Genomic DNA, 55,399 nt, shown 5'->3' on the forward strand with positions numbered 1-55,399 from the left:
TGCGACGGCGATTTTTATGGTAACATCCTGTTTTGCCTTGGACATTCAGGGTTGCGGGAATGTCGATATGCGTCTGGATAAGAACGTGGCCTTTGTCAGCGGGATGAGTGCCAGCCCGAATCTGCCCGGTGTGTTTGCGCCCGTGTCTCGCCCCCGCGCGGGATTCGCATCGGCCAAGGAAAACGATGTTGCAGCCGCTCGAGATAGAGCCCTTCTCGACGCCGGTCGATTCGAGTTCTTCTAAGGTTGTTTTACGACGCTTTTGGCTGATACCTAATCGCGCATGAAATATCGTAGCGGGCGCAGTTCCTGAAGGCACCAAAGCCTTTCGAGACAACAAACTGTAGGGTGAGTTATTCATGCTCCGAAATGCTCTCGTTATTTTGGTTGCCCTCGCCCCCTTTGGTGCGGTTATTTTCCTGAATTATCAAAGATGGCGAAAACGCTATCAGTCATCTAGAGGGATAATTTCGTATTATTTTAGATATTCTACCGCCAGGACCGAGACTGACGACACAACAGCTCTATACATCGTGAAGTCGTTACTGTGCGTCGTGTGGGCTGCCGCAACTATAGGCTTGCTGTGGGGCGCTAAATGAATACGAATTTTGCGCCCGGTGGATTTGAAGTTTGGTTTAATAACCAAATCTCAGACTATATTCCCCTTCGCTCCTGAAACGCATATTCGGCAAAGACGAAATGATCGTGCGTTTTACGCCGTTTAACGAAAGCCCGGTCACCGCGAAATTCAATATCACTGGATTAGAGGAGGCGATCAAGCCCCTGCGCGACAGCTGCGGTTGGTAGGGCGTTCCGTCGCATTTGTCTAAAATGCACCATATTCGGTGTTTGCGTGACCCGCGCCGGGGCGGTATGACCCACCCTAAGACGGTCAGAAGGCCGGGTCATCCGCAAAGGCGCCGTGGTGTGGTGTTGCCTGCGTGGACAGGTGGCCCCGGTTTATGGCCGGGGTCGCCAGAAATATCAGCCGGGATGCGGCCCGTCCGTGACGCCAGCCAGTTCCATCATCACCGCCCATTCGTCGGGGGTGACGGGCTGAACCGACAAACGGCTGTTGGATGTCAGCGCCATACCGGACAGGCGGGGTTCGGATTTGGCCTGTTCCAACGTCACCGGATGGGGCAGGGGGCGGACCGCGCGCACGTCCACACATTCCCATTTCGGATCATCGGCCTTGCTGTCGGGATGGGCCAGGGCGATGACTTCGCAGATGCCGACGGCCTCTTTGCCGATGTTGGAATGGTAAAACAGGCCCAGATCGCCAATCTGCATGGCGCGCATATTGTTGCGGGCCTGATAATTGCGAACGCCGTCCCATTCCTCGCCCGCATCGCCGCGCGCGACCAGATCATCCCAGCCGAACACATTGGGTTCGGATTTGAACAGCCAGTATTGCATTACCCGATGACCTTTTTCCATTCGATCACCTGCACATCCGCAAACAGCCCCGCCGCGGCATAGGGATCATGCGCCGCCCAGTCCTGCGCGGTGGCCAGATCGTCGGCCTCGACCACGATCAGCGACCCGCACATCGCGCCGTTTTCCAGCAGAGGCCCGGCCATCTGCACGATGCCGGTTTCGGCGATATAGGCCAGATGGCGGTCGCGGGTGTCCAAACGGGTTTGCAGCGCGCCGGGATTGTCACGGCAGATCAGGGCGAACAGAGGCATCATTCTTCCTTTAGTGGTCGGTTCAGCAGATGGTCCATGGCGTTTTCCACCGAAATCGCGCCATCGGCAAGATGGGCGACCATGGTGGCGATGGGCAGGTCCAGCCCGTTCGCGGCGGCCATGCGGGCGACGGCGCGGGCGGTTGCGGCCCCCTCGACCGTGGTGGCGGCGTCGAAATCCTGCCCCGCGCCCAATGCCCGGCCATAGCGGAAATTGCGCGATGCGTCTGACGTGCAGGTCAGCGTCAGATCGCCAAAGCCCGACAGCCCGGTCAGCGTTTCAGCCCGCGCGCCCAGATGCGTGGCCAGCCGCGCCATTTCCGCAAATCCGCGCGTGATCAGCGCGGCCCGCGCGCTGTCGCCCAGACCCGCGCCGATGACGGCCCCGGCGGCAATGGCGATGACGTTTTTCAACGCTCCGCCCAGTTCTGCGCCCACGGTGTCGGTCGTGCGATAGAGGCGCAGCACCGGCGTCGACAGGTCATGCTGCAAATCGCGCCCCGCCTGAGGGTCGGCGCAGGCCAGCGTCAGCGCGGTGGGCAGCCCGCGCGCGATGTCGGCAGCGAATGACGGCCCGGTCAGCACCGCCACCGTCGCGCCGGGGCAGGCATCCGCGATCAGCGCCGACGGCCCGGTCAGCGTGGTCAGGTCGATCCCTTTGGCCGTGCTGACCAGCCGTGCGCCCTCCAGCCGCGCGCCATGTTCGGCCAAGAACCCCCGCAGAGCCTGCGCCGGCAGCGCCAGCAGCACCGTATCGGCGCGCGCGGCGTCCAGATCATCGGTCACGCGCAGCGCGTCGGGCATGGCGATCCCCGGCAGGCGCGGGTTTTCGCGCGCCCAATCCACGCGTCGCCCCCACAGCGTGACCGGTCCCCGCGCCGCCAAGGCAATTGCCAAAGCCGTGCCGAACGCCCCCGCACCCAGAACCGCAATCATGCCTTGGCCCCCTTTTTGCCGCTGCCCAGCATCGGAGCCGCGCGTTGGTCCAGCGGCCAGCGAGGCCGTGCGGTCAGGTCCAGCCCGTCGCGATGACCGGCACGGAACCGTTCGATCCCGGCCCATGCGATCATCGCGCCGTTATCGGTGCAAAGCCGCAGCGGCGGGGCCAGAAACTGCGCGCCCGCGTCGGTCGCGACCTGTTCCAATGCCGTGCGGATTTCACTGTTTGCGGCGACTCCGCCAGCCACGGCCAGCACCGGCACGGGGCTTGCCGCCAAGGCGCGGCGGGATTTTTCGGCCAGCACCTGCGCGACGGCGGTTTGAAACGCGGCGCAGAGATCGCGGCGGTCCTGTTCGCGCAAGCCGCCGTGGTCGGCGATCAGCCGGTCGCGCAGACGCAAAACGGCGGTTTTCAGTCCTGAAAACGACATATCGCAACCGGGACGGTCCAACAGGGGGCGGGGCAGGGCGAACCGCCCCGCATCGCCACCCGCCGCCTGTTGTTCGACCGCAGGCCCGCCGGGTTGTGGCAGGGCCAGCAATTTTGCCACCTTATCAAAAGCTTCGCCCGGCGCGTCGTCGATGGTGCCACCCAGTCGGGTGAAATCATCCGCGCCGTCCACGCGCAAAAACTGGCAATGCCCACCCGACACCAGCAGCATCAGATAGGGGAAATCGACGCCATCGGTCAGGCGCGGAGTCAGGGCGTGACCGGCCAGATGGTTCACGCCGACCAGCGGCAGGCCCGCGCCCGCAGCGATCCCTTTGGCGCACATCACGCCCGCCATGACGCCACCGATCAGCCCCGGCCCGGCGGTCACGGCCACGCCCGACAGATCGCGCAGGCCCAGCCCAGAGGCGGTCAGCGCCTGCTCAACCACCAGATCCAACCGTTCGGCATGGGCGCGCGCCGCGATTTCCGGCACGACGCCGCCAAAATCGGCATGCAGGTCGGTTTGGCTGCTGACGATGGACGCCAGAATGTGCCGGTCGCCCGTGACGATGGCGGCGGCGGTGTCGTCGCAGCTGCTCTCGATGCCCAGAAAGATCAGGTCGCTCATGGTCTTGCCCTGCGCCGGACTGGCGCTTACCCATCAGGGGGTAACACCGGCGGGGGGATATGCCAATGCCAGCATCGCAGCGACCCGTTTTGTTGCTGACACGGCCCGAGCCTGATTCGCAGCGATTCGCGGCGATGCTGCCGGAATGGCGCGCGGTGATTGCGCCGGTGCTGCGAATCGTGCCGGTTGCGCATGATGCAGATGCGTTGCACCGGGCGGCGGGGCTGGTGTTTACGTCCGCCCATGCGGTTGCATCAGCTGGGCCGGGACGTGGGCGTCTGGCGATTTGCGTGGGCGCGCGGACGGCGGATATCGCGCAGGCGGCGGGGTTTCGGGTGCAGGTGGGCAACGGCTTTGCCGACAGCCTGCCGCCGTTGATTGATGCTGCGGGATGCGCGCTGATCCATCCGCATGGGCGGCATTTGGCCAAGGATCTGGGCGTGCCGGGGGTGGTGGTTTACGATCAGCAGGCGCAGGCCCTGACACCGCAGGCGCGGGGCGTTTTGGCGGGCAATGCGCCGGTGGTGGTGCCGGTGTTTTCGCCGCGTTCCGCGCGGTTGGTGGCGGATGCGCTGCGCGATGCGCGCGCTCCGATCTGGCTGGTGGCGATCAGCGCGGCGGCGGATCGGGCCTGTGACGTGACCGTTGCGCGACGGATTGTGGCAGCGGTTCCGACCGTCGATGCCATGCGCGACGGCGTGTTGCAGAGCCTGCAACCGGAACAAAGCTGATCACAACGGGTTGAGCCAACGCGCAACGCTGATTAGGCTGCGCCTGACAGATTTTGCCGTGGGCACAGGAATGTGGCACCGATACGGGGACCAGACGTGAAAAAGCCAAATAAATCCAAGGCCGAAGGCCAGAACAAAGCCATCAAAGACACCCTTGGGGATTCGGGGGGCGATGCGGCTCTGCCGAAAAATCCGGCGCCTGTTCTGGAAACTCCGATGCCCGAATCGGTGATGACGGTGACTGACCGCGAAGATGACGCGCCGTCGGGGGCGGCCCGCAAACCGGCGGCTGCGCCGGGAATCATCGCAAAAACCGACATCGGCGCGGGCGACGGCAAAGCTGCGGCGCAATCGGGCGGGGATATGAAGTACGCCGAATCGACTTTGGTCGGCGACGGCACGAACGGCCGGCCTGCGGCGCAGCCGAAGCCTGCGAAGGATGCGGCACCGGCGGCGGAACCCGCGCCCGCAGCCAAAGCCGAACCCGAACCTAAGCCCGCACAGACGCAGACCACGGCCCCCGCGCCGGTGGTGCAGAAAACCGGGTTCTGGCCGGTCGTTCTGGGGGGCGTGGTGGCCGCAGGTCTGGGGGCCGGGGCCGCGCTGTATCTGGCGCCGCAGGATCGCGCCGCGACCGGGTTTGACCACGACGCCGCCGAACAGGTGGCCCGCCGCGTCGTTGCGCAGGAATTGGACAACCGCCCCGCTGCCGTCGTGGATGACAGCCTGCGTTCGGAACTGGACGCGGTGACCGAACGTGTGGCCGCTTTGGAAAACAGCGATGCGCCCGCCGGTGATGACAGCCTGCGCGCTGATCTGGATGCGGTCGCGGAACGCGTTGCCGCGCTTGAGGATGCGCCCACGCCGCCCGCGACCGCCGATGACGATGTGGCGACCACGGATGACGTGGCGGCGCTGCAACAGACGGTTGATGATCAGCAGGCGCGGTTGGATGATCTCGCCGCGCTGCAACAAAAACTGGACGAACAGGCCCAAAAGCTGGACGAACAACAGGCCGTTCTGGACGAACAGCGCGCTCAGATCGCCACGCTGAAGGACCGCCCCAGCTTTGACCCCGAAGCCGCGATTCTGATGCAGCAGCAAATCGAAAACGCCGCCGAAAAGGCGGAACAGCGTCTGGCCGAAGCGCAGGCCGAGGCGCAGGCGCTGCAAGATGCCGCCGCCGAAACCACGCGACGCGCGCAGGCGATTGCCGCCGTGGCGTCGTTGCAGGCCGCACTGGATCACGGCGTCACGCCCGACCATGCGCGCGACACGCTGAACGCGGCGGGGCTGGACGCGCCCGATGCGTTGCGGGTCGCCGTTCCCAGTCTGGCCGAATTGCAGGCCGATTACGCTGAGGCGGCGCGCGTCGCCCTGCGCGCCAGCTTGCGTCAGGACAGCGCGGGCGGCGGCAATCTGGTGACGAATTTCCTGCGCGCGCAGACCGGCGCGCGATCCGTCACCGCCCGCGAAGGCACCGACCCCGACGCCATCCTGTCGCGCGCCAATGTGCAGGTGCAGGCGGGCGATATCGCGGCAGCACTGACCGAGCTGGCCGCGCTGCCCGACAGCGCCCGCGCCGCGCCCGCCATGGCCGACTGGCTGACCCGCGCGCAGATCCATCATGACGCACAGGCGGCATTGGCCGACCTGTCATCCCAGAACTAAGGGGCACCGCAGATGCTGCTTTCCTTGTTGAAAATCCTGTTCTTTTTTGCGGTGGTGCTGGCGCTTGCGCTGGGCGCGGTTCATCTGTCGGAAACCGGTCAGATGCTGCGCATTGAATATGCCGGCACCGAATACGTCCTGACTCCGGTCAAGGCGGTGATCGCGCTGCTGATCCTGATGGTCGCGGCGTGGCTGGTGTTCAAAATCATCGGCCTGTTCATCGCGTTCCTGCGCTTTATCGCCGGGGATGAAACGGCGATTAACCGTTATTTCGCCCGCTCGCGCGAACGCAAAGGCTATGCTGCGCTGGGCGAAGGGATGCTGGCCGTCGCGTCGGGCGAAGGTAAGCTGGCCGAACAAAAGGCCGCCAAGGCGCAGAAATATCTGAACCAGCCGCATCTGACCAATCTGCTGGCCGCTCAGGCTGCCGAAGTGTCGGGCGACACCACCCGCGCGATCAGCGCCTATCGCACCTTGCTGGACGATGACCGCACCCGGTTCGTCGGCATCCGCGGGCTGATGCGTCAAAAACTGGTCGAAGGTGACACCCACAAAGCCCTGCTGCTGGCGCAAAAAGCCTATGCCCTGAAGCCCCGCCATCTTGAGGTTCAGGACACTTTGCTGGACCTGCAAACGCGGGAACATGACTGGAAGGGTGCGCGTAAAACCCTGAAAGATAAGCGCGATCAGGGTCAGTTGCCCAAAGACGTCGCCCTGCGCCGCGAAGCCGTTCTGGCCCTGCAAGAGGCCAGCGACGTTCTGGCGGCCGGCAACTCTATCAGCGCGCGCGAAGCGGCGATTTCCGCCGCCAAGGCATCGCCCGACCTGATCCCGGCGGCGGTTCTGGCCGCGCGCAGTTACATCGCGCAAAAGGATTACCGCAACGCCTCGCGTATTCTGGAAAAAACCTGGTCGGTGCGCCCGCACCCGGATGTGGCCGGGGCCTATGCCGAAATCGTGCCGGACGAAACGCCGGGCGCGCGTCTGAAACGGTTCGACGCGCTGATTCGCAAAAATCCCGACCACGAAGAATCGCGCCTGTTGCGGGCCGAATTGCTGCTGGCGGCCGAGGATTTTCCGGGGGCGCGCCGCGCGCTTGGCGATCTGGCCACGGCGCATCCGACCGTGCGCACCCTGTCGATCATGGCGGCGGTTGAACGCGGCGAAGGGGCCGATGACAGCGTGGTGCGCGGCTGGCTGGCGCGCGCCTTGACCGCATCGCGCGGCTCGCAATGGGTCTGCGACAAATGCCATAATGTGATGCATAACTGGTCGCCGGTTTGCGACAGCTGCAACGGTTTCGACACGCTGACCTGGCGCGAACCGGATGAAAAAGGCCCGGCCCCCACGACCGGCGCGGAAATGCTGCCGTTGCTGGTGGGTGCGCCGAAACCGGCGGAACCGGAACCTGCGCCCGAGGCCGCCCCGGCGGCCCCTGCGGAACCCACGCAAAAGGTGGAAATCGCCCGCGTCGCCCCCGGCATGGTCCCGACCGAGGATGACTATGTTCAGGTCGATCTGGCCCCGTCATCGACGGTTACGGAACCCGCCGCCGCCGTGGAACCTGCGCCTGAACCCGCACCGGCCCCCGAAGCCGCGCCAGAAAAATGACCGGCGGGCGCGGCAAAAAAATGCCGCGCCCCCCTTTCCCTTAGCGGGCGAAGGTGCTATCTGCGCCCGCACAGTCTGATGCCGGTGTAGCTCAGCTGGTAGAGCACGTCATTCGTAATGATGGGGTCGGGGGTTCGAGTCCCTTCACCGGCACCACCTGATCCGCTCAGGTGATTTCCACGTCCAGAAAAAACCGTTGCGCGCTGACAAAGCGCGCTTTTTTTGTTTTTGACGGAACGATGTTGCGCGTCAGATGTTAGTGATCCGAAAACAGATTAACGCCCAACCGAAAGGGAAACATCATGTCGAACGCAAATGTTGAACAGGCAAAACGTGACGCTCAGGCTGCTGCCAAAGAAGCGGAAAAAGACATCAAATCCGGCGCAAAAGAGCTGGCCAACAAAGCCAAAGACGTGGCCCGTGACGTTGCCGACAACAGCGGCGTGGAGCGCCTGAAAGAACGCGGCGCGGAACTGGTGGATGACGCCAAAGCCGCTGGTCGCGAATACGCCGAACTGGCCCGCGAAAAGGGCGAAGAATATGCCGACCGCGCCCGTTACGAAGCCGAGCGTCTGTATGAAGCTGGCCACGAAAAAGCCCGCGAAGTCGCCAACTATGCCGAAGAGCAATATGACGAAGTGTCGGCCATGGTTCGCCGCAATCCGGCTCAGGCCCTGGGTATTGCTGCTGGCGTCGGCTTCCTGGTCGGTCTGCTGCTGGCCCGTCGCTAAGGAGGGGCCGTAATGTTCGATTATGCGCATCGTCTGAAACTTGCGCTGTCGGACACGGCGCGTCGTTCGGCCCTGAAAATCGGGGCCGGCGTCGTCGGCCTGATCGCGGTGTGTTACCTGATGTCGGCGCTGTGGTGGTTCCTGAACCTGACCATGGAATTGGGACCGACGCTGGCATCGCTGATTATCGGCGTGGTTCTGGCCGCAATTGCCGGGGTGGTGTTCGTGCTGGGCAACAAAACCCAGCATCAGATGCCCACCACGGACGAGCTGAAACGCGAAGTCGAAGCCCGCGTGACGCTGGCCGCTGATGCTGCCACCGACCGCGCCCGGGTTGAAATGGCCCGCGCCGTCGATATGGCCGAACGCAAGGTTCACAGCCTGATGGATGAGGCCGGGGAACGTGCGAACGCATTTGCCTATAACGCGGAACGCCGCGTCATGGGGACGGTGCGCGATACGGCGGCCTCGGTCGGGTTGACGACGCAGAACCTGCAAACCGCGCGACGCAAGGCCGAACACGGCGTTGCGACCGCCAAGCGCGCGGCCAACACCAATGCGGGCAGCATGGCCAAGGTGCTGGGTGCCTTTGCGGTGGGTGTGACGCTGGCCGCCAAGGTTGCGGAATCGCGCCGCCGTGATGACGACGATTATTACGTCTGATCCGATGGCTTGAAGAAAGGGGGCGGCGCGCAGGTGCCGCCCTTTTTTGATGCGGTCTTGCAGGCGGCCTGTGCATCCCCTAAATCTGATGGCAACAGAAAAGGACATCACCATGGCGATGGAAGCCCACGACATCGAGGCGCTGATCCGGGCATCGTTCCCCGACGCGCAGATCACCATTACCGATCTGGCTGGCGACGGAAACCACTACGCCGCCGAGGTGATCGACGAAAGTTTCCGCGGCAAAAACCGGGTGCAGCAACAGCGCGCCGTCTATGCCGCGCTGCAAGGGAAAATGGACGGCCCGGCGGGCGAATTGCACGCTTTGGCGCTGACGACCAAGGCGCCGGAATAACCCGGTCCGCCGCAAAAGGAATGAACGAATGACCGATACCACTGCCCGCATCCGCGACATGATCGACAACCGCGATGTTGTCCTGTTCATGAAAGGCACCAAAGACATGCCGCAATGCGGGTTTTCCAGCCGGGTTGCGGGCGTCCTGAATTATATGGGCGTCGATTATCAGGATGTGAATGTGCTGGCGGACGCCGATATTCGTCAGGGTATCAAAGATTTTTCCGACTGGCCGACCATTCCGCAACTCTATGTCAAAGGCGAATTTGTCGGCGGCTGCGATATCGTCACCGAAATGGTGCTGTCGGGCGAACTGGATCAGCTGTTCGCGCAAAAAGGCGTGACCTATGACACCGAGGCTGCCGACCGGATCCGCGAAGCAAACGCCTGATCCGCGTCCTGTTAATTGATCTTTATTGCCTTGCGGGACACGACGTTTGGTGCAAGCTGATGCTATGCAACATGTCGTGTTCCGCTTTTTCGTGATCGATCGTGATCCCTTTGTCGCGCAGGATATGTGCGACGGGCTGCGGGCGGCCTGTGTGGGCGCGGATGTGTGCCATGTCAGCAGCGTGGACGAATTAACGGCGCTGCCGGATTTGGCGCGCGATGCGGGCCTTGGCTTGCCTGTTGTGATCACAAAGAAATCCATTGCAGAAATCATGGCCAGCGGGCTGGATCTTCTGGTGCAGCAAATCAATTCGCAACTGGTCGTGCGTCTGGGCGATGACCCGGTGGCCGATATTCTGGGCCGCGGATGGCTGCCCTTGGCCGCGCCATTCAGCTGGGACGATCTGGCCGATCTGGTCCAGCAACTGCAAGGGCGTGGATAAGAGGTCGCGCGGCGAGGGGGTTGTTCCCGCGAAGGTGGGGATGAACCGACCAGCCGTTTTGTCGCGGGCGTGTCGGCGTCCTGTTCCCTGTAAGCGCGGGATGAACCGCAGACTGAATCCCATTCTTACATTGCCGCGCCCTATTCCCCGCGAAAGCGGGGATGGACCGACTCCATATCGATTCCGTTAATCGGTAGAGTGTTGTTCCCCGCGAACGCGGGGATGAACCGGGCGAAGCATGGCCAACCCGCGTTATCTATCATTGTTTCCCACGCAAGCGGGAGCAACCGTCGCGATGGCCCTGAACGGGCAGGACGCGGCGCTGTTCCGCGGGAACCACCATCCTGACCAGCAGACCTTGGCTGCTCCTTGCGGACGCGGGATGGGCCGCGCGGCCGAACCGTTTCTCGTAAACGCGGGGATGCCCCCGATGCTCTGCCCCCGCAACTGCCCGCCCTTTGGCGCGGTCACGCCGTGAGTATTTTTGCACAGAAGAAACGGCAAGGGCGGCACCCAACCTAAGGCGCCGCCCCTATCTTCTGTGTCTAAATATCCCGGGGGTCCGGGGGCTGGCCCCCGGCCTCTCCCCCGGTCCGCCCTCGCTAATCAGAACCCGGCTTTGATCCGTTCGAACTCGGCCAACTGGCGCAGGCGTTGTTGCGGGTCGTTCGGGGTCTGGTCCAGAATCGGGGCATCCACCGGGCCGAGACCTTCGGCAACCGCCGGATCATCGGCGATCGTGGCCATGGCCGCGGCCGAGGTGTGGCCGTAACCGATCGCATCCAACAGCGCGCGACCCGCCGACGGTTCCAGCCACGCGTTGACGAAATCATAGGCTTTGTCTTCGCTGCCCGGCCCGTTTTTCAGATTGATCAGACCGCAGAAAAACGTCGATGACCCTTCTTTCGGCGCACGCTGGAAGCCGACGGGATAGCCGTCCTCTTTCAAATACACCACGCCGTCATTCCACGACCACGCAACATCGACCGCGCCTGATGCCATCAGCTGCGCCTGTTCGGACGGGTCCGACCAATAGGCGGCGACGTTCTGATGCGCCTCGCGGAGCCATGCTGCGGCGGCTTGGAATTGTTCTTCGGTCACGTCGTCCCAATCGGTCGTGCCGGTCGCCAGATAGCCCAATGCCCAGACATCATCGGCGCTGTCGGGCAGGGATGTGCGGCCCTGATATTTGGGGCTGACAAAGACTTGCAGCGTTTCCACATCTTCGGCCGGGACGTTTTCGGTGTTATAGGCAATCGCCGTCGCGCCCCAATCGGTCGGGATATACCAGACGCCCTGATCATCCTTGAACACGTCGGAATCCAGGAAACGCGCTTCGATCTGGTCGAAATTCGGGATGCGCGACGTGTCCCAGGGTTCGATCAGGTCGGCATCGCGGTATTTGCTGACCATCTGGCTGCACGGATGGGCGATGTCGGCGCGGAAACCGGATGCGACTTTTTGGAACGCTTCGTCATCGTCGCCGTAAAAGGCAAAGGTGGGGCTTTGCCCGTGTTTGTCGATATAGGCCTGAAAGATTTCAGGAACCTCGAACCCGGCCCAGTCGAAAATCGTCAGTTCCGGGTCGGCGGCAAAGGCGGGCAGCGCCGCCGCGGTCAGAATGGTGGTGGTCAGCAAACGCATGGGACACGGGGCCTTCCTGTTGGTGTCATTCCCGACAGGCTAGCCCCGCATCTGTGGCCGCGCAAGGCGTTCGCGCGACCGTGAACGCCCGACGTAACGCGCGCGTCACCGCATCCGCAGCCCGCCATCCAAACGGATCGTTTCGCCGTTCATATAGTCGTTTTCGACAATGAACTGCGCCAGATGGGCAAATTCCGCCGGGTCGCCCAGACGTTTGGGAAAGTTAACCTCGGCGGCCAGACTGTCCTGAACCTCTTGCGGCAGGCTGCGCAGCATGGGCGTGCCGAATGTGCCGGGCGCGATCGAACAGATGCGGATCGCGGGGCGCACCAGATCGCGCGCAATCGGCAGGGTCATGCCCGCAATCGCCGCCTTGGACGCGGCATAGGCAGCCTGTCCCGCCTGACCGTCAAAGGCCGCAATCGACGCGGTGTTGATGATGACGCCGTTCTGATCGCGACCGTTCTTGGCCATCTGTTCGGCGGCCAGACGCAGCACGTTAAAGGTGCCGATCAGGTTCACCTCGATCACTTTGCGAAAGCTGTCCAGTTTATGCGCGCCGTCGCGGCCAACGGTTTTTTCGCCAATGACGATGCCCGCGCAGTTCACGCATACGTCGATGCCGCCCATTTCGGCCACGGCGGCGTCAATCGCGGCCTGCACGCTGGCGGGGTCGGTCACGTCGGTTTCGGCAAAGCCCGCGCCGATGCTGGCGGCGTATTCCGCGCCTTTGGGGTCACGGTCCAGAATGAAGACCCGAGCGCCCGCCTTGCGGAAATGGTCCGCCGTGGCCTGACCCAAACCGGATGCGCCCCCGGTGATGATGGCGCGGCTGTCTGCGATTTTCATGAAATCCCCTCCCTTGTCGGTCTGGTCCCTTTGTCGCATGACCGCGCGCCCGTTACCAGCGTCCCGAGGCCCCTCCGCCCGAGGATTGCCCCCCGCCGAACCCGCCCGAGCGTCCCCCGCCGGAACGGGGTCGCGTGTCGCGGTCGGTGCGGGGGCTGGTCCAGCCGCAGGTCGGGCAACGGCGCCACACGCTTTCGCGCAGGGGGCGGCCTGCGGCGTCGGTGGCGTTTTCGATGGGGGCGGTTTCTTCGGTCAGGCCGCGGCCTTGGCAGTTGGGGCAGGGCTGGCGGCGGCGTTGAACATCGCGCCAGATGCCGCGCGCAATGGTCGATGCGATGAACGCGAACACGCCCCAGAACAGCACCATCGGCCCCCAGTCGCCAATCCCGCGCCGAGGCGGTTCGACGCCATGCCCCGCCGCCACCGGGCGCGCGATCAGGTCGATCACCTGCAACGCGCCGTCGCGGGTGCCGCCCGACATATTCCCGTCGCGAAAGGCGGGCAGCATGGTGCGATTCATAATCCGTTCCGCCACCAGATCGGCGTTGCGCGAATATCCGGCGCCAAGTTCGATGCGCGCTTCGCGGTCATCCGGCAGGACCAGCACCATGAACCCGTCATTGCGGGTCGCATCGCCCACGCCCCAATGATTGAACAGCCGCGTCGCGAACTGTTCCAGCGTGCCGCCCCATTCCGCGCGGCTGGGCAGGGTGACGACCGTTCCCTGAACCCCGGTGTCGCGATAGAGCGCGATCAGCGCCTGATCCAGAACCCGCGTGTCGTCATTGGTCAGCACGGCGGCAAAGTCGTTGATGCTGGTATGCACCCAATCGGGCAAATCCTGCGCCGCCACGGGCAGCGCCAGCATCAGCCAGATCACCGCCGCGCGGATCATGCCCGCAACAGGTCCGGCCCGCCCGCGATTTTGGGGTCAATCGCGCCGATGACATCCACATCTTTGCCCGCGTAATCCACGGCGTGAAGGATGGTCTGGATCGCCGCAATCCGCGCGCGGCGTTTGTCATCGGACCGGATCACCGTCCAGGGCGCAATCGGGGAATGGGACAGGTTCAACGTGTCGCGGATGGCGACCGAATAGTCGTCCCATTTCGCCAGCCCGTTCACGTCGATGGGCGACAGTTTCCATTGCTTCAGCGGGTCGTTTTCCCGATCCAGAAACCGGCGCAACTGTTCGGCGCGTCCCACATCCATCCACAATTTGACCAGCACCACCCCGTCATCGACCAGCGTTTGTTCAAAGCTGGGCAATTGCCGGAAAAAGGCGTTCCGCTGGGCATCGGTGCTGAACCCAAACACGCGCTCCACCACGCCACGGTTATACCAACTGCGGTCGAACAGCGCGATTTCACCGGCGGCGGGCAGCCAGTCGATGTAACGCTGAAAATACCACTGGCCTGCTTCGCGTTCGGTTGGTTTGGGCAGCGCCACGATATAGGCCGAACGCGGATTCAGATTGGCGCGCACCCGGTCGATGGTGCCGCCCTTGCCGGCGGCGTCGCGGCCTTCGAACAGCACAACCACGCGCTTGCCCGCCGCGATCACGCCATACAGCATCCGCACCAGCTGCGTTTGCAGCCGGTCCAGATGCGCGTTGTAATCGTCGCGGTCCATATCCCGGTCATAGGGGAACGCATCATCCAGAATGTCACGCTTGCTGCCGTTCTGAATCGCCTGACGGATGTCCTTGGGCGCGCCCTTTTCCAGATATTCGGTGATTTTGCCCACCAGAGGCAGGTCGGGGTTATGGTCAGGCATCGTCGCGGTTCCCAATGCGGGACATATCGAAATATGTCGTCTGATAGATCTCGTTGATCCAGTTACCGTAGAGCAAATGCGCATGGCTGCGCCAGCGATTTGCGGGCGCGCGCGTGGGGTCGTCATCGGGGTAATAATTCGCAGGCACCCGCGCGGGTTTGCCTGCCGCCGTGTCGCGGTCGTATTCGTCCTTTAACGTGGTGCTGTCATATTCAAAATGGTTGAACACATAGAGCGCGCGATGATCCGGGTCGGCCAGCAGGCATGGCCCGGTTTCGGGGCTGGACAGCAGTGTTTGCAGCGCCGGGCGGGCGTCCACATCGGCCTGACGGTTTTCGGTCCAGCGGCTGACCGGCACCAGCACATCATCCGAAAACCCCCGAAGATAGGGCGACGCAGGCGCGCAATTCTGGTGCCGGTAACATCCGAACGCCTTGTGATCCAACAGATATTTCGGCAGGCCGTGGAAATACCACGCCATAGCCATGCCGCCCCAGCACACGCCAAAGGTCGAATGAACATGCGTCTGCGTCCAGTCAAAGACGCGCGCCAGTTCGTCCCAATAGGTGACATCGGCGAAATCCAGATGTTCAACCGGCGCGCCGGTAATCACCAGCCCGTCGAACTTTTCCCCCGACGCCTGCACATCGCGGAACGGCCGGTAAAAGCTGGCCATATGGTCGGCGGCGGTGTTGCGGCTTTCGTGATCGGACATGCGGATCAGTTGGAAATCAATTTGCAGCGGCGTGGCTCCGATCAGGCGGGCAAATTGGTTTTCGGTCTGAATCTTTTTCGGCATCAGGTTCAGCAACCCGATGCGCAGCGGGCGAATATCCTGTTGCGCGGCACGACCGGGGGACATGACCATCACGCCTTCGTCCGACAGGATGCGGTATGCGGGCAGGCTTTCGTTCAGGGTGATGGGCATGGTCAGGCTTTCTTACGGTCGATGGCGGCGGCGATCAGGTCGGTGAAATCGGCAGGGCTGCGGACCTGCGACACCTCGTGCGCGGTGATGGTGACGCCGCGTTCCGCCATGGCGGCATAGCGCGGCTGACGATGCGCCAAGGCGCGGGCATAGGTCCAGCGGATGAAATCGTCGGGGTTCACCTCGTCTTCCTTCAGCCCCTTTTCGACGCGATAGGCGATCCAGGACCGTTCCAGAAAATCGGGCTGGTAATACATCGGTTTCGGCGCGCGATCAAAACGGCGGACCAATTCGGCAGTGTGGTCATCGCTGCCCTGAATCCAGACCAGCAGCAAATCGCGTTCCAGTGCCGCCAGAACCGGATCATCGGGGTTTTCCGGGTCCACGACTTCGCAAATCGAGCCGCCGCTGTCGCAGACAAAGTTCGGGATTTGGTAAATATCGCGCGCGCGGCGCATGAAATGGCGGGTATCCAGCAGGGCGGAAATTTCCGCCCCCCGGTGCTGGTCCTGACGCAGCCGGTATTCGTCCCATTCCAGCCCGCCCCGGCTGGGGCTGCCGGGTTTGCCCAGATAGGTGGACAGCGGCGCCAGATTGTCGAACGTGATGTTGCTGGCGATATAGACCGAATCTGATAACAGCAATTCGCGCAGGAACGGAACCTTCATCGCCTCGCGTTTGAAGTTATCCGCGATGTATTCGCCCATATAGCGGGTGCCGATGCGGTAATCGACGGAATAATGAAACCAATCCCCGTCGCGCAGGATGTTGGACAGATAGGTTTTGCCCAAACCCGACATACCAAACAGCACCACCCGTTTGGATGCCGCATCCCGCCATTCCTTTGCGCTGCGATAGATCATGCCGGTTCCCCTTTTTCCGCGACCCTAGGTAATGGCCCCGCGCGCAAAGGAAAAGGGTCAGCGGTCGCGCGTATTCACCGGATAGGCGGTGGAAAACCGCATCCGTTCCATGGCGAAATGGGATGTCACGTTTTTGATCGGCACGGCGTCGGTCAGCGCCTTATAAAATTGGTCGAACGCGTCCATATCGCGCACCGACACGCGCAGCAGATAATCCATTTCGCCGGCCATGCGATACGCCTCCATCACCTGGGGAAGGCTGTCGATGGCGGCGTTGAAGGCGTCGCGCCATTCGGTGCTGTGGTCCGCCGCCTCGATCGCGACAAAGACCGACAGGCCAAAGCCCAGCTTGCGCGGATCGGCCAGTGCGACGCGCCCGGTCAGAACGCCTGCGGCCTCAAGCTTTTGGATGCGTTTCCAGCATGGGGTTTGCGACAACCCCACGCGGTCGGCGATTTGCGCAATAGGCATGGTCGCATCGGCCATCAGCGCGGCCACGATTTTGCGGTCGATCAGGTCCAGTTCAATCATCGTTCCCCCGCGTTGTGCGCCCTTCGAGCAGCGTTTTCAGGATCAGCACGATCAGCGCAATCAGGGTCAGCGATGACGCCGCGGCAAAGGATCCAACGATGTTCAAGTCATTGAACAACAATTCGATTTGCAACGGCAAGGTGTTTGTCTGCCCCCGGATCGACCCCGACACCACCGATACCGCGCCAAATTCGCCCACGGCCCGCGCCGTCGCCAGAACCGCGCCATACATCAGCGCCCAGCGGATATTGGGCAGCGTCACCCGGCGGAAAATCTGCGCGCCCGATGCGCCCAGCGTCAGCGCCGCCTGTTCCTGTTCCGACCCCTGCGCCTGCATCAGAGGCAAGACCTCGCGCGTGACAAAGGGGGCGGTGACGAACAGTGTGACCAGCACAATACCGGGCAGCGCGAACAGGATTTGCACATCATGCGCGGCCAGCGTCGGCCCCAGCAGCCCCTGCCGCCCATAGAGCAGCAGATAACACACCCCGGCGATGATCGGGCTGATCGAAAATGGCAATTCGATAAAGGTCAGCAGCAGCTTGCGCCCCGGAAAGGTAAACCGCGCAATCAGCCACGCCGCCGCCAGCCCGACCGTGATATTCACCGGAATGGTGATGGCCGCCACCACGGTCGTTAACCAGATCGCGTGCAACGTGTTCGGTTCCAGAATATTGGCCGCGAACACGCCAAAGCCCTGCGACAGCGCGCGCCAGAAAATGTAAATCAGCGGCACGACGACGATAAACAGCGTCAGCGCCACGGCCAGCCCGATCAGCAGCCGCGCGGCGCGGCGGTCGGGCGCGGGCGCCAATGCGCCGGGGGTTGGGGCCGCGTTCATGCCCGCCCCCGATGCCGCGTCATCCGCGATTGCAGCCAATTCGACAGCGCCAGCAGGATCAGCGCAATCATCATCAGGGTTAACGCAATCGCGGCGGCTCCGTTATAGTCGTATTCTTCCAGCCGGATTACGGCCAGCAGCGATGCGATTTCGGTTTTCATCGGCAGGTTCCCGGCGATGAAAATGACCGCGCCAAATTCGCCCAGCGACCGGGCGAATGCGATGGTCACGCCAATCAAAAACGCGGGCAGAATGGCGGGGAACACCACACGGCAAAAGATGGTAAAGGGTGACGCGCCAAGGCTGCGGCCGGCCTCTTCCAGCGTCGGGTCCAGATCCTCAAGGATGGGTTGCACAGTACGCACCACAAACGGAATGGATGTAAATGACATCGCAATCGCAATCCCCCAGATGGTGTAAACCACGCTGATGCCGGTGGGGGCCAGCAGCGCGCCATACCAGCCATTCGCGGAAAACAGCGCCGTCAGCGCCAGCCCCGCAACGGCGGTCGGCAGCGCAAAAGGAATGTCCATCATCGCGTCCAGCAACCGCCGCCCCGGAAACCGATACCGCGTCAGCACCCACGCCATCAGCAACCCATAGGCCGCGTTGAAAATGGTGGCCAGAACCGCCGCCGTGATGGTCAGTTGCAGCGCGGCCATGGTGCGGGGCGCGGTCACGATCTGCCAATACCGGGCGGGGCCGATTTCCGCGCCCTTCAACACCAGTGCAATCACCGGCAACAGGACAATGACGCCGATATAGGTCAGCGTCAGCCCCATGGTTAACCCAAAACCGGGCAGGACGCGGCGCGACCTGACCCGGCGGGGCGTTATGGTTGCCGAAAGGCTCATTGATTGACGAACACTTTGTCCAGAATACCGCCTTCGGCGAAATGTTCGGATTGGACCTGCGCCCAGCCGCCGAACACGTCGTCAACCGTGACCAGTTCCACATCCGCCGCGTCGGTTTCAACTGCCGGATCGTTCACGCGGTAATAATGGTTCGCCAAAATCTGTTGCCCCTGCGTGGAATACAGGAAATCCAGATAGGCGGTCGATACCTCGGTCGAACCCTTTTTGTCGGTGTTCGCGTTCACCACGGCGACCGGAAATTCGGCCAAGAGCGACAGCGACGGCGTAACGCGTTCAAAATTGGCGTCGGCATATTCGGCTGCGATGCCGCCGGTTTCGGCCTCGAACGTGATCAGCACATCGCCCAAGCCGCGTTCGGCAAAGGTCGTCGTCGCCGCGCGCCCGCCCGTGTCAAACACCGGCACATTCGCAAACAGCTTGGCCACGAATTCCTGCGCGCCCGCCTGATCGCCGCCATTCTGGTTCAGCGCAAAGGCATAGGCCGCCAGATAGGTATAACGCGCATTGCCGCTGGTTTTCGGGTTGGGAAAGATCACCTGAACGCCGTCCGCGGTCAGATCGTCCCAGTCGGTGATGTTTTTGGGGTTGCCTTCACGCACCAGAAACGCGGGCAGCGAATAATAGGGCGACGCCTCATTCGGGAACGCATCGCGCCAGTTTTCCGCGACCAGCCCGTTATTGGCCAGCACGTCAATATCGGTGACCTGGTTAAAGGTCACGACATCGGCGGGCAGACCTTCCAGAATGGCGCGGGCCTGACGGGATGATCCGCCATGCGACTGGTCGATGCTGACCGTGCGGCCCGTATCGGCCTGCCATTTTTCGGCAAAGGCGGGGTTGATGTCAGCGAACAATTCGCGCGCCACGTCATAGGACACGTTCAGGATGGAATCCTGCGCCACAGCGGGCGCGGCCAGCCCCAGAATCAGCGCAAGCGTGGTCGTCAAACGGGTGGTCATGATGCGATTTCCTTTGGATAATGCGTGGTTTGCGGCAGAGCGGCTTCAGCGCCACCCGCGAAAATCTGCCCCGCCAGCGGGCGCAGGCGCACGCGCTGACCCACGGTCAGGGCGCGGGCGTCACGGCGGGGAACCTCGGCCTCGATCCGGTGGGGGCCGTTTTCGGCGATCAGGCGCAGCAGCGCGCCGGTCGATGCCATGTCGGTGATGGTAAAGGGCGCGTCGGGGTCGGGGATCGGCTGAATATCGGCGGGGCGCAGAAACAGCGTCGCCGCCCCGTCCGGCAGAGGACGCCGGGGCAGGGCGGACAGGTCCAGCCCCGCCGCATCCGCGCGCCCCGCCCGCAGCGTGACCGGCAGTTCCACCGTCAGCCCCAAAAACCGCGCGACAAAGGGCGTCGCGGGGTGGTCATAAATCTCGTCCGGGCGCCCGGTCTGTTCGATCACGCCGCCATTCATCACGACGACGCGGTCGGCCAGCTCGAACGCTTCTTCTTGGTCATGGGTCACAAAGACGGTGGTGGTGCCGGTGCGGTCATGCACTCCGCGCAGCCACCGGCGCAAATCCCGCCGCACCTGTGCGTCCAATGCGCCAAAGGGTTCGTCCAGCAACAAAACGCGCGGCTCAATCGCCATGGCGCGGCCCAGTGCGACCCGCTGACGCTGCCCGCCCGACAATTCGGATGGATAGCGGTTGCCCAAATGCGCGATTTGCAGAAAATCCAGCAGCCGCGACACGGTGTCGTTGATGACCGCGCGACCGGGGCGTTCCGCGCGCGGCAGCACCGTCAGGCCGAAGGCGATATTGTCGCGCACGGTCATATGCGGGAACAGGGCGTAATGTTGAAACACAAACCCGATACGCCGCTGCGCCGCCGTCAGCGGCAACCAATCCTGCCCGTCAAAGGACAGCGCCCCCGCATCCGGCCAATCCAGCCCCGCGATGATCCGTAACAGAGTGGTTTTCCCGGACCCCGACGGCCCGAGCAGCGCGATCAGTTCGCCCTGTTCGATGGTCAGGTCCAGCCCGCGCAGCACCTGCGTGCGGTCAAAGCTGCGGGTCAGGTGGGAAATGGTCAGCGTCATTGTCACAATCCTTGGGCTGCCCGACAGGTAACAACGCCGCCTGCGGCTGCCAAGGATTGGAAATGGTCAAGTTTTGGGCTGCAAAGAGAATAATATTCTCTGCGCCGTTACCCCAGCCCGCCAATGGCGCGGTCCAGATGCGTATAACCGCCATCCGGGAAAATCCATTGCCCCGTGGTATGCCCCGCCCGCGATGACAGCAAAAACGCGCAGGTATCGGCGATTTCGCGCGCCTTGGTCATCCGCTGGCCCAGCGGGATGCGCGCCGTAATGTCGCGCAGCGCCGCGTCGGGATTGGGCAGCGTGTCCAGCCAGCGACGATAGAGGGGGGTCATCACCTCGGCCACGACGATGGCGTTGACGCGGACATTGTGGGGCAGAAACTCGACCGCCCATTCGCGGGTCAGGCCCAGTTGCGCCGCCTTGGCCGCGACATAGGCGGACGTCCCGCCCTGACCCGTCACCGCGGTTTTGCTGGCGATGTTGACGATGGCCCCTTGCTGGCCGCGCAGATCACCGGCCAGCAGATGCACCAAGGTATAATAATGCAGCAGGTTCTGGTTCAGGCTGGCGCGGAACGCATCCGGGCCAGCGTCCAACCCCACGCCGTCATTTGCGCCCGCATTGTTGACAAGCCCGTAAATCGCCCCGCCTGCGCGCGCCTGATCCACAGCGGCGCGGCATTGCGCGTCGTCGGACAATTCGACCTGCACAAATTCCGCGCCTGTCTGCGCCAGCCAATCGGGGTCCGGCGCGCGACGGGCAAATATGACGGGCTGTGCGCCTTCCTCGGCCAGGGTTTCGGTGATCGCCGCGCCAATCCCCGACGCGCCGCCGGTGACGATGATCCGCTTGCCGGTCAGATGCAGGTCCATCACGCCCCCCTGAACCGGTAACGTTCCAACGATTCGGGGCGCATTTCGATCGAGAACCCCGGCATGGTCGGCGGCATATAGGCCGCGTTTTCGATGCGCACCGGGTCGATGAAATGTTCGTGCAGGTGATCGACGAATTCAATCACGCGGCCTTCGCGGGTGCCGGCGATGCACAGATAGTCGATCATCGACATGTGCTGGACATATTCGCACAACCCCACGCCCCCGGCATGAGGGCAAACCTTCAGCCCGTGTTTGGCGGCCATCAGCATGACGGCCAGCACTTCGTTCAGGCCCCCCATGCGGCAGCTGTCGATCTGCACCACGTCAATCGCGCCCTGCATGATGAATTGTTTGAACATGATGCGGTTCTGGCACATCTCGCCGGTGGCGACCTGAACCGGGGCGATGGCCTGACGGATGGCGCGGTGACCGGCGATGTCGTCGGGGCTGGTCGGTTCTTCGATAAACCACGGATGGACAAAGGACAGGTGCCGGACCCAGTCGATGGCTTGGTCCACCTCCCACACTTGGTTGGCGTCGATCATCAGGTTCACATCGGGGCCGACCGTGTCGCGCGCGATGGTCAGGCGGCGGATGTCGTCGTCCAGATCGCGGCCGACCTTCATCTTGATATGGCGGAACCCGGCATCCACGGCCTCACGGCAGAGCCTGCGCAGCTTATCATCGTCATAGCCCAGCCAGCCCGCGCTGGTGGTGTAACAGGGATACCCTTCGGCCCGCAGAGTGGCGATGCGGGCGGGTTTGTCCGCCGCCTGCGCGGTCAGGAAATCCAAGGCCCATTCCGGCGTGATGCAGTCGGTCAGATAGCGGAAATCAATGCAGCGCACCAATTCGGCGGGCGTCATATCCGCGACCAGTTGCCAAACGGGCTTGCCCTGTTCCTTGGCCCACAGATCCCAGACGGCGTTCACGACCGCGCCGGTGGCCAGATGGATCGCGCCCTTGTCCGGGCCGATCCAGCGAAGTTGGCTGTCGCCGGTGATATGCCGCCAGAACGCGCCCATATCCGCGGTGAAATCCGCCAGATCGCGTCCCACGACCAAGGGCGCAAGCGCGTTGATCGAGGCCACGCAAATCTCATTCCCGCGCCCGATGGTAAAGGTCAGGCCGTGGCCCTGAAGCGGGCCGTCGGTGTCCAGAATAACATAGGCCGCCGAATAATCGGGGTCGGGGTTCATCGCGTCGGACCCGTCCAGCGACTGACTGGTGGGGAAACGAACGTCAATTGTGCGCAGGCCGGTGATTTTCATGCCTGCACCACGGTTTGCGTCTGTTCGCCCAGATTGTCGATGCCCAGCCGCATGACTTGGCCGGGTTTCAGATAAACGGGCGGTTTCTGCCCCAGACCCACGCCCGGCGGCGTGCCGGTGCTGATGACATCGCCGGGTTGCAGCGACATGAATTGCGACAGATAGCTGATGATCCGCGCCACATCGAACACCATCGTCGCGGTGGTGCCGTCCTGATAACGGTGGCCGTCCACCTCCAGCCACATGCGCAGATTGTTCACGTCGCCCGCCTGATCAGGCGTGACCAGCCACGGGCCGATGGGGCCGAAGGTGTCGCAGCCCTTGCCTTTGTCCCACGATCCGCCGCGTTCCAATTGGTATTCGCGTTCTGATACGTCATTGATGACGCAGTAACCGGCGACGTGGTTCAGCGCGTCGGATTCCGCGATATAGCGCCCGCCCTGACCGATGACGACGCCCAGTTCGACCTCCCAGTCGGTTTTGGATGACCCGCGCGGGATTTCCACATCGTCATTCGGGCCGCAAATGGCGCTGGTCCATTTGTTGAACACGACGGGTTCGGTGGGAATATCCATGCCGGATTCAGCGGCGTGGTCGGCATAGTTCAGGCCGATGCAGATGAATTTGCCCACGCGCCCGACGCACGGCCCGATGCGGGGGTTGCCGTCCACCACGGGCAGGCTGGCCGGGTCAATCGCCGCCAGACGGGCCAGACCGGCAGGCGTCAGCACATCGCCCGCAATATCATCGACATGCGCCGACAGATCGCGGATCGCGCCGTCATCGTCCAGCATCCCGGGTTTTTCCTGGCCCTTGGGGCCGTAACGCAACAGCTTCATCGCTTGCCTCATCTGTGTTGGGCCGGGGGCAGCGCGCCGCCCCCGGTAAGTGGGTTAATCGTAAAGAACCGCGGCGATCTCGGCGTCGTCGATATTGGTGGCGTCATACCAATAGAACCCCGTATCGATATGAGATTCCACGGTTTCCCCCCGCGCGGCGGCCACGGCGGCCTTGACGGTTTCATAGCCGATACCGACCGGGTTTTGCGTGATGGCACCCGCCATCAGACCGTCGCGGATGGCGTCGGTTTGCGCCTTGCCGCTGTCGTAACCGACGATGACGATCTTTGCGCCGGATTCGCGCACGCCGTTGACGACGCCCACGGCGCTGCCTTCATTGGTGCCGAAAATGCCCTTGATGTCGGGATTGGCGGTCAGGATCGCTTTGGTGATTTCGGTCGAACGCAGATGGTCGCCGCCGCCATATTCAACGGTGACGATCTGAACATCGGGATAGGCTTCGGCCATGCGGTTCACGAACCCGTCGCGGCGCGTCACCCCGGTGGTCGATGTCTGGTCATGCGCCACGACCGCAACCTTGCCCGACCCCCCGATCAGGTCAGCCATCTTATCCGCAGCCAAAGCGGCGGCGGCGGTGTTGTCGGTGGCCGCCGTGGCGACGGGGATGTCGCTGTCCACGCCGCTGTCAAAGGCCACCACCGGGATGCCCCGATCCTGAGCCTGACGCAGCAGCGGGATCGCCGCCTGACTGTCCAAAGCGGCAAAGCCAATCGCCGCCGGGTTGCGCGCAAGGGCGGCGGCCAGCATGTCGATCTGACGGTCAACCTGACTTTCGTTATCCGGCCCTTCGAAGGTGACGGTCACGTCAAATTCGGCTGCGGCTTTGTCGGCACCGGCCTTGACCGCCTGCCAGAACTGGTGCTGAAACCCCTTGGAAATCAGCGGCACAAACATTTTGTCCTGCGCCAGTGCCGGGCCAGCCAGCAACGACAGCGCGGCGGCGGCGCCTAACAGGGTTCTTCTGGTGAACATGGTTTCCTCCCTTTGGTTCACGATGCGGGGGCGTGGTCGCCCCTTCTTAGGTTGTTGTTCCGCGCCGGCGCAGCTGGTCGGCGTAAACGGCGGCAATGATGATCGCGCCGGTGATGACGGTTTGCCATTCAGGCGCGACCGACAGCACGCGCAGCCCGTTGGTCAGCACCGCCATGATCAGCGCGCCGATCAGCGTTCCCAACACGGTGCCGCGCCCGCCCGCCAGACTGGTGCCGCCAATGACGACGGCGGCGATGGCCTCCAGCTCATAACCCAGACCCAAGGCGGGCTGCGCGCTGTTCAGGCGGCTGGCGATCAGCAGCCCGCCGATGCCCACAATCGCCCCGGCCAGTGCATAGATCGCCATTTTCCACCGATCCACATTGACGCCGGACAGGCGCACGGCCTCTTCGTTGGAACCCAGCGCAAAGGTGTAACGCCCCAGCACCGTGCGCGACAAAATCCACGCGGTGACGGCGGCGACGATGAACAGGATCAGCACCCCGTTCGGCACCGGAAAGGCGGGGATCACGGACCCGATCAGCGACCCTTGCGAAATCGTGGTAAATCCGGGCGTGTCGTTGAAATAAATCGGGCGCGTGCCGGTGACGATCAGGGATAACCCCTTTAGAATCAGCATCATGCCCAGCGTCGCGATGAAGGGCGGGATTTTCATCTTCGCGACCAGCACGCCCGACACCAGCCCGCAGGCCGCGCCGGTGGCAATGGCCGCAGCCACCCCCAAAGGCAGCGGCATCCCGGCCCAAGTCAGCACCACCCCGGTCATCACCGCGCAGAACGTCATCAGCGTGCCGATGGACAGGTCAATCCCGCCGGTGATGATGATCAGCGTCACCCCAATCGCCAGCACTCCGTTCACCGAAGTCGCCTGCAAAATCGCCATGATATTCGACACTTGGAAAAAGTTCGGGCTGGCCAGAGAAAATCCGATCACCAGAATAATCAGGCTGGCAAAGGCCAACAGTTTTTGCTGCGCCGCGCCGCGCGGGTTCATGATGCTCATGCTGCGGTTCCTTGTGTGCCTTCGGTGTCGCGCTGCGTGGCAAGCGCCATAATCTGGGTCTGTGATGCCCCGCCGGGCAGGATGCCGGTCAACCGGCCTTCGCACATCACGGCGATGCGGTGGGACAGGCGCAGCACCTCGGGCAGTTCGCTGGAGATGACGATGATCGCCTTGCCGTCCGCCGCCAGATCGTTCAGCAGGCGATAGATTTCGGCCTTGGCCCCCACATCAATACCGCGCGTGGGTTCGTCGAAAATCAGAATGTCGCAATCGCGCAGCAGCCATTTCGCGATGACCACCTTTTGTTGATTGCCGCCGGACAGAAGGCGCACCTCTTGCCGGTCGTGGGGGGTGCGGATGCCCAGGCGCGTGATGTAATCGCGCGCAATCTCGCCCAGCCGGTTTTCGTTAATCCGGCCCATGGCGTCGGTGTAACGATGCAGGCTGGCCATGGCGATATTGGCGCGCACATCCATGGGCAGGGCCAGCCCGAAATGTTTTCGATCTTCGGACAGATAGCCGATGCCCGCAGCCACGGCGTCGGCGGGGCTGGTGATGCGGCGGGGCTGGCCATGAACGATAATTTCGCCCCGGTCGCGCGGATCAGCGCCGAAAATCGCGCGCGCCAGTTCCGTGCGTCCGGCGCCCATCAGCCCGGCAAAGCCCAAGATTTCGCCCCGCTTCAGGGCAAAGCTGATGTCGCGCAATTCGCGGCCGCGGGTGATGCCGCGCACCTCAAGCGCGGTTTCGGCATGGGACAGGTCGGGAATGGTCACGGTGTCATCGGTCAGTTCGCGGCCCACCATCATGGTGATGATCTGGCTGATCGGCGTATCGGCGGCCTGCACGGTGCCGACATAGGCCCCGTCCCGCATCACCGTGACCCGATCCGAAATCTGGCGGATTTCGTCCATTTTGTGACTGATATAGATGATTCCCACACCTTCGGCCCGCAGGCGTCGGATGATGGTAAACAGTTCCGCGATTTCCGCGTCATTCAGCGCGGCGGTGGGTTCGTCCATGATCAGCACGCGCGATTTGAACGACAGCGCCTTTGCGATTTCGACCATCTGCTGCCGCGCAATGGTCAGCCCCCCCACCTGAGCGCGCGGGTCCATCGGCACATTCATCGCGTCGAAAATCGCGGCGGCCTCGGCGTTTTGGCGGGATTCGTCGATGCGGCCCAGTGACAGACGCGGTTCGCGCCCGATCCAGATATTTTGCGCCACCGTCAGATCGCGCATCAGAGCCAGTTCCTGATGGATAATCCCGATCCCCATATCCTGCGCCGATTTGGGCGTGGGCAGGCTGACCGCCGCGCCATCAATCGCAATCACGCCGCCATCGGGTTGGTAAACGCCCGACAGGATCTTCATCAGCGTGGATTTGCCCGCGCCGTTTTCCCCCATCAGGGCGTGAACCTCGCCCGCGCGCAGGTCGAAATCGACGGATTTCAGCGCGTGAACGCCGGGGAAATGTTTATCAATCCCCCGCATCTGAATCAGGCTGGTCATGGCGTCACCCCGTAAAAGCGCGCGGCATTGCCGCCCATGATGGCCGCGCGGTCGGCATCGGGCAAGCCTGACAGGGCGGCGTCCGTGATCGCGCGCCAGTCGGCCAAGGCTGCTGCCAACGTCACAACCGGCCAATCGCTGCCCCAGATCAGGCGGTCCGGGCCGAACAGCGTCAGCAGATCGGCGATCACGCCCGGAATATCGGCGGCGGGCAGTTCGGTCATCAGCCCCGACAGCTTGCACATGATGCGCGGATTGCCCGACAGCCGCGCCATGCCCCGCCGCCATTCGGTGGGGTCACCGGGCTGCGGTTTCGCGGCATGGTCAATCACGATGGGCAAGGCGGGGTGGGCATCGGCAAAGCGGGCCAGCACGTCCAGATGCCGCGCCGTAATCAGCGCATCAAAGGTCAGCCCATGATCACACATCGCCGCCACAGCATCGCCGCGCGCGCCGGTCAGCAGCCAATCGGTATCGGCAATATCCTGCAGCATCGGGCGGATGCCCCGCAGGGTGGGGTTCCGCGCCAGCCGCGCAATCACCGCCGGCGCATCCGGCGCGGCCAGATCAACCCAGCCCACCACGCCAATAATGCGCGGATCACGCGCGGCCAAATCCAGCAGGTATTCGGTTTCCGCGACGGAATCCGCCGCCTGCACCGCAATCACCGCCCCATCCGCCGGATAATCGCCGGGGGTGAAGTCACGACGCAGAGGCTCTAACACGCCGCCCTGACCCTCTAACCAGCCGTAATCGCCGCGATCCAGCCGCCAGAAATGGCAATGTGCATCAATCTCGGTCATCGCGCGCGCCCCCCCTTACGCCGGTCAGATGGTCACGCCCCCATCCACCAGCAGCGCCTGACCGCTGACAAAGCGGCTTTCATCCGACAGCAGGTAAACCACCATCGGCGTGATGTCATCGACGGTTGCCAGCCGCCCCATCGGTTGACGCGCGATAAAGTCACGTTCCGCCTGCACCGGATCGGGGGCCGAGGCGATCCGCCCCCGCAGCGACGGCGTGTCAACCGTGCCGGGACACAGCGCGTTGCAGCGCAGCCCCTGGGTCACGAAATCGGCGGCAATGCCTTTGGTCAAACCGATCACGGCGGCCTTGGTCGCGCCATAGGCGGTCCGGTTCACAAACCCTTTGATCGACGACGCCATCGACGCCATGTTCAGCACGCTGGCGGTGCCGGTCTCGGCGGCGCGCTCCAGCATCCCCGGCAGACAGGCCCGCGTCAGCCGCATCATCGCCGTGACGTTCAGCGCCATGCTGAAATCCCAATCCTGATCGCTGATGTCCAAAACCGTGCCGTGATGCACAAAACCCGCGCAGTTGAACAACCCATCCAAGGCGCCCACGCGGCGCCCCATATCCGCCACAGCCTGCGCATCGGTCACGTCCAGTTGCGCGGTTTCAATGCCGTGATCGGCCAACCCCGCCAGCAAGCCCGCATCGCGATCCGTGGCGATGACCTGCGCGCCCTGTTCGGCGCAGGCAAGGGCGCTCGCGCGCCCAATCCCCTGACCCGCCGCCGTGACCAAGATGCGTTTCCCGTTCAACCGCATTGCCGCCCCCTCCTGCCGCATTGCCTTATATGAACAGACTATCCATATATAAATCATTGACGCAAGTTTTTTCTTGCGCTGAATTAGAGCGCAGCAAAGTTATCAAGCGCGCAGGCTTTTCATGTCTCAGACTTTGGACGACAGCGACGACACCGCCGACCGCTACCGCGCGCCCGCGTTGGACAAGGGGCTGGACATCCTCGAAGTGCTGGCCGACCAGCCCCGCGGCCTGACCCGCACCGAAATCGTGCGCGCCTTGGGGCTGAGCGCGTCACAGATGTATCGGATGCTGGAACGGCTGGTCGCGCGCGGCTATGTCGCCCGGATCGAAGGCGACCGCTATGCCCTCACCATGCGGATGTTTCTGCTGGCGCATGGCCACCCCCCCCTGCGGCGGCTGATCGCGCAGGCGCAACCGGAAATGGATCATTTTGCACGCCAGCAACGGCAATCCTGCCATCTGGTCGTGCCGGAACATGGGGCCTGCGTGATCGTCGCACAGGCGGGGCCGGTGGCGCATTGGGAATTTCGCGGGCGTGTGGGGGCGGAACTGGACCTGTTCGACACCGCGTCAGGTCGCGCGCTGCTGGCGTTCCAAGATCCTGACCGGCTGGCCACGACGCTGGGCCTGTGGGGGCTGCGCTGGGACGATTACCGCGCGCATCTGGACCCGATCGCCCCGGCGCTGGAACAGGTGCGGGCGGCGGGCTGTCAGGTGATCCCGTCAAATCAAGCGGTGGGGGTGACGGACCTGTCCGTCCCGGTCCGTGGCCCCAATGGCGATGCCGTGGCGGTGCTGACCTGCCCCTATATCGACCATCCGGGCGAACAGGCCACCAGCTTGCGCGATGCGGCTTTGCACAGCCTCATTGACCTCGGCGCGCGCCTGTCGATGACCTAAACGCGCCGCTTTCATCTTGGTCCAAATATCCCGCTGGGTGAGGAGGGTCAGAAAAAGGTCCAGTGGACCTTTTTCCCGACGAACGCCCGCCCCGTGGGGCGGGCTGGGGGGCTGGCCCCCAGCGACCACCTGTCAAAACCCCATCACCCGGCCACAACCCCCTTACGAAGAATGAAATTGCCATAGGCCCGCGTTTCCGCCGTGCGCAGAACCGCGAATGCCCCGCGCGCGCGCTCGTAAAAGGCAAACCGCTCCAGTGACGCGCTGCGGGTGCCGGCCTTCGCAAATTGAGGCTCGGCTTCGGCGACGACATCCGGCACGGCCTGCGGGTCGCCGACCACCTGCATGGTCAGCACCGGGTCGGGTTCATAATCATCGACCGGCAACAGCGACAGTACGGCGGCCACGGCGCGGGGCGCGTCGCAATCCATCCGCAGCGCCGCGCCATATACCGAAGATTCCGCCACCGATTCCGCCGGGAAATTCGCATCCGCAATCACCAATTCATCGCCATGTCCCATCTGCGCCAAGACCATCAGCAGGTCCGGGCTGATCAGCGGGTCGATCCCTTTCAGCATGTTGCCCCCCAAAAACAAAACCGGGCCGATGGTGCGGCCCGGTGTGATGATATGCAAGGCTTAGTTCCCCGCGCCAACTCCAACACCCCCGCTTTATCTTCTGTGTCGAAATATCCCGCGGGGTGAGACGGATCAGGAAAAGGTCCAGTGGACCTTTTCCCCGTCGAACGCCCGCCCCTGTGGGGCGGGCTGGGGGGCGCGAAGCCCCCAGCGGTCACGGATCAGAGCACCATGGCCAAAGATGCGCCGGGTAACCTCATGTAATCCTCAGTTCCCCGTGCGGATCAGGCGATACGCGTCGCCCGCGACATCCATATCCGCGTTCAGCATCTGCAACACGCCGTCGCCGGTGTTGATCAGGAAGGTGTCTTCGCGGTCGTCTTCGTCGGATGCCAGCGTGATCACGCCGTTGGTCATGAACCAATCGCCCGCGTCCTGAAAGGTGCCGTCTTTTTCCTCTTGATAGGTTTCGGTGCGGGTATAGGTGCCGTCGTTATAGAGGTTCACATAGACCTCGATCCCCGGACAACTGGCGCAGGGGATGACACCTTCATACAAGCCCCCCAGTTCCAGCGTGGCAAGGTCTTCGCCACCGATATAGCCTTCGGGCGCATCCTCGCCCCCGGTGTCCACGACCGGGATGGCGGTATGGGACGCCTTGTAATCATGGGCGGAAATCGCAGCGGCAGGGCCGCCTTCGCCCGTGACCGACAGTTTCAGTTCAAAGGATTGCGGGCCGGGGTTTTCGTCAGCAATCGGGCCGGTCATCGCGACGCGCAATTCATAGACCCAATCGCGCGGCAGAACCACGGCCTCGCCATCCAGCAGGGGCTGGTTGATGGGGGCATAGAGAAACGCCTCCATCGGGACATCCGAATCCAGCGAAGCGGTCAGGCGCTGGCCTTTGCTGGCATCGATGAAATAGCTGCAAAAGGCGCGGCCCTCGATCACGCCGGCGATGGCGGCGGGGGTCGAGCCGATCTCATGCGGAACATCGCCGCAATCGGGTTCGGCGGCCAGTGCCGGCACCGCAAACGCGCCCAAAATCAACGCAAGGCCAAATGTCTGTTTCATCGTCATCATCCTGTATTGCTGGGCTTTTGTCGCCCGGTGATCCCTATATGGCCGTTTTATGTGGATAAAGCGTGGATGATCGGCGCATCCCCGGTTGATGCGGGCTGACGGGGTTTTCGCAAAGCCTCCACCATCTGTCCACATTGGGCGGGCATATCGGCGCCATGATAAATCTGGCGTTGAAATCAGTGATACATGGCTGGCGGCGGTTTTTACCGGTCGCGGTGGCTGTTGGCGTGTCGGGCGTCATGATGGTGATGCAGGTGGCGCTGGCCATGGGCGCGTTTCAGATGGCCGCCGCGCCGGTGCGGATGTCGGCGGGCGATCTGTGGGTCGGGCCTGCGGATGCGCGCGCGCTGGACCACAGCACGGGTCTGGGGCCGTTCGCGGCCAGTGGGCTGTGGCTGGACCCCGATATCGCGCGGATCGAGCCATGGGCGCAGGCCGCCTATGCCCAGATTGGCGATGACGCGATGGCGGCACAGGCCAGCGTGCAGCCGATTGATGCAGGCGCGGGCGCAATGGGGCTGGCGCGCGTGGTGCCGCCTGATCTGCGCGCACGTCTGGCGGAACCCGGCACGGCGCTGATCGGGGCGGCGGATGCGGCGAAGCTGGGCGTTTCGGTGGGCGATACGCTGCGGGTCAGCCGCCAGCCGCTGCGGATCGTGGGGGTGGTGCCGGAATTGCGCACGCTGTTCGGCACGCAACTGGTGACGTCGGACGCAACCGCCCGCGCTCTGTCAGGCGAAGCGACCGGGACGCCTGCGTTCTACATCCTGCGTCTGCGGGATGGCGCGGACCCGGCAGAGGTGGCCGAACGTCTGATGCAGGGCAACCCCGCGCCGGAATATGTGGTGTGGCCGCCCGACGATCTGGCATCGGCCACGGTGCAGGTCTGGGCGCTGGAATCCGGGGCGGGAACATTGTTCATCGCGTCATCTGCGATTGCGCTGGTCATCACGCTGATGGTGGTCAGTCAGACGCTTGGTGCGGCGGTGGCGGGGCAGGTGCGCGAATATGCGGCGCTGCGGGCCTATGGCATCGGGTTTGGGTCGTTGCAGATGATCGTGATGCGGCAGGGCTTTTACGTCAGCATCGGCGCGCTGGGCCTGACCGCGGCGCTGTCGGCGGCGCTGCTGGCCGTTCTGCGCGCGCGCAACATTGCCACCGATCTGCCGCTGACGCTGGCGGCGGTTGTGGCGGGGCTGCTGGCGGGGGTGGTGCTGGTGTCGAACCTGTTCGCCGTCCGCCGCCTGCGCCGCGCCGATCCTGCGGCTTTGCTGAGGTAACACGATGATTCATCCGGGTCCATTTACCACTCTGTCGGGGCGCGAGCTGACCAAAACATTCGGCCATGGCGCGCGCGCCCTGCGGGTGCTGGACGGGCTGGATCTGGATTTGCCGCGCGGAGGGTTCAGCCTGGTCAAAGGGCCGTCGGGCTGTGGCAAATCCACGCTGCTGGCGGTGCTGGCCGGTCTGACGCCGCCCGACAGCGGCACGGTGTCGGCGCTGGGTTCGCCCCTCTGGGCCATGAACAACGCCGCGCGCGATGCGTTTCGGTTGGCGCATATGGGGTTCATCTTTCAGGGCTCGATCCTGTTTCCGGCCCTGACCGCGCGGGAACAGATTGAACTGGTGCTGGGCTATGGCGGGGTCGGGCGCGACGCGGCCCGCGATCGTGCTTTGCGCGCCTTGGACGATGTCGGGCTGGCCGCGCGCGCGCATCTGCGCCCCGACGCCCTGTCAGGCGGAGAAAAACAGCGCGTCGCGATTGCCTGCGCGCTGGCCAAACAGCCGCAACTGATTTTCGCGGATGAACCGACCAGTGCGCTGGACAGCGAAAACAGCGAACTGGTCAGCGCGCTGTTGCGGCGGCTGTCGCGCGATCATGGCGCGACGGTGCTGTGCGTGACGCATGACGACCGCCTGACGCCGTGGGTTGATCGCATTTTTCACATGCGCGCCGGACGCATTGCCGGTGTCGAGATTGGGGGTTCGGCATGAGAATTGCCTTTGTTTTCTGCCTGTTGGTGGTGCTGGCTTTGGGGGCGTTTTTCACGCCGTTACCCGCCCATGCGCAGGATGGCCCGTGGATTGCGGTGGCGCGCGGGACCGTGGACGCGCAAGGCGGGCTGATGCGTCTGGCCGCGCAACGTGAAGGGCTGATCGCGCAGGTCATGGCCGAAGAAGGCGACCATGTGACCGCCGGTCAACCCCTTGCGCGGCTGGATGATGCGGGCGCGGCGCTGCAACTGGCGCTGACCGTGGCCGAGGTCGAACAGGCCGAAACGCAGGTCGCTTTGGCGCAGATGCGCGCCGATCACGCGCAGGCGGACGCGGACCGTCTACGCCCCTTGGCCCGCAGCGACGCCGTGCCGCAGCGCCAGATTGATGAAGCAAACCGCACCGCCCGCATCACCGCGCTGGAACTGACCGCCGCGCAGCAATCGGCGGCGCTTGCGCGGCAACGCATCGCGGTGCAGCAGGCGGAAATCGACGCGCGGGTGATTACCGCGCCGGTGGACGGCGTGATCCTGCGCCGCGCCGCGCGGCCGGGGGATGCCACATCGACCGCGACGGTGACGGAAATGTTCCTGCTGGCCCCCGACGGCCCCCGCGTTTTGCGCGCGCAGTTGGATGAACAATTCGTCGGTCTGGTCACGCCCGGACAACGGGCCGAGGTGATCCGCGAACGCGATGACGGCACCCGGCTGAGCGGCACGGTGCAGCGCGTCGCCCCCGTATTCGGCAGCGCCACCCCCGGCGCGCGGACGGGCGATGATGCGCGCACGGTGGACATCACCATCACGCTGGACGGACCGGCGGCAGAATTGGAACGGCTGGTTCTGGGCCAGCGGATGATTGCACGGATTTTGAAATGAAACATGCGTCTTTGGTGGTGGTGCTGGCTCTGTCCGCCTGCGCCGCTGTGCCGGAACTGACCGGCCCCGTGACCGCGATTCCGGCGGCGGAGTTTCAACGCGCCGACGCCCCCGTCTGGCGGATGGATTTTGGCGATGCGGGCTTGCGCACGATGCTGGCGCAGGCCGATGCGCAGGGGCTGGACGTGGCCGCCGCCCGCGCGCGGTTTCGCGCTGCTGATCTGACGCTGGCATCGGTGGGCCGCGGCGTGACGACAACCGCCGATGCCCGGATGGACCGTGCGGGCGGGCGTTTGGACGGCGCGATCAGTTGGGAACCCGACCTTGCCGGGCGGTTTGACGCGGCGCTGCAATCGGCGGGGCTGGAACGCGCCGCCAGCGGGATGGACCTGCTGATCGCGCGGCGGACGGTGGCGCGCGAGGTGGCGCAGGGTTGGGTGTCGCTGATCGAATCGCGCATCGCTGCGGCGCGGATCAACACCGACATCGCCACGGAAACCCGCGCGCTGACCCTGATCCGCGCGCGCCATGCGGCGGGGGAATCCACCGGCGCCGATCTGGCCGCGCGGGAACAGGCGCTGATCCGGCTGCGCGCGGATGCGGCGGGGGCCTCGGGGCGGGTGGCCTTGGCGGAATCGCGGCTGCGGGCCTTGGGCGTGCAGACCATCCCGTCGGGGGCATCGCTGAAATCCGCGCGCCGTCCGGCCCCGCCTGCGCGCACCGATCTGGGCGCGACGGGTGCCGCGCCGGGGGTTTGCGCCGCATGGCTGCGGTTCCGGGCGGCGGATGCGTCGCGGGCCGAAACGCTGGCCGCCGCGCGCCCGCGCGTCGTGGTCACGTCATCCATCGAGGCAGCGGCGAAAACGCTGGCCGGTTTGGTCGCGGGCAACGCCGCCGCCGTCACCCACAGCGTCCGGGTCGAAGGCGCGCTGATCGACGCGGGCCAGACCCGGCAGCGCGTCGATCAGGCCCGCCTGTCGGTGGCGCAGGCCGAAATCGACTGGCTGCGCGCCCGGTCGCAGGCCGAGATTGCCGCGCTTGAGGCCGTCGTGGCCCAGCACACCGCCGAAGGCGCGCTGTCCGCCGCCCTGTCCGCGTGGCAATCGGCGCAGGCGGAACAGACCCGCACCCGCGCGCGTCTGGATGCGGGGCTGGCCGATGGTGTCGAAATGGCGGAATCCGATCGCGCCGTCGCCGCCGCTCAGCGAGACATTGACGCCGCCCGCGCCGATGCGTTCCGCGCCGCCGCTGCGCTGCATGACGCATTGCCGCCCCCGGTTGCCGGTTGCGGCCCCGCCCTGTAATCACGCCGCAAAGGAAGCCATTATGACCACACCCAGCGCGCTGATCCTGATTGTCGAGGACGAAGCCGAAATCGCCCTGATCCTGTCGCGTTATCTGGAACAGGCGGGGTATCGCACCCTGACCGCGCGTGACGGCGATCAGGCGCTGACGCATTGCCAGACCATGCGCCCCGATCTGATGCTGCTGGATCTGAACATCCCGCGCCGGGACGGGTTTCAGGTGCTGGCGGCGCTGCGCCAGAACGACGCTCTGCCCGTCATCGTCATCAGCGCCCTGTCCGAAGACGACGACAAATTATCCGCGCTGCGGATTGGGGCGGATGATTACGTCACCAAGCCCTTTAACCCCAAAGAGGTCGTGGCCCGCGTCGCCGCCGTTCTGCGCCGGATGCAGCCCGCGCCTCAGGTCGTTTTGCGGTTGGGGAATGTCACGCTGGACCCCTTGGCGCGGCGGGTGACGACGCCTGCGGGCGATATCGGCCTGACCGACAGCGAATATCGCCTGATGCAGGTGCTGCTGCGCCATCCGGGCCGCGCCTTTAGCCGCGCGGAACTGCTGGATGGCGGGCTTGAGGACAGCGATGCCCTGGAACGCACCGTTGACAGCCACATGTCGCATCTGCGGCGCAAGCTGAAATCGGGCGGCGCGGATGTGGAAATCGCGGGCGTCCGAGGCTTTGGCTATCGTCTGGATCGCGGCTGATGCGGGGGTTGTCCAGCTATCTGTTCCGGGTTGCGCTGCTTGCGACGCTGATTGCGGTGATGGTGATTCTGGCCGTGGCCTTGGGCGGCGACTGGATCAGCTTTCAGGTGTTTCTGAACAACCTGCCCGCCGATCTGCGGCTGGAAATGACGCATGGAACCGGCGATTTCAGCCCCGAATTATCGGCGGCGATGAACGCGCATTATATGGGGTGGGTGAACCGTGCGATCCCCTTGGCCGCCGTGCTGGTGGGGCTGGCCGTGGGCGGCGTGGTCGGCATGGTCCACAGCCGCCGCCTGATGCGCCCGCTGGACGGGCTGGCGCAGGCGGCGGAACGGCTGGCCCATGGCGATATGTCCGTGCGCGCCGATCTGGCCCCGTCGCGGATCGACGAAATCGACGCCTTTGTGCGGAACTTTAACACGATGGCGGCGGCGATCGAACGGTCCGAACGCAATTTGCGCGAATCGAACGCCGCGATTGCGCATGAATTGCGCACGCCGTTAACCATCCTGAACGGGCGGCTGAACGGGATGCTGGATGGCGTGTTTCCGGTGGATGATGACGGGCTGCGGCTGCTGTTGACGCAAACCGATCAGTTGCAGCGGATCATCACGGATCTGAACCTGCTGACGCTGGCCGCGGCGGGGCGGTTTGAACTGCGCGCGGTGCCTCTGGATTTGGCGGATGCGGTGCGGGCGGGGCTGGCCGATCAGGGGGTGGAACTGGCCCTGTCGCCGGCGCCCGCGCGCGCGGACCCGGCGCGGGTGCGGCAAATCCTGTCGGCTCTGCTGCACAATGCGCGCCGCTATGCGGGGCAGGGGCTGCGGGTGGAAACCGGGACGGCTGAGGATGGCGCGTTTTTGGCGGTCATGGATCGCGGGCCGGGGCTGACGCCGGATCAGGCCGAGCGCGTGTTTGACCGTTTCTGGCGGGCCGAGGGGTCGCGCAACAAAGCCGACGGCGGTTCCGGGCTGGGCCTGTCGGTCGTGCGCGCTCTGGCCCATGCGCATGGGGGCGATGTGCGGTATCACGACCGGGCGGGAGGCGGTGCGGTGTTTCGCGTCACTTTTCCGGGGGCGTGACGCCTGCGTGACAGCGCGCCCGATGGGGCTGGATTCCCGCCGCGCGCCGCGTCACCATGCGACCAAACAAACGGACCGCGTTATGACCCAACACACAGGCACCCCCGCCGAAGTCTTTACCACCTTTCTGCGTCTGGGGCTGACCAGCTTTGGCGGGCCGGTGGCGCATCTGGGCTATTTCCGGGATGAATTTGTGAACCGGCGCAGATGGCTGACGGATGCGGCCTATGCCGATCTGGTGGCGCTGTGTCAGTTTTTGCCGGGGCCGGCCTCGTCTCAGGTGGGTTTTGCCGTGGGGATGATGCGCGCGGGCTGGGCCGGGGCTGTGGCGGCGTTTGTGGCGTTCACGCTGCCATCGGCGATTGCGCTGTTGGTCGTGGCGCTGACGGCGGCGCAACTGACCGGGCCGGTCGCCACGGGCGCGCTGCATGGGCTGAAAATCGTCGCCGTGGCCATCGTGGCGCAAGCGGTCTGGGGCATGGCGCGCAGCCTGTGCCCGGACCGAGAACGGGCCAGCATCGCGCTGCTGGCGGTCGTGATGCTGGCGTTTTTGCCGGGCGCGTTCGGCATGGTCGGCGCGATTGCGGCGGGGGCCGTGGCGGGGCTGGCCTTGGGGCGCGGTCCGGCGCAACCTGCGGGCGCGCAGATGCCGCTGCCGGTGACGCGCCGGGGGGCCATCGTCGCGCTGATCGCGTTTGTCGCGCTGTTGCTGGGACTGCCGCTGATGGCGGGGCTGTCGCAGGCCTTGGCCGTGGCGGATGCGTTTTATCGCGCGGGGTCGCTGGTGTTCGGCGGCGGGCATGTCGTGTTGCCGCTGTTACAGGCCGAGGTCGTGGCCCCCGGCTGGATCACCCCCGACCAGTTCCTGACCGGATATGGCGCGGCGCAGGCGGTGCCGGGGCCGTTGTTCACCTTTGCCGCCTATCTGGGCGCGGTGCTGGATGGGCCGGTGACCGGAATTGTCGGCGCGACGCTGGCGCTGATGGCGGTGTTTCTGCCGGGGTTTTTGCTGCTGATCGCGGCGTTGCCCTTTTGGGCGCAGTTCCGCGCGATGCCGGTGGCGCAATCCGCGATGCAGGGTGCCAATGCCGCCGTGGTGGGGGTGCTGGGCGCGGCGCTGTATTCGCCGGTCTTTACCAGCGGCGTCACCGATATGCGGGATTTTGCGCTGGCTTTGGGGTGTTTCATCGCGCTGATGCTGTGGCGGGTGCCGTCTTGGGCCGTGGTGCTGATCGGGGCTTTCGGTGGTATCGCGCTGAGCTTGGTGTAAGCTGCGGCCATGTCGGACGACGATTTATGGTTCCTGCCGGGGCCGCTGGATGAACCGCAAACGCCCCTGATGGATGCCCGCGACTGGCGGGCGGCGCAATCGGCCTTGGCCGCTGATCTGGCGCGCGCGGCAATGGCTGTGGGGCGGCTGGACGAGCTGATCGCCCAGATGGGGGCAGGTGCGGCGCGGCGTCTGGCGCTGCAACAGGTCGAATCCTTCCTGTGGGCGGCGGGAACGCCCCTGCGGCGCGAAGAGATTGGCCGCGATTTGATGGATGCCCGCGCTGATGCTGATATGGCGGTGATGGGGCTGGCCCGCTGGTCCTTGCGCCGGTTAGAGGGCGCGGGCGATCCCGCCGATCTGCGCGGGTTTCTGGCGCTGCACCGGGCGCAGGATCCGGTCGGTGTGTCGCCGCGCCCGGTGGGGGTGGTCTTTGACGAAACAGCGGCGGCGTTCGCGGCGATGCTGAACGACGCCCGCGCGTTACACCCGCTGGCCTTGGGTGCGTTTGCGGCGCAGGCATGGCGGCTGTCGGGCCTGTCGCCGGATGATGACGTGGCCGAGGGCGCGACCCTGACCGCCCGCCTGATGGCGCGGGATTGTGTGGCGCTGCCCTTTGTCCCGGTGGCGCGGGCGGGGCTGCGGCTGGGGGGCGGGGCGGCGGACCGGCTGCGCGATCATCTGCACGCGGTGCAGGCGGCGGCGACCGCAGCCCGGCATGACCTGATGCGGCTGCGCGACTGGGCGGCGCGGCCTGTGCGCGGAAACGCGGCCCGGATCATCGCCGCGTTGCTGGCGCATCCGATTGCGACCACGCAGATGGTCGAACAGGCGGCGGGCGTGTCGCGCGACACCGCCGAACGCCATCTGGCGCGGCTGGCCGCCGACGGTCATGTGCGCGAACTGACCGGCAACAGCCGGTTTCGCCTGTGGGCGGCGGCGGTGTGAACCAAAGCGCGCCCGGCGCGTTACCCCACAGCGCCAAAGGAACCGCCATGCCCGATCCTGTCAAAGTGCCGCTTGCCACGCGCCCGCTGGGGGTGATTGGAACCGCTCTGACCGCGCGGCGCAACCTGTTGGAGCTGATCCCCGAACTGGCCACGCGGCAACCGATGGTGTCGGGCAAAACCGCGATCCGCTGGCATATGGTGATGGACCCGGACAGCCTGCGCCGCATTCTGAAGGATCGCGTGGATGATTACCCCAAATCCGTAACCACGAAACTGATTCTGGAACCCGCCATCGGTGACAGCCTGTTCATCGCCGAGGGCGCGAACTGGCGCTGGCAACGCCGCGCCGCTGCCCCCGCCTTTGCCACCCGCAACGTCCAGAATCTGGGGCCGGTGATGACCGCGGCCGCCAAGGCCAGCCTCCGGCGATTGCAGGCCGCCACGGGGCCGGTGGACATCATGCAGGAAATGGTCGCCGCCACGTTCGAGGTGATTTCCGACGTCACCTTTACCGGCGGCGGCATGTTTGACCGTCAGGCGGTGCATGACGGGATCAACGCCTATATCGCGCAAACAGCGCGGGTGTCGCTGCTGGATGTGCTGGGCCTGCCCCGGTGGATTCCGCGTCCGGGGCGGCTGTTGTCCGGGCGTGACCTGCGCCAGATGCGCGCCATGGCCGACCGCGCGATTGCTGACCGGGCCGAGGCCGCGCGCCACGACCCGCCCGATCTGCTGGACCTGTTGCTGGATGCGCAAGACCCGGAAACCGGCCGCATGATGAACCGCGATGAATTGCGGGACAATCTGCTGACCTTTATCGTCGCGGGGCATGAAACTACGGCGCTGACGCTGGCGTGGGCGCTGTATCTGTGCGCGCATGACCCGGACGTGCAGGATCGCGCGGCGGCGGAATCGCGCGCCGTATTGGGGGATCGCGCGGCGGGTGCGGATGATCTGGCCGCGCTGCCCTTGATCCACCGGATCGTGTCGGAATCGCTGCGGCTTTATCCTCCGGCGGCGTTTTTGTCGCGCATGGCGCAGGCGCATGACCGGCTGTGCGGGCGCGAGGTGCGTCCCGGCGATACGGTCATGCTGCCCATCTATGCGCTGCACCGCCATAAGATGCTGTGGGACCGACCCGATGCGTTTGATCCCGACCGGTTCCTGACCCCGCCCGATCGTTACGCATTCCTGCCATTCGGCGCAGGGCCGCGCATCTGCATCGGCGCCAATTTCGCCGTGCAAGAGGCCGTGATTATCCTGTCCACCCTGCTGGCGCGGTTCCGGTTTGATCTGATCCCCGGACGTCGGCCCGAACCGCAACTGATCCTGACGCTGCGCCCCAAAGGCGGGGTGTGGCTGCGCGTCACGCCGCGCTAACGCCCCCGTTGCACCGCCGCGCGCGACCGCCTAACCTGTCGGTGAAGGAGAATACCATGCCCGTCAAAAACCGCTTTGCCGAATTGCTGCCCGAAATCACCGCGTGGCGGCGCGATTTTCACGAACACCCGGAATTGCTGTATGACGTGCATCGCACGGCGGGCCGGGTGGCGGCGCTGTTGCGGGAATTTGGCTGCGATGACGTGACCGAGGGTGTGGGCCAGACCGGCGTGGTCGGCGTCATCCGCGGGCGCACCGATACGCAGGGCCGCGTCATCGGCCTGCGCGCGGATATGGACGCGCTGCCGATCCATGAACAAACCGGCGTCGATTACGCATCGAAAACGCCGGGCAAAATGCACGCTTGCGGCCATGACGGGCATACGGCCATGCTGCTGGGGGCGGCGAAATATCTGGCCGAGACCCGCAACTTTGACGGCACCGCCGTGGTGATTTTCCAACCCGCCGAAGAAGGCGGCGGCGGCGGCAACGCCATGGTTCAGGATGGGCTGGTCAGCCGCTGGGGCATCCAGGAATTTTACGGGATGCACAATATGCCGGGGATGCCTGTGGGCAGTTTCTCGATCCGTCCCGGCGCGATGATGGCCGCCGCCGATCAGTTCGACATCATCGTGACCGGCAAAGGCGGCCACGCCGCCAAGCCGCATGACTGCATCGACACCACCCTGACCGCCGCTCAGATCATCGTCGCGCTGCAATCCATCGTGTCGCGCAACATCGACCCGCTGAAAAACGCGGTCGTGTCGGTTTGCGTCGTGTCCACCGATTCGACCGCGCATAACGTCATCCCGCAGGTCGTGCGCCTGAAAGGCACCGCCCGCAGTCTGGCGCCCGAGGTCCGCGACCAGTTGGAACAGGGCATCATCCGCGTGGCAACCAACGTCGCCGCCGCCATGGGCGCGACCGCTCAGGTCGATTATCAGCGCGGCTATCCCGTCACCGAAAACAACCCGCAGGCGACGGTCTGGGCCGCCGATGTGGCCCGCCAGATCAGCGGCGACGTGGATATGAACATGCAACCGATGATGGGCGGCGAAGATTTCAGCTATATGCTGAACGAACGCCCCGGTGCCTATATCTGGGTGGGCAATGGCGACAGCGCCATGGTGCATCACCCGGCCTATAACTTTAACGACGACGCCATCCCCGCCGGATCCAGCTGGTATGCGGGCATGATCGAAGCACGGATGCCTGCCGCATGACGAACGCCTTTACCTTGCGCGTGGCCTGCGCATCCACCCGTGGCATTGTCGCGGCGATTTCGACCTTTCTGGCCGATCACGATTGCAACATCACCGACAGCGCGCAATTCGATGATACCGAAACCGACCGCTTCTTTATGCGCGTCAGTTTCCGGTCCGAAGGCGGTGCCTCGCTGGACAGCCTGCGCGCTGATTTCGCGCCGGTTGCGGGGCGCTTTGCCATGGACGCGCAGATCACCGACGACGCGGTGAAGAAAAAAGTGCTGATCATGGTCAGCCGGTTCGGGCATTGCCTGAACGATCTGCTGTATCGCTGGCGCATCGGCGCGCTGCCGATTGATATTGTCGGCGTGGTGTCGAACCATCACGATTATCAGAAACTGGTCGTCAATCACGACATCCCGTTCCACATGATCCGCGTCACGCCCGACACCAAAGCACAGGCGGAATCGCAGCAAATGCAGATCATCCGTGACAGCGGCGCGGAACTGGTGGTGCTGGCGCGCTATATGCAGGTGCTGTCGGATCAGATGTGCCGCGACATGTCGGGGCGGATCATCAACATCCACCATTCGTTTCTGCCCAGTTTCAAGGGCGCAAACCCCTATAAGCAGGCCTATGAACGCGGGGTGAAACTGATTGGCGCGACATCGCATTACGTCACCGCCGATCTGGACGAAGGCCCGATCATCGAACAGGACACCGTGCGCGTGACCCATGCCCAAAGCCCCGGCGATTATGTCAGTCTGGGCCGCGACGTGGAATCGCAGGTGCTGGCCCGCGCGATCCACGCCCATATCCACGGGCGCGTGTTCCTGAACGGCGCGAAAACGGTGGTGTTCCCGCCGTCGCCCGGCAGCTATGCCAGCGAACGGATGGGGTGATGATGCGGAACGCGGTGTTTGGATGGGTTGCGCTGATGCTGGCCGGATGCGGCTGCAACGTGAATTTTCTGGACACCAGCGGCACCACCTCGGACGCCTGCACGGCGGGCATGGTCGCGGCGGCCATCGTGACCGCGCCGGTCATGCTGCCCATCGGTCTGGTGCAACAGGCCTTGGATGATTAGGGCCAGCACCTGAACGACAGGTCGCAGGGGGGCTTTGCGCCCCCCATCGCATTCTGCGATTCCCCCCGCAGGATATTTGCACACAGAAGATAGGGCGGGTCGGTGTTATCTTCTGTGCAAAAATATCCCGCGGGGTGAGACGGATCATGAAAAGGTCCAGTGGACCTTTTCCCTGTCGAACGCACGCCCCCGTGGGGCGGGCCGGGGGCGCGAAGCCCCCAGCCTTTGGGGGCAGGTCAGGCCACCAGAGCCTCGGCCCGTTTCAGATCCACGCTGACCAATTGGCTGACGCCCTGTTCCACCATCGTCACGCCGAACAGGCGATCCATGCGGGCCATGGTGACGGCGTGGTGGGTGATGATCAAAAACCGCGTATCCGTGCGGCGCGTCATTTCGTCCAGCAGGTCGCAGAAGCGGCTGACATTGGCGTCGTCCAGGGGGGCGTCCACTTCGTCCAGAACACAGATCGGGGCGGGGTTGGCCAAAAACACCGCAAAGATCAGCGCCATAGCGGTCAGCGTCTGTTCCCCGCCTGACAGCAGCGACAGCGTGGACAGGCGTTTTCCGGGGGGCTGGCACATGATTTCCAGACCCGCTTCCAGCGGGTCATCGGATTCGACCAGCACCAGACGCGCCTCGCCCCCGCCGAACAGAGTCGTGAACAGCGTGGTGAAATTGGCGTTCACCGTTTCAAACGCCGCCAGCAGGCGTTCGCGACCTTCGCGGTTCAGGCTGCCGATCCCGGCGCGCAATTTGCTGATCGCGGCTTCCAGATCGGCCTTTTCCGCCGCCAATTGGTTGCGTTCGGATTCCAGTTCTTTCTGGTCATCTTCGGCCCGCAGGTTGACCGCGCCCAGACCGTCGCGTTGTGTGCGCAGGCGGGCGATCTGATCTTCGATCGCGGGGATGGGCGTATCGGGGGGCGTGTCGCCCAACAGCGCCAGCAAATCCTGCGGGGTTTTGTCGGTTTCCTCGGCGATGCGGGCGCGGGCTGTGGCTTCGCTGTCCTGCGCCGCCTCGGCACGGGCATGGGCGGCGGCGCGGGCTTCGCGGGCGTCGGATGCGGCGCGTTCGCAGTCGCGTTCGGTATGGGCGGCGGCGCGGGCGGCGTCATCACCGGCGGCCAAGGCGTCGCGCGCATGGGTCAGCCGCGTTTCGGCCTGCGCCTGACGTTCGGCCAGATCGGCGCGGCGCTGCGCCAGCACCGCGGGTTGCGCCGACGCGCCCGCCAATTCGTCACGCGCCCCGTCGCGGCGCTGCACCAGTTCGGCAGCGCGGGTGCCGGCCTGTTGCAGACGCAGACGCCAGCCGGAATCCTCTTTCGCGATGTCTTGCAGGCGTTTCAGGCGGGCGTTGCCGTCGCGTTTCAATTCATCCAAGGCCGCGCGGCGGGTCAGGGTGGCGATGCGCGCGGCTTCGACCCCGGTGCGGGCATGTTCGACCGCCGCCGCCGCATCGCCCTGATCGGGCAGATCGGCCAGCACCTGTTCGGCATCCCCCAAACGCGCGCGCGCGTCCGAGGCATCGGCCTGATGCCGGGCCAGTTCGCCGCGCGCCGATTCCACCCGCGCCTGCGCCAGCGACAGATCCGATTCCGCCCGCGTCACCGCCCGCGCCGCATCCGACAGCGCGCGTTCCGCATCGCGCCGCGCATCGCGGGCGGATTTTTCGACCGCGCCCGCGTCAGACAGAACCGAACGCGCGTCGTCGTGATCATCGCGGGCGGCGTCGGCGCGGGCCTGCGCCGCGTCCGATTGCACGGTCAGATCGCGCAATTCGTTCACCTTTTGCAGATGCAGCGCGGCGGATGATGACGCATCGCCCGCCAGAACCCGCATCCCGTCCCAGCGGAACAGATCGCCTGCCGGAGTCACCAGCCGCTGACCGGGGCGCAGCGCGGATTGCGCCGCCGCTGCCGCGCCCGCATCGACCGCGACCCCGGTTTGCGACAGACGCCGCGCCAGAACATCGGGACCGCTGACATGCGGGGCCATGGGCTGCACCCCGTCGGGCAGGGGCTGGGCCGCGTCCCAATCGGGCAAGTCGTGCCAGCCGGTGCCGCCGTCCCGCGACAGACCCGCGCGCAGATCATCGCCCAATGCGGCACCAAAGGCCGCCTCATAGCCGCGCGCGACCTGCACCTGATCCAGCAGCGCATCGCCCCCCGATTGCCCGCGTTCGACCAGACGGCGCAGGGCGGTGATTTCGGCGGCCAAGGCTGCGGCCTCGCCTTCGGCGGATGCGCGGGCGGCGCGGGTCGTGGCTTCGTGCGATTCGGCGTCGGAACGGGCGGCTTCGGCGTCGGACAGGGCGTATTCCGCCGCCTCGACCCGTTCGCGGGCGGCGTCTTGGGCGGCTTCGGATTGATCCAAGGCCGTTTGCGCGGCGACCCCGGCGGCGGCGGCCTGATCGGCGGCGGCATTGGCCGCATCCGCCGCATGGGTGGCGCGGTCCATCATCGCGCGCAGATCGGAGGCCAGACGTTCGGCGGATTGATGGCGGGCGCCCAGACGCGCGGCTTCGTCCGTCAGTTCGGCCAGTCGCGCCTCGACCTCGCGCAGGGCGTCGGCGGCCTCATCCGCGGCGGCATTGGCGGCGTCCAGACGGTCATCATGGCCTGCGCCCGCGCGTTCCAGTTCGGCGCGTTCCCAAGCCAATTGTTCGACCACCTCACCCGCATCGCGGTTCAGCGCGTCTTCGCGGTCGATGTCGCGATCGAGCTGAGCGATCCGCGCGGTCAGGGCGGCAATCGCGGTCGCGGCGCGGGCTTCGGCGTCGTCCAGGGCCTCGGATTCCACCGTCACGCGCGACAGCAGGGCGGCGGCGATCTGTTCTTCTTCGCGCAGGGGGGGCAGTGCGTCGTCGGCGTCCTGACGGCGCGCGGTTGCGTCGCTGGCGGCGCGCCCCGCTTCGCCCGCCGCGCGGGTCGCCTGCGCCAAAGCGTCAGCGGCGGCGATCCGGGCGGCGTCAGCATCGGCCCAGCGGCGATACAGCAACACCCCTTCGGCCAGACGCAGCGCCGCGCCGATTTCGCGATACCGCGCCGCCGCCCGCGCCTGCCGCGCCAGACTGGCCGCCTGCGTCGTCAGCTGATCCAGCGTGTCATCCACCCGCGTCAGGTTATTTTCCGCGCCGTTCAGTTTCAGTTCGGCCTCGTGCCGGCGTTGATAGAGGCCGGAAATCCCCGCCGCCTCCTCCAGCACGCGGCGGCGGTTTTTCGGCTTGGCGTTGATCAATTCGCTGATCTGCCCCTGCCGGACCAAAGCGGGGCTGTGCGCACCGGTAGAGGCATCGGCAAACAGCATCTGCACATCGCGCGCCCGCACGTCTTTGCCCGCGATTTTATAGGCGCTGCCCGCGTCGCGCGTGATCCGGCGGGTGATGTCGAAATGATCGTCATCGTTGAACCCTGCGGGGGCCAGACGGTCGCGGTTATCGACGGTCAGCGACACTTCGGCATGGCCGCGCGCGGAACGGCGGCTGGTCCCGGCAAAAATCACATCCTCCATCCCGTCGCCGCGCATGGCGGTCGGGCGGTTTTCGCCCATGACCCACCGCAGCGCTTCGAGCAGATTGGATTTGCCGCAGCCATTGGGACCGACAACGCCGGTCAGCCCCTCGCGGATGATCAGATCCGTGGGGTCAACAAAGCTTTTAAATCCGTTCAGGCGCAGGCGGTCAAAACGCAAGGGGGCGGGGTCCACGATTCGGGCGGTCCGGCATTGTTTCCAGAACCACGCCCCAAGTCAACATATCGCGGCATATGGCCCAGTTATCCACAAAATACGGCTGGCCCCGGCGCACGGCCCCGCGTAACATGCGCGTATGATTGAATCGCTGGCCATTATCCTTGGATTTCAACTGATGGGCGAGATCGCCGCGCGCGGCCTGTCCCTGCCCTTGCCCGGTCCTGTGGTGGGGCTGGTGGCACTGGTCATCGCCTGCCTGATCCGGCCCGCACTGGCCGACCGCCTGCGCCCCACAACCACGGGGTTGCTGGCGCATCTGTCGCTGTTCTTTGTCCCGGCAGGCGTGGGGGTGGTGGCGCATTGGGATGTGCTGCGGACCCAAGGGGTTGGGCTGGCTGTCGCGCTGATCTTGTCCACAATGCTGGCGATTGCGGCGGGGGCATGGGCGTTCGTGTTGGTCGCCCGCTGGACGGGGGCGGGCGATGACTGACGCGGCGCTGATCTGGTCCTATCTGGCGCAGGAACCGCTGTTATGGCTGACCGCGACGCTGGCCGCCTATCTGGCGGGGCAGGCCGGGTTCCGCGCGTCGGGACGGCAAAGCTGGGCAAACCCGGTGCTGATCGCGGTGATGCTGCTGGCGGTGCTGCTATGGGTCAGTGGGACGGATTACCGCACCTATTTCCAAGGGGCGCAGTTCGTGCATTTCATGCTTGGCCCCGCGACGGTGGCACTGGCGCTGCCGCTCTATGACAATCTGCCGCGGGTGCGGCGGGCGTTCTGGCCGATGCTGGCGGCGCTGATCGTCGGGTCGGGCGTGGCGGTTCTGTCGGCACTGGCGATTGCGCGCGGCTTTGGCGTGGATACGCCGGTGCTGGCGGCACTGGCGCCGAAATCCACCACAGCCCCCGTCGCCATCGGCATTGCGGAAAAAATCGGCGGAGCGCCGACGCTGGCCGCTGTTCTGGTGCTGATCACGGGGATATTCGGCGCGATCATCGCCACGCCGCTGCTGAACACGCTGCGCATCCGCGACTGGCGCGCGCGGGGCTTTGCGGTCGGCGTCGCCGCCCACGGCATCGGCACCGCCCGCGCCTTTCAGGTCAACGAAACCGCCGGCGCGTTTGCGGGCATCGGTATGGGGCTGAATGCGGTTCTGACCGCCATCATCGCACCCGTGGCGTTGCGCCTGTTCGCGGGGTAGCTTTTCTTGAGTATTTATGCACAGAAGAAACCCCGGTCGCTTCTTCTGTGCATAAATACTCATATTCAACCGCGCGGCTGGGGGGGGGACGCCGCAGGTGGGGTGCCGCGCGGATATGTCCCCGCGCGGCCCTGTCGTCAGCTGCAGCCGCTGGTGCCGCCGCAGGTGTTGCACTTCATGCAGGTGCCGTTGCGGACCAGCGTATAGTTGCCACATTCGCCGCAGGGGTCGCCTTCGTAGCCTTGCATTTTGGCGCGACTGCGCAGGTCCATGGCGACGGTGGCGGTTGCGACCTGAACGGTTTCGGCAACCGTCGTGCTGTCGGTGTTCAGCATCATCAGATCCTGCGGCAGGCGTTTGCGCAGATACCCGGCGCTGCTGATTTGTTTCAGCATCGTCAGCGATTTCAGTTCCGCCTGTTCGGTGACCGCGCCGACATTGCGTGATCCTTCGGCCTCGCCGCCGCCCAGATCGTCGAACGACGCGCCTTGCGGTTTGACATGCGCCAGATCGGTGCGGTCCAGATAGGACACGGCCAGTTCGCGGAACACATAATCCAGAATGGATGTCGCGTTTTTGATGCTGTCATTGCCCTGCACCATCCCCGCCGGTTCAAAGCGGGTAAAGGTGAACGCGTCCACGAATTCTTCCAGCGGGACACCATATTGCAGGCCCACCGACACGGCGATCGCAAAGTTGTTCATCATGGCGCGGAAGCCCGCACCCTCTTTGTGCATGTCGATGAAGATTTCGCCCAGACTGCCGTTGTCATATTCGCCGGTGCGCAGATAGACCTTATGCCCGCCGATCACGGCTTTCTGAGTGTAACCCTTGCGCCGCTGCGGCAGTTTTTCGCGGTGACTGCGCACGGCCTCTTTGATGATGATTTTCTCGACGATTTTTTCCGCGATGACGGCGGCTTTTTCCTGCGGGCTGCCGGTTTCCAGCAGTTCCGCGGCGTCGTCGTCATCTTCGACCAGAGCGGCGGCCAGAGGCTGCGACAGCTTGGACCCGTCGCGATACAGCGCGTTCGCCTTGATCCCCAGCGACCATGACAGTTCATAGGCGGCCAAGGCGTCGGCAATGGTCGCGTCATTCGGCATGTTGATCGTTTTGCTGATCGCGCCCGAGATAAACGACTGCGCGGCGGCCATCATGCGGATATGGCTGTCCACCGACAAATACCGGGTGCCGCGCTTGCCGCAGGCATTGGCGCAGTCGAAAACCGCGTAATCGGCGGGGCGCAGATGGGGCGCGCCCTCCAGCGTCATGGTGCCGCACACATGGTCATTGGCCGCGTCAATCTGCGTCTTGGTGAATCCCAGATGCCGCAGCAGATCGAACGCCGGGTCGTTCAGTTTGTCCGCCGGGATGCCCAGCGTGCCTTTGCAGAAATCTTCGCCCAGCGTCCACTGGTTGAACACGAAGCGGATGTCAAAGGCCGAGGCCAGTGCCGCTTCGACCTTTTCGATCTCGGCCGGGCCAAAGCCGTGGCCAGCCAGCGCGGTGTGGTTGATGCCGGGGCAATTGCCGATGCTGCCGTGGCCGACCGCATAGGCGATGATTTCCTCGATCTGGGCCGAGCCATAGCCAAGCGCAGTCAGCGCCGCCGGAACCGACTGGTTGATGATCTTGAAGTAACCGCCGCCCGCCAGCTTTTTGAATTTCACCAGCGCAAAGTCGGGTTCGATGCCGGTGGTGTCGCAATCCATCACCAGACCGATGGTGCCGGTCGGCGCGATCACGGTTGCCTGCGCGTTGCGATAGCCGTGCGCCTGACCCAAGGTCAGCGCGTCGTCCCATGCGCTGCGGGCCAGATCGACCAGCCGCTGATCCGGGCAGTTCGCCGCGTCCAGCGCCACCGGGGCGACGTTGACGTCCTGATAATCGCCGCTGCCATGCGCCGCCGCGCGGTGGTTGCGGATCACCCGCAGCATGTGATCGGCGTTGCGGGCATAGCCGGGGAACGGGCCAAGCTCGCCCGCCATTTCGGCGCTGGTGGCATAGGATACGCCGGTCATGATCGCGGTCAGCGCCCCGCACAGCGCGCGGCCCTGATCGCTGTCATAGCCAAGGCCCATATTCATCAGCAAGCCACCGATATTGGCATAGCCAAGCCCAAGCGTGCGGTAATCATAGGACCGCTGCGCGATTTCCTTGGACGGGAATTGCGCCATCAGCACGCTGATTTCCAGCGTCACCGTCCACAGCCGCGTCGCGTGGATATAGCCGCCCGCATCGAACTGACCGTCATGCAGGAAGGTCAGCAGGTTCATCGAGGCAAGGTTGCAGGCGGTATCGTCAAGGAACATATATTCGCTGCACGGATTCGACCCGCGGATCGCGCCATCCTCCGGGCAGGTATGCCATGCGTTCACCGTGTCGTGGAACTGGATGCCGGGGTCGGCGCAAGCCCATGCGGCATGGCCGATCTGATCCCACAATTCACGGGCATTGACGGTCTTGGCGACCTTGCCATCGGTGCGGCGCAGCAATTCCCACGGCGCATCGTCACGCACAGCTTTCAGGAACGCATCCGTCACCCGAACCGAGTTGTTCGAGTTCTGCCCCGAAACGCTGATATAGGCCTCAGAGTCCCAATCCGTATCGTAGGTCGGGAACTCAATGGAATCAAACCCCTGCCGTGCATATTGCAGAACGCGGTTGATATAGGTTTCCGGGATCATCGCACGTTTCGCGGCACGGATCGCGGTTTTCAGCCCCGCGTTCTTTGCCGGGTCGGTGGCATCATCCATGCTGCCATCCCATTCACGGATCGCGGCAAAAATCTCGTTCAGCCGCGCCTCATGCATCTTGGAACCGGCGACCAGAGAGGCGACCTTTTGTTCCTCGATCACCTTCCAGTTGATGAAGGCTTCAATATCGGGGTGATCCATGTCGCAGATCACCATCTTGGCCGCGCGGCGGGTGGTGCCGCCCGATTTAATCGCGCCCGCTGCCCGGTCGCCGATCTTGAGGAACCCCATCAGCCCCGAGGATTTGCCACCGCCCGACAGCTTTTCCCCCTCGCCGCGCAAGGATGAAAAGTTGGTGCCGGTGCCGCTGCCGTATTTGAACAGACGCGCCTCGCGGACCCACAGATCCATGATCCCGCCCTCGTTCACCAGATCATCGCTGACCGACTGGATAAAGCAGGCGTGCGGCTGCGGGTGTTCATAGGCGCTGTCGGATTTGACCAGCTTGCCGGTCTTGTAATCGACATAGAAATGGCCCTGCGACGGCCCGTTGATCCCATAGGCCCAGTGCAGGCCGGTGTTGAACCATTGCGGGCTGTTCGGCGCGGCCATCTGACGGGCCAGCATAAACCGCATTTCGTCGTAATAGGCGCGGGCGTCGGATTCGGCGGTGAAATAACCACCCTTCCACCCCCAATAGGCCCACGCACCGGCCAGACGGTCAAACACCTGCCGCGCACTGGTTTCTCCGCCAAAGCGTGCGTTTTCCGGCAGTTGCGCCAGAGCGGCCTCATCGGGGACCGACCGCCACAGGAATTCGGGAACGCCCTTTTCCTTGACCCGTTTCAGGGCGGCGGGGATGCCCGCTTTGCGGAAATATTTCTGCGCGATCACGTCGCTTGCGACCTGAGACCAACCTTGCGGAACCTCGACCTGATCGTTGTGGAACACGATGCTGCCGTCAGGATTGCGGATTTCGCTGGTTGTGGTGGTAAAGGCGATGTCGCCATAAGCACCTGATTTGTCAGTCGTAAAGCGCCGTTCGATTTTCATGCCTGCCCCGTAAGCCGTTGTTTTCATTTTGCCGCCGCATCGCAAACCCGCGCGCTTGCCCCCCTGCGCATGGCAAAGGTTCCCCGCCTGCAATCGCAGCGGTTCAGGGTCGCGTGGGTGTTGCGGGCGATGCGTATGGCGTGTTTTTCGCCACAACATCTTGCGCCCGACATGGTTCATTCCACAAATTGCAGCGATCTTTTGCGCGGATCAACCGGTTTTTTTGCACCTTATGGGGCAGTTTTTCGTTGACATAACCGGATTGTCACATGTCCCGGATTCGTTCACAGGCGCGGGGCGAAATGGCGGCGCTTTGGCGCGGCGGCGGGATTTTTGCAATCTGGGCGGGGTCTTAGGCGCGGTTGTTCTGGGGTTATCCACAGGGTTATCCCCGTGTCATCCACCGGTCATCAACAGCGGTTGCCAAAAGGTCACAGCCGGCGGATTTCAGCGCAGCGGCGTGAGGATGTCACGGTCGGTCACAATCAGGTCCAGCGGCTGATCAAAGGCGTCGGTCGGCACGCGGGCCAGTTCCTGCACCGCCCAGGCCAGCCCAATCGCCACCACCGGCCCCGATTTTCGCAGCAATTCCAGCGTTCTGTCGTAATATCCGCCGCCATAGCCCAGCCGGTTGCCCGCCCGGTCAAAGCCGACCAGCGGCACAATCAGCACATCGGGGCGCAAGGCGGGCGCCGAATCATCGGGGTGCTGGGTGCCAAACGGTCCGGGCTGCAAGTCGCCGCCATCCCAAGCGCGAAAGATCAGCGGCACCGCGCGCCCGGTCACCACCGGCAGGCATAGCGGCCCGTTATGCACAGCCATGGCGGGGCAGGGGTCGGCTTCGCCCCGCATGGGCCAGTAACCGGCCAGAGCGCGCCCGTGATGGGGAGACAGCGCCGCGATTAGCCTTGTGGTTAACGCATCCGCATCGCCGCCCCTTTGCCGCGCGGCCAAGGCCCGCGCGCGCAGGTCGCGCTTCATAACAAAAACGCCGCCGCCAGCCCCAGAAAGGCCATGAATCCAATGACATCGGTCATCATGGTGACGAATGTCCCGGACGCAAGCGCGGGGTCCGCGCCCAATTTGTTCAGCGCCAGCGGCACCAGAATCCCGGCGATTGCGGCGACCAGCAGGTTGATGACCATGGCCGCGCCGATCACCGCCGACAGCCCCGCATCGCGGAACCACAGGAAGGTCACAATCGCCAGAATAATGCCGAAAATCACGCCATTGGTCAGGCCCACGATGGCCTCTCGACGGACCACGCGCAGGGTGTTGGATGACGTCAGATCGCGCGTGGCCAGACCGCGCACGGCGACGGTCAGCGTCTGCGTTCCGGCATTGCCGCCAATCGAGGCCACCACCGGCATCAGCACGGCAAGCGCGACCAGCTTTTCAATCGCGCCTTCGAAAATCGCAATCACGGCGGCGGCGGCAAGCGCGGTCGGGATATTGGTGGCCAGCCACGGCACCCGTTGGCGCACGGTCTGACCCACGCTGTCGGAAATGCTGGATTCATCGCCGACACCGGCCAGACGCAGAATGTCTTCTTCGTGTTCTTCGTCCAGAACGGCCATGGCGTCGTCAATGGTGATCACACCGACCAGCCGGTCGTCACCATCCACCACCGGCGCGGAAATCAGGTGATATTGGTTGAACACATAAGCGACATCCGATTCCTGCGCATAGGCGCTGATGGTGCGGAAACTGTCTTCGGTAATGTCGCGCAGCGTGGCGTCGCGGCGGGTGGACAGCAAACGGCCCAGCGTGACATAGCCGATGGGGTGGCGGCGCGGGTCCACCAGAATGATGTGATAGAACTGTTCGGGCAGCCAGTCTTCGTTGCGCAGAAAGTCGATGGTTTCGCCCACCGACCAATGTTCGGGGGCGGTCACGACCTCGGATTGCATCAGACGGCCGGCGGAATCTTCGGGATAGGACAGCGACTGCTGAACCGCCACGCGGTCGCTTTCGTCCAAAGCCGACAGGATTTCCTGACGTTCGGGTTCGTCCAGATCCTCGACCAGATCGACCACGTCGTCGCTGTCCATTTCGCGGACGGCCTCGGCCAGCACTTCGCGGGGCAGCTGTTCGATGACCTCTTCGCGGATGGCCTCGTTGATTTCGGTCAGGATTTCGCCGTCGATTTCGCCCGAATACAGCGCCACGAAGATGCGGCGTTTGACGGGGGGCAGGCGTTCGATAATGTCGGCCACGTCTGCGCCGTGCAGAGGTTCCAGCAGCGCGTCCAGACGTTCGGCGTCGCCGTCATCGACCGCTTCGTCGATCTGTTTCAGAAATTCGCGCGGCAATTGGTAATCGTCGCCGTCATGGTCGTGTTCGCCCGCGGCATTATGGGCCAGATCGTGGTGATCGTGGTGGTCTTCGGTCTGGCTCTTGTCGTCGGCCATGTTGCCCCCTGTGGTTCAGTCCGCGTTCAGCAGCGCCATGGCCGCCTGATGCAATTCGGGTGTGGCGGCGGCAATGACCTGCCCGCCGTCCAGTGCAGGTCCGCCCTGCCAATTCGTCACAATGCCACCCGCCGCCTGAATGACCGCAATCGGCGCGGCAATGTCATAGGATTGCAGCCCCGCCTCGATCACCAGATCGACCTGACCCAAGGCCAAGAGGGCATAGGCGTAACAATCCATCCCGTAACGGGTCAGCCGCACCTGATCGGCCACGCGGCGAAACGCGGCGGCTTCGGCCGGGGTGCCGATTTCGGGAAAGGTGGTCATCAAGGTGGCGTGCGACAGGTCCACCCCACGGCGCACGGCCAGATCGCGCACGCCGCCGGGATGGGTCAGGCGCGCCACGCCAAGCCCGCCCTGAAACCGTTCCCGCATATAGGGCTGGTCAATCACGCCATAGATCATCCCCTGATCGTCGCGCAGGCCGATCAGCACGCCCCAGCTGGGCGCGCCGCACAAAAACGCGCGCGTGCCGTCGATGGGGTCCAGAATCCAGGTCAGCCCGCTGGTGCCGGGGGTGTGGCCGTATTCTTCGCCAAAGATCGCATCATCAGGGCGCAGGCGGGCCAGAACGTCGCGCATGGCGCGTTCGGCGTCTCGGTCAGCCTGCGTCACGGGGTCGAAATCGGCGGGGCGTTTGTTGTCGGCGTCAATGCCGGTGCGAAACAGAGGCAGAATCGCGCGGCCTGCGGCGTCGGCCATGTCATGCGCGGCCCTGATAATATCGGCTGAGTGATCCATGCTATCCCCGCGCTGTTTTCGCCGGGTCTAACGCGGATTTTGCCGCAATACCAGCGTCGTGAACCACCGTCGCGGGACTGTCACGACGCAGGGTCAGGGGCAGGGCGGCCTGTCCGAAATCAGGCGGCGTCGGACAGAACGCGGGCCAGTTCAAAGATTTGGCGGCGTTGCGCGGCGGGCATCGCGTAATAGGCGCGGACCAGCTGCAGGGCCTCTTTGTCGTTCAGGATATCGCCTTCGACGGATTGGGCGTCGTCGTCCATGTCAATGCCATCAAAGAAAAACGACACCGGCACTTCGAGCGCGGCGGCAATGTCCCACAGGCGGGATGCGGAAACGCGGTTCATGCCGGTTTCGTATTTTTGAATCTGCTGAAATTTAATTCCAACTTTGTCGGCCAAC

Annotated in this window: 56 protein-coding genes and 1 tRNA gene (2 of these 57 running past the window's edge); 26 read left to right on the plus strand and 31 right to left on the minus strand. The window is 64.5% G+C overall.

Annotated features, from left to right (window positions below; genetic code table 11):
* A protein-coding gene (locus Q4G20_RS04695; protein WP_303342212.1) for a hypothetical protein crosses the window boundary here: on the plus strand, window positions 1-244 show its final stretch. The gene continues 293 nt to the left of window position 1, outside the view; 244 of the gene's 537 nt are visible here — the last part of the coding sequence; its start codon lies off the left edge, out of view; it ends in the stop codon at window positions 242-244.
* 437 nt (window positions 245-681) lie between these two features.
* Window positions 682-807 carry a hypothetical protein gene (locus Q4G20_RS13625; protein WP_368660780.1) on the plus strand — a complete coding sequence of 42 codons (126 nt, stop codon included), beginning with the start codon at window positions 682-684 and terminating at the stop codon, window positions 805-807.
* 177 nt (window positions 808-984) lie between these two features.
* Here the strand turns inward: Q4G20_RS13625 and Q4G20_RS04700 are convergent, their stop codons facing one another.
* From Q4G20_RS04700 to tsaD, 4 genes are read right to left on the minus strand one after another with little or no spacing between them, the layout of a single operon-like run.
* Window positions 985-1,419, minus strand: coding sequence for an EVE domain-containing protein (locus tag Q4G20_RS04700; protein ID WP_303342213.1), 435 nt, complete (start codon window positions 1,417-1,419; stop codon window positions 985-987).
* A complete protein-coding gene (locus Q4G20_RS04705; protein WP_303342214.1) occupies window positions 1,419-1,694 on the minus strand; it encodes a YciI family protein in 276 nt (91 codons plus the stop codon). The genes Q4G20_RS04700 and Q4G20_RS04705 overlap by 1 nt, the downstream gene beginning before the upstream one ends.
* Window positions 1,691-2,626 (minus strand): NAD(P)H-dependent glycerol-3-phosphate dehydrogenase, encoded by a 936-nt coding sequence (locus Q4G20_RS04710; protein ID WP_303342215.1) that lies wholly within the window; start codon window positions 2,624-2,626, stop codon window positions 1,691-1,693. Before Q4G20_RS04710 ends, Q4G20_RS04705 begins: the two co-directional genes overlap by 4 nt.
* Window positions 2,623-3,690, minus strand: a complete 1,068-nt coding sequence (tsaD, locus tag Q4G20_RS04715) for a tRNA (adenosine(37)-N6)-threonylcarbamoyltransferase complex transferase subunit TsaD (protein ID WP_303342217.1) — start codon at window positions 3,688-3,690, stop codon at window positions 2,623-2,625. The genes Q4G20_RS04710 and tsaD overlap by 4 nt, the downstream gene beginning before the upstream one ends.
* Window positions 3,691-3,755: 65 nt before the next feature.
* On the opposite strand from tsaD, the gene Q4G20_RS04720 reads away from it, so the two are divergent.
* The 9 genes from Q4G20_RS04720 to Q4G20_RS04760 all read left to right on the plus strand — a co-directional run bounded on the left by Q4G20_RS04720 (window position 3,756) and on the right by Q4G20_RS04760 (window position 10,285).
* A complete protein-coding gene (locus Q4G20_RS04720; protein WP_303342218.1) occupies window positions 3,756-4,421 on the plus strand; it encodes a uroporphyrinogen-III synthase in 666 nt (221 codons plus the stop codon).
* Window positions 4,422-4,517: 96 nt separating this feature from the next.
* Complete coding sequence (locus tag Q4G20_RS04725) at window positions 4,518-6,092, plus strand: COG4223 family protein (RefSeq protein WP_303342219.1); 1,575 nt, start codon at window positions 4,518-4,520, stop codon at window positions 6,090-6,092.
* A gap of 12 nt (window positions 6,093-6,104) precedes the next feature.
* A complete protein-coding gene (locus tag Q4G20_RS04730) occupies window positions 6,105-7,703 on the plus strand; it encodes a heme biosynthesis protein HemY (RefSeq protein ID WP_303342220.1) in 1,599 nt (532 codons plus the stop codon).
* 80 nt (window positions 7,704-7,783) lie between these two features.
* Window positions 7,784-7,859, plus strand: a tRNA-Thr gene (locus tag Q4G20_RS04735).
* 146 nt (window positions 7,860-8,005) lie between these two features.
* A complete protein-coding gene (locus tag Q4G20_RS04740) occupies window positions 8,006-8,434 on the plus strand; it encodes a YqjD family protein (protein WP_303342221.1) in 429 nt (142 codons plus the stop codon).
* A 12-nt stretch (window positions 8,435-8,446) separates the two neighbouring features.
* Window positions 8,447-9,097 carry a phage holin family protein gene (locus Q4G20_RS04745; RefSeq protein ID WP_303342222.1) on the plus strand — a complete coding sequence of 217 codons (651 nt, stop codon included), beginning with the start codon at window positions 8,447-8,449 and terminating at the stop codon, window positions 9,095-9,097.
* Window positions 9,098-9,209: 112 nt separating this feature from the next.
* Window positions 9,210-9,452 carry a BolA family transcriptional regulator gene (locus tag Q4G20_RS04750; RefSeq protein ID WP_303342223.1) on the plus strand — a complete coding sequence of 81 codons (243 nt, stop codon included), beginning with the start codon at window positions 9,210-9,212 and terminating at the stop codon, window positions 9,450-9,452.
* 28 nt (window positions 9,453-9,480) lie between these two features.
* On the plus strand, window positions 9,481-9,843 hold the full coding sequence (gene grxD, locus Q4G20_RS04755; RefSeq protein WP_303342224.1) for a Grx4 family monothiol glutaredoxin: 363 nt from the start codon (window positions 9,481-9,483) through the stop codon (window positions 9,841-9,843).
* Between the two features lie 64 nt (window positions 9,844-9,907).
* Window positions 9,908-10,285: a hypothetical protein gene (locus Q4G20_RS04760; protein WP_303342225.1), complete on the plus strand. Its 378-nt coding sequence runs from the start codon at window positions 9,908-9,910 to the stop codon at window positions 10,283-10,285.
* 606 nt (window positions 10,286-10,891) lie between these two features.
* On the opposite strand, the gene Q4G20_RS04765 is transcribed toward Q4G20_RS04760, so the two are convergent.
* The 19 genes from Q4G20_RS04765 to Q4G20_RS04855 form a co-directional block, all read right to left on the minus strand.
* The gene (locus Q4G20_RS04765; RefSeq protein ID WP_303342226.1) at window positions 10,892-11,929 is read right to left on the minus strand and encodes an extracellular solute-binding protein; all 1,038 of its coding nucleotides are present in this window, start codon (window positions 11,927-11,929) and stop codon (window positions 10,892-10,894) included.
* A 105-nt stretch (window positions 11,930-12,034) separates the two neighbouring features.
* Entirely contained in the window at window positions 12,035-12,778 is a 744-nt protein-coding gene (locus tag Q4G20_RS04770) for an SDR family NAD(P)-dependent oxidoreductase (RefSeq protein WP_303342227.1), read from the minus strand.
* A gap of 52 nt (window positions 12,779-12,830) precedes the next feature.
* The gene (locus Q4G20_RS04775; RefSeq protein WP_303342229.1) at window positions 12,831-13,673 is read right to left on the minus strand and encodes a YgcG family protein; all 843 of its coding nucleotides are present in this window, start codon (window positions 13,671-13,673) and stop codon (window positions 12,831-12,833) included.
* Window positions 13,670-14,554, minus strand: a complete 885-nt coding sequence (gene ppk2 / locus Q4G20_RS04780) for a polyphosphate kinase 2 (protein ID WP_303342231.1) — start codon at window positions 14,552-14,554, stop codon at window positions 13,670-13,672. Before ppk2 ends, Q4G20_RS04775 begins: the two co-directional genes overlap by 4 nt.
* Window positions 14,547-15,482: a homoserine O-succinyltransferase gene (gene metA, locus Q4G20_RS04785; protein ID WP_303342233.1), complete on the minus strand. Its 936-nt coding sequence runs from the start codon at window positions 15,480-15,482 to the stop codon at window positions 14,547-14,549. The genes ppk2 and metA overlap by 8 nt, the downstream gene beginning before the upstream one ends.
* A gap of 2 nt (window positions 15,483-15,484) precedes the next feature.
* Window positions 15,485-16,345 (minus strand): ATPase, encoded by an 861-nt coding sequence (locus tag Q4G20_RS04790; protein ID WP_303342234.1) that lies wholly within the window; start codon window positions 16,343-16,345, stop codon window positions 15,485-15,487.
* A gap of 57 nt (window positions 16,346-16,402) precedes the next feature.
* The gene (locus tag Q4G20_RS04795) at window positions 16,403-16,876 is read right to left on the minus strand and encodes an Lrp/AsnC family transcriptional regulator (protein WP_303342236.1); all 474 of its coding nucleotides are present in this window, start codon (window positions 16,874-16,876) and stop codon (window positions 16,403-16,405) included.
* Window positions 16,869-17,717, minus strand: a complete 849-nt coding sequence (gene cysW, locus Q4G20_RS04800; protein ID WP_303342237.1) for a sulfate ABC transporter permease subunit CysW — start codon at window positions 17,715-17,717, stop codon at window positions 16,869-16,871. Before cysW ends, Q4G20_RS04795 begins: the two co-directional genes overlap by 8 nt.
* Entirely contained in the window at window positions 17,714-18,571 is an 858-nt protein-coding gene (cysT, locus tag Q4G20_RS04805; protein ID WP_303342238.1) for a sulfate ABC transporter permease subunit CysT, read from the minus strand. Before cysT ends, cysW begins: the two co-directional genes overlap by 4 nt.
* Window positions 18,568-19,551 carry a sulfate ABC transporter substrate-binding protein gene (locus tag Q4G20_RS04810; protein WP_303342239.1) on the minus strand — a complete coding sequence of 328 codons (984 nt, stop codon included), beginning with the start codon at window positions 19,549-19,551 and terminating at the stop codon, window positions 18,568-18,570. Before Q4G20_RS04810 ends, cysT begins: the two co-directional genes overlap by 4 nt.
* On the minus strand, window positions 19,548-20,636 hold the full coding sequence (locus Q4G20_RS04815) for a sulfate/molybdate ABC transporter ATP-binding protein (protein ID WP_303342240.1): 1,089 nt from the start codon (window positions 20,634-20,636) through the stop codon (window positions 19,548-19,550). Before Q4G20_RS04815 ends, Q4G20_RS04810 begins: the two co-directional genes overlap by 4 nt.
* A gap of 107 nt (window positions 20,637-20,743) precedes the next feature.
* The gene (locus Q4G20_RS04820; RefSeq protein WP_303342241.1) at window positions 20,744-21,511 is read right to left on the minus strand and encodes an SDR family oxidoreductase; all 768 of its coding nucleotides are present in this window, start codon (window positions 21,509-21,511) and stop codon (window positions 20,744-20,746) included.
* Complete coding sequence (locus tag Q4G20_RS04825) at window positions 21,511-22,785, minus strand: L-fuconate dehydratase (protein WP_303342242.1); 1,275 nt, start codon at window positions 22,783-22,785, stop codon at window positions 21,511-21,513. Before Q4G20_RS04825 ends, Q4G20_RS04820 begins: the two co-directional genes overlap by 1 nt.
* On the minus strand, window positions 22,782-23,624 hold the full coding sequence (locus tag Q4G20_RS04830) for an ureidoglycolate lyase (RefSeq protein ID WP_303342243.1): 843 nt from the start codon (window positions 23,622-23,624) through the stop codon (window positions 22,782-22,784). The genes Q4G20_RS04825 and Q4G20_RS04830 overlap by 4 nt, the downstream gene beginning before the upstream one ends.
* Window positions 23,625-23,678: 54 nt before the next feature.
* Window positions 23,679-24,617 (minus strand): ABC transporter substrate-binding protein, encoded by a 939-nt coding sequence (locus tag Q4G20_RS04835; protein ID WP_303342244.1) that lies wholly within the window; start codon window positions 24,615-24,617, stop codon window positions 23,679-23,681.
* 46 nt (window positions 24,618-24,663) lie between these two features.
* A complete protein-coding gene (locus tag Q4G20_RS04840) occupies window positions 24,664-25,641 on the minus strand; it encodes an ABC transporter permease (RefSeq protein ID WP_303342245.1) in 978 nt (325 codons plus the stop codon).
* The gene (locus Q4G20_RS04845) at window positions 25,638-27,155 is read right to left on the minus strand and encodes a sugar ABC transporter ATP-binding protein (RefSeq protein ID WP_303342247.1); all 1,518 of its coding nucleotides are present in this window, start codon (window positions 27,153-27,155) and stop codon (window positions 25,638-25,640) included. The genes Q4G20_RS04840 and Q4G20_RS04845 overlap by 4 nt, the downstream gene beginning before the upstream one ends.
* The gene (locus Q4G20_RS04850; RefSeq protein WP_303342249.1) at window positions 27,152-27,958 is read right to left on the minus strand and encodes an amidohydrolase; all 807 of its coding nucleotides are present in this window, start codon (window positions 27,956-27,958) and stop codon (window positions 27,152-27,154) included. The genes Q4G20_RS04845 and Q4G20_RS04850 overlap by 4 nt, the downstream gene beginning before the upstream one ends.
* 24 nt (window positions 27,959-27,982) lie before the next feature.
* The gene (locus Q4G20_RS04855) at window positions 27,983-28,726 is read right to left on the minus strand and encodes an SDR family oxidoreductase (protein ID WP_303342251.1); all 744 of its coding nucleotides are present in this window, start codon (window positions 28,724-28,726) and stop codon (window positions 27,983-27,985) included.
* Between the two features lie 121 nt (window positions 28,727-28,847).
* Between Q4G20_RS04855 and Q4G20_RS04860 the strand changes: the two genes are divergently transcribed.
* Window positions 28,848-29,627 (plus strand): IclR family transcriptional regulator, encoded by a 780-nt coding sequence (locus Q4G20_RS04860; RefSeq protein ID WP_303342253.1) that lies wholly within the window; start codon window positions 28,848-28,850, stop codon window positions 29,625-29,627.
* A gap of 143 nt (window positions 29,628-29,770) precedes the next feature.
* On the opposite strand, the gene Q4G20_RS04865 is transcribed toward Q4G20_RS04860, so the two are convergent.
* Together Q4G20_RS04865 and Q4G20_RS04870 are read right to left on the minus strand one after the other, a co-directional pair.
* Window positions 29,771-30,262 carry an RbsD/FucU family protein gene (locus tag Q4G20_RS04865; RefSeq protein WP_368660777.1) on the minus strand — a complete coding sequence of 164 codons (492 nt, stop codon included), beginning with the start codon at window positions 30,260-30,262 and terminating at the stop codon, window positions 29,771-29,773.
* A gap of 210 nt (window positions 30,263-30,472) precedes the next feature.
* The gene (locus tag Q4G20_RS04870; protein ID WP_303342255.1) at window positions 30,473-31,279 is read right to left on the minus strand and encodes a copper resistance protein NlpE; all 807 of its coding nucleotides are present in this window, start codon (window positions 31,277-31,279) and stop codon (window positions 30,473-30,475) included.
* Between the two features lie 188 nt (window positions 31,280-31,467).
* Here Q4G20_RS04870 and Q4G20_RS04875 point away from each other — a divergent pair, with 188 nt between their 5' ends.
* From Q4G20_RS04875 to Q4G20_RS04930, 12 genes are all read left to right on the plus strand, one after another.
* Complete coding sequence (locus Q4G20_RS04875) at window positions 31,468-32,568, plus strand: ABC transporter permease (RefSeq protein ID WP_303342425.1); 1,101 nt, start codon at window positions 31,468-31,470, stop codon at window positions 32,566-32,568.
* A 4-nt stretch (window positions 32,569-32,572) separates the two neighbouring features.
* A complete protein-coding gene (locus Q4G20_RS04880; protein ID WP_303342256.1) occupies window positions 32,573-33,283 on the plus strand; it encodes an ABC transporter ATP-binding protein in 711 nt (236 codons plus the stop codon).
* Window positions 33,280-34,161 (plus strand): HlyD family secretion protein, encoded by an 882-nt coding sequence (locus Q4G20_RS04885; RefSeq protein ID WP_303342258.1) that lies wholly within the window; start codon window positions 33,280-33,282, stop codon window positions 34,159-34,161. The genes Q4G20_RS04880 and Q4G20_RS04885 overlap by 4 nt, the downstream gene beginning before the upstream one ends.
* Entirely contained in the window at window positions 34,158-35,465 is a 1,308-nt protein-coding gene (locus Q4G20_RS04890) for a TolC family protein (RefSeq protein ID WP_303342260.1), read from the plus strand. Before Q4G20_RS04885 ends, Q4G20_RS04890 begins: the two co-directional genes overlap by 4 nt.
* 22 nt (window positions 35,466-35,487) lie before the next feature.
* Window positions 35,488-36,168: a response regulator transcription factor gene (locus tag Q4G20_RS04895; protein ID WP_303342261.1), complete on the plus strand. Its 681-nt coding sequence runs from the start codon at window positions 35,488-35,490 to the stop codon at window positions 36,166-36,168.
* A complete protein-coding gene (locus tag Q4G20_RS04900) occupies window positions 36,168-37,253 on the plus strand; it encodes an ATP-binding protein (protein ID WP_303342262.1) in 1,086 nt (361 codons plus the stop codon). Before Q4G20_RS04895 ends, Q4G20_RS04900 begins: the two co-directional genes overlap by 1 nt.
* Before the next feature lie 82 nt (window positions 37,254-37,335).
* The gene (chrA, locus tag Q4G20_RS04905; RefSeq protein ID WP_303342263.1) at window positions 37,336-38,523 is read left to right on the plus strand and encodes a chromate efflux transporter; all 1,188 of its coding nucleotides are present in this window, start codon (window positions 37,336-37,338) and stop codon (window positions 38,521-38,523) included.
* Window positions 38,524-38,532: 9 nt separating this feature from the next.
* Window positions 38,533-39,471, plus strand: coding sequence for a helix-turn-helix domain-containing protein (locus tag Q4G20_RS04910; protein WP_303342264.1), 939 nt, complete (start codon window positions 38,533-38,535; stop codon window positions 39,469-39,471).
* Window positions 39,472-39,518: 47 nt separating this feature from the next.
* The gene (locus Q4G20_RS04915; protein ID WP_303342265.1) at window positions 39,519-40,853 is read left to right on the plus strand and encodes a cytochrome P450; all 1,335 of its coding nucleotides are present in this window, start codon (window positions 39,519-39,521) and stop codon (window positions 40,851-40,853) included.
* A 56-nt stretch (window positions 40,854-40,909) separates the two neighbouring features.
* Entirely contained in the window at window positions 40,910-42,076 is a 1,167-nt protein-coding gene (locus Q4G20_RS04920; protein WP_303342266.1) for a M20 aminoacylase family protein, read from the plus strand.
* Window positions 42,073-42,960, plus strand: coding sequence for a formyltetrahydrofolate deformylase (purU, locus tag Q4G20_RS04925; RefSeq protein WP_303342267.1), 888 nt, complete (start codon window positions 42,073-42,075; stop codon window positions 42,958-42,960). The genes Q4G20_RS04920 and purU overlap by 4 nt, the downstream gene beginning before the upstream one ends.
* Window positions 42,960-43,145 (plus strand): hypothetical protein, encoded by a 186-nt coding sequence (locus Q4G20_RS04930; protein WP_303342268.1) that lies wholly within the window; start codon window positions 42,960-42,962, stop codon window positions 43,143-43,145. Before purU ends, Q4G20_RS04930 begins: the two co-directional genes overlap by 1 nt.
* A gap of 236 nt (window positions 43,146-43,381) precedes the next feature.
* On the opposite strand, the gene Q4G20_RS04935 is transcribed toward Q4G20_RS04930, so the two are convergent.
* Window positions 43,382-46,834 carry a chromosome segregation SMC family protein gene (locus tag Q4G20_RS04935; RefSeq protein WP_303342426.1) on the minus strand — a complete coding sequence of 1,151 codons (3,453 nt, stop codon included), beginning with the start codon at window positions 46,832-46,834 and terminating at the stop codon, window positions 43,382-43,384.
* Window positions 46,835-46,970: 136 nt separating this feature from the next.
* Here Q4G20_RS04935 and Q4G20_RS04940 point away from each other — a divergent pair, with 136 nt between their 5' ends.
* Together Q4G20_RS04940 and Q4G20_RS04945 are read left to right on the plus strand one after the other, a co-directional pair.
* Window positions 46,971-47,324, plus strand: coding sequence for a CidA/LrgA family protein (locus tag Q4G20_RS04940; RefSeq protein WP_303342269.1), 354 nt, complete (start codon window positions 46,971-46,973; stop codon window positions 47,322-47,324).
* The gene (locus Q4G20_RS04945; RefSeq protein WP_303342270.1) at window positions 47,317-48,036 is read left to right on the plus strand and encodes an LrgB family protein; all 720 of its coding nucleotides are present in this window, start codon (window positions 47,317-47,319) and stop codon (window positions 48,034-48,036) included. Before Q4G20_RS04940 ends, Q4G20_RS04945 begins: the two co-directional genes overlap by 8 nt.
* 137 nt (window positions 48,037-48,173) lie before the next feature.
* Here the strand turns inward: Q4G20_RS04945 and Q4G20_RS04950 are convergent, their stop codons facing one another.
* The 5 genes from Q4G20_RS04950 to Q4G20_RS04970 all read right to left on the minus strand — a co-directional run.
* Window positions 48,174-51,785, minus strand: a complete 3,612-nt coding sequence (locus Q4G20_RS04950) for a vitamin B12-dependent ribonucleotide reductase (protein ID WP_303342271.1) — start codon at window positions 51,783-51,785, stop codon at window positions 48,174-48,176.
* 447 nt (window positions 51,786-52,232) lie between these two features.
* A complete protein-coding gene (locus tag Q4G20_RS04955; RefSeq protein ID WP_303342272.1) occupies window positions 52,233-52,766 on the minus strand; it encodes a 5-formyltetrahydrofolate cyclo-ligase in 534 nt (177 codons plus the stop codon).
* Entirely contained in the window at window positions 52,763-54,196 is a 1,434-nt protein-coding gene (gene mgtE / locus Q4G20_RS04960; protein WP_303342273.1) for a magnesium transporter, read from the minus strand. Before mgtE ends, Q4G20_RS04955 begins: the two co-directional genes overlap by 4 nt.
* Before the next feature lie 15 nt (window positions 54,197-54,211).
* Window positions 54,212-54,997 carry a histidinol-phosphatase gene (gene hisN / locus Q4G20_RS04965; RefSeq protein WP_303342274.1) on the minus strand — a complete coding sequence of 262 codons (786 nt, stop codon included), beginning with the start codon at window positions 54,995-54,997 and terminating at the stop codon, window positions 54,212-54,214.
* Between the two features lie 119 nt (window positions 54,998-55,116).
* Window positions 55,117-55,399 carry the 3' portion of a helix-turn-helix domain-containing protein gene (locus tag Q4G20_RS04970; protein ID WP_303342275.1) on the minus strand. Its footprint extends 77 nt past the window's final position, so 283 of the gene's 360 nt are visible here — the last part of the coding sequence; its start codon lies beyond the right edge, outside the window; it ends in the stop codon at window positions 55,117-55,119.

The sequence above is a fragment of the Paracoccus sp. (in: a-proteobacteria) genome (assembly GCF_030538495.1).
GTDB lineage: Bacteria > Pseudomonadota > Alphaproteobacteria > Rhodobacterales > Rhodobacteraceae > Paracoccus.

What these genes read in the sequence shown, in the direction of transcription:
- Q4G20_RS04840 (WP_303342245.1), bottom strand. Translation starts at nt 25,641, where the DNA reads ATGAGCATCATGAACCCGCGCGGCGCGGCGCAGCAAAAACTGTTGGCC.
- Q4G20_RS04820 (WP_303342241.1), bottom strand. Translation starts at nt 21,511, where the DNA reads ATGGACCTGCATCTGACCGGCAAGCGGATCATCGTCACCGGCGGCGCG.
- Q4G20_RS04770 (WP_303342227.1), bottom strand. Translation starts at nt 12,778, where the DNA reads ATGAAAATCGCAGACAGCCGCGCCATCATCACCGGGGGCGCATCCGGT.
- Q4G20_RS04705 (WP_303342214.1), bottom strand. Translation starts at nt 1,694, where the DNA reads ATGATGCCTCTGTTCGCCCTGATCTGCCGTGACAATCCCGGCGCGCTG.
- Q4G20_RS04790 (WP_303342234.1), bottom strand. Translation starts at nt 16,345, where the DNA reads ATGATCTATCGCAGCGCAAAGGAATGGCGGGATGCGGCATCCAAACGG.
- Q4G20_RS04795 (WP_303342236.1), bottom strand. Translation starts at nt 16,876, where the DNA reads ATGATTGAACTGGACCTGATCGACCGCAAAATCGTGGCCGCGCTGATG.
- Q4G20_RS04915 (WP_303342265.1), top strand. Translation starts at nt 39,519, where the DNA reads ATGCCCGATCCTGTCAAAGTGCCGCTTGCCACGCGCCCGCTGGGGGTG.
- Q4G20_RS04720 (WP_303342218.1), top strand. Translation starts at nt 3,756, where the DNA reads ATGCCAGCATCGCAGCGACCCGTTTTGTTGCTGACACGGCCCGAGCCT.
- Q4G20_RS04855 (WP_303342251.1), bottom strand. Translation starts at nt 28,726, where the DNA reads ATGCGGTTGAACGGGAAACGCATCTTGGTCACGGCGGCGGGTCAGGGG.
- Q4G20_RS04885 (WP_303342258.1), top strand. Translation starts at nt 33,280, where the DNA reads ATGAGAATTGCCTTTGTTTTCTGCCTGTTGGTGGTGCTGGCTTTGGGG.
- Q4G20_RS04910 (WP_303342264.1), top strand. Translation starts at nt 38,533, where the DNA reads ATGTCGGACGACGATTTATGGTTCCTGCCGGGGCCGCTGGATGAACCG.
- Q4G20_RS04850 (WP_303342249.1), bottom strand. Translation starts at nt 27,958, where the DNA reads ATGACCGAGATTGATGCACATTGCCATTTCTGGCGGCTGGATCGCGGC.
- Q4G20_RS04765 (WP_303342226.1), bottom strand. Translation starts at nt 11,929, where the DNA reads ATGCGTTTGCTGACCACCACCATTCTGACCGCGGCGGCGCTGCCCGCC.
- Q4G20_RS04745 (WP_303342222.1), top strand. Translation starts at nt 8,447, where the DNA reads ATGTTCGATTATGCGCATCGTCTGAAACTTGCGCTGTCGGACACGGCG.
- Q4G20_RS04880 (WP_303342256.1), top strand. Translation starts at nt 32,573, where the DNA reads ATGATTCATCCGGGTCCATTTACCACTCTGTCGGGGCGCGAGCTGACC.
- purU (WP_303342267.1), top strand. Translation starts at nt 42,073, where the DNA reads ATGACGAACGCCTTTACCTTGCGCGTGGCCTGCGCATCCACCCGTGGC.
- Q4G20_RS04810 (WP_303342239.1), bottom strand. Translation starts at nt 19,551, where the DNA reads ATGACCACCCGTTTGACGACCACGCTTGCGCTGATTCTGGGGCTGGCC.
- Q4G20_RS04890 (WP_303342260.1), top strand. Translation starts at nt 34,158, where the DNA reads ATGAAACATGCGTCTTTGGTGGTGGTGCTGGCTCTGTCCGCCTGCGCC.
- Q4G20_RS04825 (WP_303342242.1), bottom strand. Translation starts at nt 22,785, where the DNA reads ATGAAAATCACCGGCCTGCGCACAATTGACGTTCGTTTCCCCACCAGT.
- hisN (WP_303342274.1), bottom strand. Translation starts at nt 54,997, where the DNA reads ATGGATCACTCAGCCGATATTATCAGGGCCGCGCATGACATGGCCGAC.
- Q4G20_RS04945 (WP_303342270.1), top strand. Translation starts at nt 47,317, where the DNA reads ATGACTGACGCGGCGCTGATCTGGTCCTATCTGGCGCAGGAACCGCTG.
- ppk2 (WP_303342231.1), bottom strand. Translation starts at nt 14,554, where the DNA reads ATGCCTGACCATAACCCCGACCTGCCTCTGGTGGGCAAAATCACCGAA.
- Q4G20_RS04775 (WP_303342229.1), bottom strand. Translation starts at nt 13,673, where the DNA reads ATGATCCGCGCGGCGGTGATCTGGCTGATGCTGGCGCTGCCCGTGGCG.
- Q4G20_RS04750 (WP_303342223.1), top strand. Translation starts at nt 9,210, where the DNA reads ATGGCGATGGAAGCCCACGACATCGAGGCGCTGATCCGGGCATCGTTC.
- Q4G20_RS04860 (WP_303342253.1), top strand. Translation starts at nt 28,848, where the DNA reads ATGTCTCAGACTTTGGACGACAGCGACGACACCGCCGACCGCTACCGC.
- cysW (WP_303342237.1), bottom strand. Translation starts at nt 17,717, where the DNA reads ATGAACGCGGCCCCAACCCCCGGCGCATTGGCGCCCGCGCCCGACCGC.
- Q4G20_RS04730 (WP_303342220.1), top strand. Translation starts at nt 6,105, where the DNA reads ATGCTGCTTTCCTTGTTGAAAATCCTGTTCTTTTTTGCGGTGGTGCTG.
- Q4G20_RS04870 (WP_303342255.1), bottom strand. Translation starts at nt 31,279, where the DNA reads ATGAAACAGACATTTGGCCTTGCGTTGATTTTGGGCGCGTTTGCGGTG.
- Q4G20_RS04940 (WP_303342269.1), top strand. Translation starts at nt 46,971, where the DNA reads ATGATTGAATCGCTGGCCATTATCCTTGGATTTCAACTGATGGGCGAG.
- Q4G20_RS04955 (WP_303342272.1), bottom strand. Translation starts at nt 52,766, where the DNA reads ATGAAGCGCGACCTGCGCGCGCGGGCCTTGGCCGCGCGGCAAAGGGGC.
- chrA (WP_303342263.1), top strand. Translation starts at nt 37,336, where the DNA reads ATGACCCAACACACAGGCACCCCCGCCGAAGTCTTTACCACCTTTCTG.
- Q4G20_RS04920 (WP_303342266.1), top strand. Translation starts at nt 40,910, where the DNA reads ATGCCCGTCAAAAACCGCTTTGCCGAATTGCTGCCCGAAATCACCGCG.
- Q4G20_RS04815 (WP_303342240.1), bottom strand. Translation starts at nt 20,636, where the DNA reads ATGACGCTGACCATTTCCCACCTGACCCGCAGCTTTGACCGCACGCAG.
- Q4G20_RS04895 (WP_303342261.1), top strand. Translation starts at nt 35,488, where the DNA reads ATGACCACACCCAGCGCGCTGATCCTGATTGTCGAGGACGAAGCCGAA.
- Q4G20_RS04950 (WP_303342271.1), bottom strand. Translation starts at nt 51,785, where the DNA reads ATGAAAATCGAACGGCGCTTTACGACTGACAAATCAGGTGCTTATGGC.
- tsaD (WP_303342217.1), bottom strand. Translation starts at nt 3,690, where the DNA reads ATGAGCGACCTGATCTTTCTGGGCATCGAGAGCAGCTGCGACGACACC.
- Q4G20_RS04845 (WP_303342247.1), bottom strand. Translation starts at nt 27,155, where the DNA reads ATGACCAGCCTGATTCAGATGCGGGGGATTGATAAACATTTCCCCGGC.
- Q4G20_RS04930 (WP_303342268.1), top strand. Translation starts at nt 42,960, where the DNA reads ATGATGCGGAACGCGGTGTTTGGATGGGTTGCGCTGATGCTGGCCGGA.
- cysT (WP_303342238.1), bottom strand. Translation starts at nt 18,571, where the DNA reads ATGAGCCTTTCGGCAACCATAACGCCCCGCCGGGTCAGGTCGCGCCGC.
- grxD (WP_303342224.1), top strand. Translation starts at nt 9,481, where the DNA reads ATGACCGATACCACTGCCCGCATCCGCGACATGATCGACAACCGCGAT.
- Q4G20_RS04830 (WP_303342243.1), bottom strand. Translation starts at nt 23,624, where the DNA reads ATGAAGCTGTTGCGTTACGGCCCCAAGGGCCAGGAAAAACCCGGGATG.
- metA (WP_303342233.1), bottom strand. Translation starts at nt 15,482, where the DNA reads ATGCCCATCACCCTGAACGAAAGCCTGCCCGCATACCGCATCCTGTCG.
- mgtE (WP_303342273.1), bottom strand. Translation starts at nt 54,196, where the DNA reads ATGGCCGACGACAAGAGCCAGACCGAAGACCACCACGATCACCACGAT.
- Q4G20_RS04835 (WP_303342244.1), bottom strand. Translation starts at nt 24,617, where the DNA reads ATGTTCACCAGAAGAACCCTGTTAGGCGCCGCCGCCGCGCTGTCGTTG.
- Q4G20_RS04740 (WP_303342221.1), top strand. Translation starts at nt 8,006, where the DNA reads ATGTCGAACGCAAATGTTGAACAGGCAAAACGTGACGCTCAGGCTGCT.
- Q4G20_RS04700 (WP_303342213.1), bottom strand. Translation starts at nt 1,419, where the DNA reads ATGCAATACTGGCTGTTCAAATCCGAACCCAATGTGTTCGGCTGGGAT.
- Q4G20_RS04900 (WP_303342262.1), top strand. Translation starts at nt 36,168, where the DNA reads ATGCGGGGGTTGTCCAGCTATCTGTTCCGGGTTGCGCTGCTTGCGACG.
- Q4G20_RS04710 (WP_303342215.1), bottom strand. Translation starts at nt 2,626, where the DNA reads ATGATTGCGGTTCTGGGTGCGGGGGCGTTCGGCACGGCTTTGGCAATT.
- Q4G20_RS04760 (WP_303342225.1), top strand. Translation starts at nt 9,908, where the DNA reads ATGCAACATGTCGTGTTCCGCTTTTTCGTGATCGATCGTGATCCCTTT.